The 57,671-nt window shown below is 38.8% G+C and carries 46 protein-coding genes, 2 tRNA genes and 1 pseudogene; 8 read left to right on the top strand and 41 right to left on the bottom strand.

What is annotated here, in order from left to right:
- The first annotated feature begins 112 nt into the window (after positions 1-112).
- Positions 113-1,885: a sensor domain-containing diguanylate cyclase gene (locus E7276_RS09465; protein ID WP_294216751.1), complete on the top strand. Its 1,773-nt coding sequence runs from the start codon at positions 113-115 to the stop codon at positions 1,883-1,885.
- Between the two features lie 34 nt (positions 1,886-1,919).
- Positions 1,920-2,261, top strand: coding sequence for a hydrogenase maturation nickel metallochaperone HypA/HybF (locus E7276_RS09460; RefSeq protein WP_294216749.1), 342 nt, complete (start codon positions 1,920-1,922; stop codon positions 2,259-2,261).
- 1 nt (position 2,262) lies between these two features.
- Here the strand turns inward: E7276_RS09460 and E7276_RS09455 are convergent, their stop codons facing one another.
- The 15 genes from E7276_RS09455 to E7276_RS09385 form a co-directional block, all read right to left on the bottom strand.
- Positions 2,263-4,752 carry a carbamoyltransferase HypF gene (locus E7276_RS09455; protein WP_294216746.1) on the bottom strand — a complete coding sequence of 830 codons (2,490 nt, stop codon included), beginning with the start codon at positions 4,750-4,752 and terminating at the stop codon, positions 2,263-2,265.
- Between the two features lie 6 nt (positions 4,753-4,758).
- Positions 4,759-5,154 (bottom strand): 4Fe-4S dicluster domain-containing protein, encoded by a 396-nt coding sequence (locus tag E7276_RS09450; RefSeq protein ID WP_294216744.1) that lies wholly within the window; start codon positions 5,152-5,154, stop codon positions 4,759-4,761.
- Between the two features lie 205 nt (positions 5,155-5,359).
- Positions 5,360-6,439, bottom strand: coding sequence for a hydrogenase large subunit (locus E7276_RS09445; protein WP_294216741.1), 1,080 nt, complete (start codon positions 6,437-6,439; stop codon positions 5,360-5,362).
- Position 6,440: 1 nt separating this feature from the next.
- Complete coding sequence (locus tag E7276_RS09440) at positions 6,441-6,803, bottom strand: NADH-quinone oxidoreductase subunit C (protein WP_294216739.1); 363 nt, start codon at positions 6,801-6,803, stop codon at positions 6,441-6,443.
- Between the two features lie 9 nt (positions 6,804-6,812).
- Positions 6,813-7,280, bottom strand: coding sequence for an NADH-quinone oxidoreductase subunit B family protein (locus E7276_RS09435; protein WP_294216736.1), 468 nt, complete (start codon positions 7,278-7,280; stop codon positions 6,813-6,815).
- A gap of 12 nt (positions 7,281-7,292) precedes the next feature.
- A complete protein-coding gene (locus tag E7276_RS09430) occupies positions 7,293-8,177 on the bottom strand; it encodes an NADH-quinone oxidoreductase subunit H (protein ID WP_294216734.1) in 885 nt (294 codons plus the stop codon).
- Positions 8,177-10,114: an NADH-quinone oxidoreductase subunit 5 family protein gene (locus E7276_RS09425; RefSeq protein WP_294216732.1), complete on the bottom strand. Its 1,938-nt coding sequence runs from the start codon at positions 10,112-10,114 to the stop codon at positions 8,177-8,179. Before E7276_RS09425 ends, E7276_RS09430 begins: the two co-directional genes overlap by 1 nt.
- A gap of 209 nt (positions 10,115-10,323) precedes the next feature.
- The gene (locus tag E7276_RS09420) at positions 10,324-11,802 is read right to left on the bottom strand and encodes a 4Fe-4S dicluster domain-containing protein (protein ID WP_294216729.1); all 1,479 of its coding nucleotides are present in this window, start codon (positions 11,800-11,802) and stop codon (positions 10,324-10,326) included.
- Between the two features lie 30 nt (positions 11,803-11,832).
- Complete coding sequence (hydF, locus tag E7276_RS09415) at positions 11,833-13,017, bottom strand: [FeFe] hydrogenase H-cluster maturation GTPase HydF (RefSeq protein WP_294216727.1); 1,185 nt, start codon at positions 13,015-13,017, stop codon at positions 11,833-11,835.
- A gap of 61 nt (positions 13,018-13,078) precedes the next feature.
- Entirely contained in the window at positions 13,079-14,521 is a 1,443-nt protein-coding gene (hydG, locus tag E7276_RS09410; RefSeq protein ID WP_294216725.1) for a [FeFe] hydrogenase H-cluster radical SAM maturase HydG, read from the bottom strand.
- A gap of 130 nt (positions 14,522-14,651) precedes the next feature.
- Complete coding sequence (hydE, locus tag E7276_RS09405; protein WP_294216722.1) at positions 14,652-15,710, bottom strand: [FeFe] hydrogenase H-cluster radical SAM maturase HydE; 1,059 nt, start codon at positions 15,708-15,710, stop codon at positions 14,652-14,654.
- Between the two features lie 222 nt (positions 15,711-15,932).
- The gene (locus tag E7276_RS09400; protein ID WP_294216720.1) at positions 15,933-18,857 is read right to left on the bottom strand and encodes a hypothetical protein; all 2,925 of its coding nucleotides are present in this window, start codon (positions 18,855-18,857) and stop codon (positions 15,933-15,935) included.
- Between the two features lie 210 nt (positions 18,858-19,067).
- The gene (locus E7276_RS09395) at positions 19,068-22,454 is read right to left on the bottom strand and encodes a hypothetical protein (protein ID WP_294216718.1); all 3,387 of its coding nucleotides are present in this window, start codon (positions 22,452-22,454) and stop codon (positions 19,068-19,070) included.
- A gap of 626 nt (positions 22,455-23,080) precedes the next feature.
- Positions 23,081-25,447, bottom strand: a complete 2,367-nt coding sequence (locus E7276_RS09390; protein ID WP_294216716.1) for a hypothetical protein — start codon at positions 25,445-25,447, stop codon at positions 23,081-23,083.
- Between the two features lie 144 nt (positions 25,448-25,591).
- Positions 25,592-26,308 carry a LytR/AlgR family response regulator transcription factor gene (locus E7276_RS09385; RefSeq protein WP_294216713.1) on the bottom strand — a complete coding sequence of 239 codons (717 nt, stop codon included), beginning with the start codon at positions 26,306-26,308 and terminating at the stop codon, positions 25,592-25,594.
- A 153-nt stretch (positions 26,309-26,461) separates the two neighbouring features.
- On the opposite strand from E7276_RS09385, the gene E7276_RS09380 reads away from it, so the two are divergent.
- Entirely contained in the window at positions 26,462-29,098 is a 2,637-nt protein-coding gene (locus E7276_RS09380) for a hybrid sensor histidine kinase/response regulator (protein ID WP_294216710.1), read from the top strand.
- Between the two features lie 40 nt (positions 29,099-29,138).
- On the opposite strand, the gene E7276_RS09375 is transcribed toward E7276_RS09380, so the two are convergent.
- A complete protein-coding gene (locus E7276_RS09375; RefSeq protein ID WP_294216707.1) occupies positions 29,139-30,629 on the bottom strand; it encodes a DUF1593 domain-containing protein in 1,491 nt (496 codons plus the stop codon).
- Between the two features lie 21 nt (positions 30,630-30,650).
- A complete protein-coding gene (locus E7276_RS09370; protein ID WP_294216702.1) occupies positions 30,651-32,090 on the bottom strand; it encodes a PTS transporter subunit EIIC in 1,440 nt (479 codons plus the stop codon).
- Positions 32,091-32,280: 190 nt separating this feature from the next.
- Here E7276_RS09370 and E7276_RS09365 point away from each other — a divergent pair, with 190 nt between their 5' ends.
- Positions 32,281-33,354, top strand: a complete 1,074-nt coding sequence (locus E7276_RS09365; RefSeq protein WP_294216699.1) for an AraC family transcriptional regulator — start codon at positions 32,281-32,283, stop codon at positions 33,352-33,354.
- Between the two features lies 1 nt (position 33,355).
- On the opposite strand, the gene E7276_RS09360 is transcribed toward E7276_RS09365, so the two are convergent.
- Both E7276_RS09360 and E7276_RS09355 read right to left on the bottom strand, forming a co-directional pair.
- Entirely contained in the window at positions 33,356-35,479 is a 2,124-nt protein-coding gene (locus E7276_RS09360; protein WP_294216697.1) for a M13-type metalloendopeptidase, read from the bottom strand.
- Between the two features lie 102 nt (positions 35,480-35,581).
- Positions 35,582-36,325 (bottom strand): annotated as a pseudogene (locus tag E7276_RS09355) (DNA/RNA non-specific endonuclease); the annotation flags it as partial.
- Between the two features lie 273 nt (positions 36,326-36,598).
- Here E7276_RS09355 and E7276_RS09350 point away from each other — a divergent pair.
- Positions 36,599-37,141 (top strand): type IV toxin-antitoxin system AbiEi family antitoxin domain-containing protein, encoded by a 543-nt coding sequence (locus E7276_RS09350; RefSeq protein ID WP_015550194.1) that lies wholly within the window; start codon positions 36,599-36,601, stop codon positions 37,139-37,141.
- Between the two features lie 43 nt (positions 37,142-37,184).
- The gene (locus E7276_RS09345; RefSeq protein WP_294216689.1) at positions 37,185-37,943 is read left to right on the top strand and encodes a nucleotidyl transferase AbiEii/AbiGii toxin family protein; all 759 of its coding nucleotides are present in this window, start codon (positions 37,185-37,187) and stop codon (positions 37,941-37,943) included.
- Between the two features lie 423 nt (positions 37,944-38,366).
- On the opposite strand, the gene E7276_RS09340 is transcribed toward E7276_RS09345, so the two are convergent.
- From E7276_RS09340 to E7276_RS09295, 10 genes are all read right to left on the bottom strand, one after another.
- Positions 38,367-38,804 (bottom strand): hypothetical protein, encoded by a 438-nt coding sequence (locus E7276_RS09340; protein ID WP_294216683.1) that lies wholly within the window; start codon positions 38,802-38,804, stop codon positions 38,367-38,369.
- A 109-nt stretch (positions 38,805-38,913) separates the two neighbouring features.
- Positions 38,914-39,039, bottom strand: a complete 126-nt coding sequence (locus E7276_RS09335) for a hypothetical protein (RefSeq protein WP_294216680.1) — start codon at positions 39,037-39,039, stop codon at positions 38,914-38,916.
- Positions 39,040-39,177: 138 nt separating this feature from the next.
- Positions 39,178-39,960, bottom strand: a complete 783-nt coding sequence (locus E7276_RS09330; RefSeq protein WP_294216679.1) for a hypothetical protein — start codon at positions 39,958-39,960, stop codon at positions 39,178-39,180.
- Positions 39,961-39,994: 34 nt separating this feature from the next.
- Positions 39,995-40,570: a hypothetical protein gene (locus tag E7276_RS09325; protein ID WP_294216676.1), complete on the bottom strand. Its 576-nt coding sequence runs from the start codon at positions 40,568-40,570 to the stop codon at positions 39,995-39,997.
- A 22-nt stretch (positions 40,571-40,592) separates the two neighbouring features.
- Entirely contained in the window at positions 40,593-41,348 is a 756-nt protein-coding gene (locus E7276_RS09320) for a FlxA-like family protein (protein ID WP_294216674.1), read from the bottom strand.
- 336 nt (positions 41,349-41,684) lie between these two features.
- Positions 41,685-42,806, bottom strand: coding sequence for a sensor histidine kinase (locus E7276_RS09315; protein ID WP_294216672.1), 1,122 nt, complete (start codon positions 42,804-42,806; stop codon positions 41,685-41,687).
- A gap of 266 nt (positions 42,807-43,072) precedes the next feature.
- Positions 43,073-43,789, bottom strand: coding sequence for a LytR/AlgR family response regulator transcription factor (locus tag E7276_RS09310; RefSeq protein WP_294216670.1), 717 nt, complete (start codon positions 43,787-43,789; stop codon positions 43,073-43,075).
- A gap of 147 nt (positions 43,790-43,936) precedes the next feature.
- Positions 43,937-44,020, bottom strand: a tRNA-Leu gene (locus E7276_RS09305).
- A 94-nt stretch (positions 44,021-44,114) separates the two neighbouring features.
- Complete coding sequence (locus E7276_RS09300; RefSeq protein WP_294216668.1) at positions 44,115-45,383, bottom strand: diaminopimelate decarboxylase; 1,269 nt, start codon at positions 45,381-45,383, stop codon at positions 44,115-44,117.
- Positions 45,380-46,051 carry a lytic transglycosylase domain-containing protein gene (locus tag E7276_RS09295; RefSeq protein WP_294216667.1) on the bottom strand — a complete coding sequence of 224 codons (672 nt, stop codon included), beginning with the start codon at positions 46,049-46,051 and terminating at the stop codon, positions 45,380-45,382. The genes E7276_RS09300 and E7276_RS09295 overlap by 4 nt, the downstream gene beginning before the upstream one ends.
- Before the next feature lie 115 nt (positions 46,052-46,166).
- Between E7276_RS09295 and E7276_RS09290 the strand changes: the two genes are divergently transcribed.
- A tRNA-Thr gene (locus E7276_RS09290) sits at positions 46,167-46,238 on the top strand.
- Positions 46,239-46,414: 176 nt separating this feature from the next.
- Positions 46,415-47,452, top strand: a complete 1,038-nt coding sequence (locus E7276_RS09285) for a M42 family metallopeptidase (protein WP_294216665.1) — start codon at positions 46,415-46,417, stop codon at positions 47,450-47,452.
- Positions 47,453-47,573: 121 nt separating this feature from the next.
- On the opposite strand, the gene E7276_RS09280 is transcribed toward E7276_RS09285, so the two are convergent.
- The 12 genes from E7276_RS09280 to acpP all read right to left on the bottom strand — a co-directional run bounded on the left by E7276_RS09280 (position 47,574) and on the right by acpP (position 57,337).
- Complete coding sequence (locus E7276_RS09280) at positions 47,574-48,077, bottom strand: MarR family winged helix-turn-helix transcriptional regulator (protein ID WP_294216662.1); 504 nt, start codon at positions 48,075-48,077, stop codon at positions 47,574-47,576.
- 7 nt (positions 48,078-48,084) lie between these two features.
- Entirely contained in the window at positions 48,085-48,510 is a 426-nt protein-coding gene (fabZ, locus tag E7276_RS09275; protein WP_442960445.1) for a 3-hydroxyacyl-ACP dehydratase FabZ, read from the bottom strand.
- Between the two features lie 128 nt (positions 48,511-48,638).
- Positions 48,639-49,868 carry a beta-ketoacyl-ACP synthase II gene (fabF, locus tag E7276_RS09270; protein ID WP_294216660.1) on the bottom strand — a complete coding sequence of 410 codons (1,230 nt, stop codon included), beginning with the start codon at positions 49,866-49,868 and terminating at the stop codon, positions 48,639-48,641.
- Entirely contained in the window at positions 49,868-50,593 is a 726-nt protein-coding gene (gene fabG, locus E7276_RS09265) for a 3-oxoacyl-[acyl-carrier-protein] reductase (protein ID WP_294216659.1), read from the bottom strand. Before fabG ends, fabF begins: the two co-directional genes overlap by 1 nt.
- The gene (fabD, locus tag E7276_RS09260) at positions 50,590-51,546 is read right to left on the bottom strand and encodes an ACP S-malonyltransferase (protein ID WP_294216658.1); all 957 of its coding nucleotides are present in this window, start codon (positions 51,544-51,546) and stop codon (positions 50,590-50,592) included. Before fabD ends, fabG begins: the two co-directional genes overlap by 4 nt.
- Positions 51,547-51,664: 118 nt before the next feature.
- The gene (locus E7276_RS09255; protein ID WP_294216656.1) at positions 51,665-52,600 is read right to left on the bottom strand and encodes a nitronate monooxygenase; all 936 of its coding nucleotides are present in this window, start codon (positions 52,598-52,600) and stop codon (positions 51,665-51,667) included.
- 114 nt (positions 52,601-52,714) lie between these two features.
- Positions 52,715-53,644 carry a beta-ketoacyl-ACP synthase III gene (locus E7276_RS09250; RefSeq protein ID WP_294216654.1) on the bottom strand — a complete coding sequence of 310 codons (930 nt, stop codon included), beginning with the start codon at positions 53,642-53,644 and terminating at the stop codon, positions 52,715-52,717.
- On the bottom strand, positions 53,645-54,496 hold the full coding sequence (accA, locus tag E7276_RS09245) for an acetyl-CoA carboxylase carboxyl transferase subunit alpha (protein WP_294216652.1): 852 nt from the start codon (positions 54,494-54,496) through the stop codon (positions 53,645-53,647).
- 9 nt (positions 54,497-54,505) lie between these two features.
- Positions 54,506-55,276, bottom strand: coding sequence for an acetyl-CoA carboxylase carboxyltransferase subunit beta (locus E7276_RS09240; protein WP_294216650.1), 771 nt, complete (start codon positions 55,274-55,276; stop codon positions 54,506-54,508).
- Positions 55,276-56,652 carry an acetyl-CoA carboxylase biotin carboxylase subunit gene (gene accC, locus E7276_RS09235; protein ID WP_294216649.1) on the bottom strand — a complete coding sequence of 459 codons (1,377 nt, stop codon included), beginning with the start codon at positions 56,650-56,652 and terminating at the stop codon, positions 55,276-55,278. Before accC ends, E7276_RS09240 begins: the two co-directional genes overlap by 1 nt.
- Before the next feature lie 2 nt (positions 56,653-56,654).
- Positions 56,655-57,110 carry an acetyl-CoA carboxylase biotin carboxyl carrier protein gene (gene accB / locus E7276_RS09230; RefSeq protein WP_294216647.1) on the bottom strand — a complete coding sequence of 152 codons (456 nt, stop codon included), beginning with the start codon at positions 57,108-57,110 and terminating at the stop codon, positions 56,655-56,657.
- 2 nt (positions 57,111-57,112) lie between these two features.
- Entirely contained in the window at positions 57,113-57,337 is a 225-nt protein-coding gene (acpP, locus tag E7276_RS09225) for an acyl carrier protein (protein WP_294216646.1), read from the bottom strand.
- Positions 57,338-57,671 lie beyond the last annotated feature (334 nt).

Below are 57,671 nucleotides of genomic sequence, written 5' to 3'. Positions count from 1 at the left end.
TTATGACCCTATTTTTTCAAAATTTGTACATTATTTCTTCATTATTTTTACGTCTTATTGTTGTAATTTGTTATACGTGTAAAAGTGCCGCTATTTTTTATAAGAGGTGTTTATGAAACAGTATAGAATCGTATTAGATAGAGCAGAAGTAGTAGAATCATTTGCTGCGCAAATTAAAGCTTATATAGAGCAAAATCCTGGCTATGTTCCTCTCCTTCAAGCAGTGGAGCCTAGTGGAGATATTGCTTATATCCAATATGGCTTGTCATTTGCTCAAGAATTTTTCCAGGACCTTACAATATTTGGAATGACCTCCCACTGTGCACTTACTCCAGATACACACAGTGCCAAGTTTCCTGTTGTTTCGTTACTTCTTTTTGAAAAAAGCAATTACCTAGTTCAGGGCTATGACTGCCATGATATAACTCCTTCAGAGGCAGGTAGAGAATTTTGCACCCAATTGTCATGTATATCTGATTTGAAAGGTATTATCATGATGTCTTCTGATTTAACCCTTTCGCCTCAGGGATTTATAGATGAGATAAGTGATCATTATCCAGATGTACCAATTTTTGGTGCTATTGCTGGTACCTCTGCCCTTTCAAAGGATTTATCACTTGTTTTCCTTAACGATAAAATTTTTGACAGAGGAATTGTTGCAGTTGCACTGTATGGTAAGGAATTAAATATAGAAATACATCACGACTTGGGCTGGAAGCCATTAGGACGACAATTCACAATCACATCAAGCACACCAGATGGCATTGTAAAAGAAATTGATAATCAGCCTGCATTTAATATTTATAGAAAATATTTAGGAGTAGAAGCAAATGAATATTTCTTTGAAAATACTTCTGCCTTTCCATTTGTATATAAGAAGGATAATAAAATCATTGGTCGTGTTGCTTTAAATTACACTAACAACGATTTGCAATTTGCCATGAATATTCCTACTGGTACAAAGGCCTCCCTTGCCTATGCCAAGGAAAAATACTTGCTTGCAGGAACATTGAAATCTGCAAATAAACTGGTGGATTTTGTTCCAGAAGCTATTCTTATTTATGCATGTATGAGTCGAAGGACTCTCATGGGTGATCAATTGGCAGATAAGGAATTTTCTTATTTTGACCAGGTTAATGCCAACTCTACTTGGAGCTGTGGATTCGCCGAAATCCTGTACAACGAAGAAGGCGCCGGATTGCTAAATGGAACATTTATATCTGTTGGGCTTCGAGAAGGAAATGCAAAATCAGAAAACAAGGTTAAGCCAATAATTGATAACGACATTAATCCTTCCACCACTGTTGTACCACTTAATGACCGTTTAATTAACTTCTTGGAGCATACAACTGCTGATTTAAACGACAATGTGATGCAGCTATTTGAAATGGCCAGTCATGACCAGCTAACTCATCTATTTAATAGAGATGCCTTCGATTATTGGTTTGATAAAAAATATGAGGAATTGGATGAAAGTGGGAATATGGCCATGGTTATGTTTGATATTGACCACTTCAAAAAGGTCAATGATATCTATGGTCATGATATAGGTGATGAAGTCATAAAGGGCGTAGTAAAGAGTATCAATGAGTCCATTCCAAAGGAAGCTATTATTGCTCGTTGGGGCGGCGAGGAGTTTATTGGCATTATGCCTGGTGTAACAAAGAAAGAAGCCATAGATTTGGCTGAGACAATTCGCAAATCTGTGGAAAGTACATCATTTGCACCTGTTAAAAAGGTTACCATCAGCGTTGGTGTTATTACCATCAACAAATACAACTGTCTCGATAAAAGAAATCTATTTACTCTTGTTGATTCAGCTCTTTACGAAGCCAAGGAAACAGGCCGTAACAAGGTAGTATTTAGAGCTACAAATAGTGTATAATTATGTCCATAGTATTTATTATATGGGAGAAGTCATGCACGAATTAGCTGTTACAGAATATGTATATAATTTAGTAAAAAAACAGGCTGACGCTTCTGGCGTCAGCCATGTTAATAAAATCCACTTGTTAATCGGAGACCAATGCGATTACGTTCCAGAAATAATTGAAGAATATTTGCAGGTTATGAGCGATGGCACTGCTCTTGCCGGCGTGAAGGTAGACGCCACCGTCAAGGAATCATTTGTTCACTGCAAGGATTGTGGCGCTGATTTTACTCGCCATCAATTCAAGGACGTCTGTCCAAAGTGCGGTAGCTACAATCTAAAATTAAACCGTTGCACTGACTTTATAGTTAAAAGCATTGAAGCTGAGTAGATTAATTATCACTATCTACGCCAGCCAAAAAGGCTTGACCTAAGCATAATCCCCCGTCTCCCGCTGGAAGTTCATTTGCTATGTATACTGTGAATCCATCCTTTTCCAAAATATCTATTGTCCTTTCAAGTAGAATTCTATTTAAAAAAGTTCCACCTGATAAAACAATCTGATTAATATTATGTTTCTTTGACACTGCACATATATAGTCTGATACTGCGTATATAAAACCTCTGGCAAGCTTCGCCTGTATTTCCTTCCAATTTGTATCAGATTTCTTATTATAGTAAATTTCCGTATTTACGATATCTCTAAATAGTTCTTTAGTATCTCCATCTTCTGCAATTGCAAGAGGGATGTATTCATTTGTTGAATAGGCAATATTCTCAAGCTCTACAGGAGCCTGGCCTTCATAGGTATTGTAGTGGCATATATCAAGCAATGCCGCAGCTGCGTCAAACAAGCGTCCCATGGAACTAGATGTGACTGTGTTTATATTATTATCAAGAGCAGCCTTTATAATAGCCATCTCACTACTGTCCAAAGCTTTATAGTCGATGCCCTTATCATAAAGCATTGCAGCTAGAATCGTATCGCAATTTTTAGCTCCTTCATCTCCGCCAATTAACTTTACAGGCTTTAGATGAGCCACTCTATCCATCCTAGACACTCCATCCCATTTAAAGACTTCACCGCCCCAAATTGTTTCATCATCCCCATAGCCTGTGCCGTCAAAGGCAAAGCCAAGCACTTGACCTTTAATATGATGCTCCGCAATAACAGCTGCCACATGGGCTTTATGGTGTTGATAAAATTTGGTTCCCTTCTGAGTTTGTGCTTGTCTACTACTGAAATATCCAGGATGCTTATCTGCCGCTATTTGGGTAGGATTAAATCCGAATATTTCCTTCATAGCCTTCTGCTCATCCTTGTAGAATTTCTGGCAGCTGACACTTTCCAAATCCCCTAAATGCTGGCTAATATAGGCGAGGCCATTTTTCACATAACAAAATGTAGACTTTAAATCTCCACCTGCTGCAAAAATTTCATTCCTAATATCCACCGCCATAGGATTAGGCACATGTCCTCTACCTCTTCTGATAAACTGCTGGCGACCTCTAACCACCTTCATTACAGAATCATCCATAGGTCTAAGAATTCTTCGGTCATGACTTAGCATAGCTATTGGAACATCATCAAATTCTCCAGAGGCAACTCTTGTCTCTAGCCATTCCGCCATTTTCTCATTATTGATTTCCAGCACATCACCGCTGGCATTTCCGCTTGTCATAATCAAAGGACCACATTCATTTACAAGCATAATCTGCAGAGGATTACAAGGTAACATTGCACCTATAAAAGGACTTGTAAGGCACACATTGCCTGCAAGTGTTGGTGTTTTATCACTAGATATATCATTTCTTCTTTGAATCAACACTATTGGTCGAGCACTCGAGTTCAGAAGCTTTTCTTCATCCGTATTTACGATACCGTATCGTCGAATTTCCTCTACATCCTTGAACATTACAGCAAAAGCTTTTTCCTCACGATGCTTTAGCTTTCTAAGGGCCGCTACTGCCTTTTCATTGAATGGATCACAAACCAAATGATAACCACCTATATCTTTAACAGCAACCACTCCACCTCTGACAATTACATCTTTAGCCTTAATTATTCCGACAACATTATCATAATTAATGTCTAAATTATCATTTTGGAGCATGCTAACATTGTCTGAAATTTCACTTGTGAACTTTCTGTGAACACCATTTTTTGCAAGATTTCCTGCAAAATCCACTTCTCCATCCACATCAGGCTCATCAGTAATGCTGTCAATCCGCGTAAATTCAAGCTTTGGCCCACAATCATGACAGGCTATGGTTTGAGCATGTCTGCGTCTGTCCACCTTACCCTCGTATTCACTTTTGCACTGAGAACACATTTCAAAATCACCCATAGTGATGGTGTCTCTATCGTAAGGCAATTTTTCTATAATTGAATAACGAGGGCCACATACTGTACAGCTAATAAATGGATGCATATACCTTCTGTTTTTAGAATCCAACAGCTCCGCCTGACACTTAGGACAAGTTGCAATATCTGCAGGAATCAGCGGGAGATTCTCTGCACTATCCTTGTCGGATTCTATAATGTGAAATCCATTTATATTATCTGTTAAAATTTTATTTTCAACGTCCTTTATTCTCTGTAATACTTTTGGTTCGTTAAAGGATTCGCATTTTTCTATTTCAAATAGGTTGTCTATATTTACTATTTCTACATTAGTAATAAAACCACCAGTTGGAACTTGAGTTTTGATTCTATTCAAAAACTCTCCTAGCACTTTTTCATCACCCTTTGCCAGGACAGTAACTATTCCACCAGTGTTTCTAACCCAACCTTCTATATTTAATTGGTCTGCTATTTTTGCAACAAAGGGCCTAAATCCAATTCCTTGGACTAGGCCCTTGATAATAATTTTTTGTATCATATTGTTTTAATTACCTGTAGCTGTTGCACCAGCAGGCTTTGCAGCTGGCTTTGGTGGTTCATAAGGAACCTCAACAGTATAACTATATTTTTCTGGGCCAGGCTCTTGATAGCCTGGTGTAATAGACAAGCACTTCTTAGGGCATTTCTCTGTGCAATATCCACACTGGATACAATCAAAACGATTGATTGTCCATGTTTTTCCTGCTCTATCCACCTTGATAGCCCCCGGTGGACAGCTGCGCATACACATACCACATAAGATGCACTGGTCTTTATTAATATCAACATGACCCCTAGTACGCTCCGGATACTCCTTTGGAACAAATGGATACTGAGTGGTTGCCGGCGCTGAGAAAAGGTTCTTAAAAACTTGTTTTGTAAATGGTAATATACTTCCCATAATTTTCTCCTTACTCCAGCGGTTACGTCTACAAGCCATAGATATCTCCGTTCGACTAAAATGTCTCACTTGAGATATCTATGAGCTTGATGTCTACCGCCTCATATAACTACCTTTTATCAATCCCTATACGGGAAAGCACAGCATTAATAATCCCCTCCGGGGATGGCTGTGCTGTGGGTAACATTTTTACCATGTAAAAAAGTTACCTCTCAGTACAACTAATACATGGATCGATTGTTAGCACCAAAAGTGGCACATCACCATATTGGCATCCCTGCAATGTCTGTGTAAGAGCAGGAATATTAGCAAAGGTAGGTGTGCGGACTCTAAATCTGTCAAGGAACTTAGTTCCGTTTGCTCTAACATGATAGAATGCCTCGCCTCTTGGCTGCTCAAGTCGAATAATAGACTCACCATTTGGCATTCCAGTTACCTTTGTATTAATCTCTGTATCTGGTATTTTGGCAACGCATTGTCTAATAATATCAATTGACTGGAATATTTCTCCTATACGAACCTCACATCTTGCGTAAGAATCACATTTAGTTGATGTGATGACTTCAAAATCCAAGTCGTTATAAGCAGCGTAGCCATTCTTTCTCATATCCACATTGATTCCAGATGCACGCATCATTGGACCAACAGCTCCACGTCTAATGGCATCCTCACCTGAGATAATACCAATATCAACCAAACGACTCTTTACAGTGTAGTCCTGCATAAATATGTCTGTCATATCACGGATTTCTTTTTCCATTTCATCTAGCTGCTTTACAAAATCAGCTAGCATGTCTGCAGGCATATCCTTTAAAACACCACCTATTGTATTTACCGAGAAAATAACACGACCACCTGTAGATGCTTCAAACATATCTAGGATTTTCTCACGAAGTCTCCATGAGTGCATGAATAGTGACTCAAATCCAAAACCATCAGCCAACAATCCAAGCCATAATAAATGAGAATGAATTCTACTCATTTCTGCCCAAATTGTTCTAAGGTAGTCTGCTCTACGAGGCACCTCAACATTCATTATGTCCTCTAGTGCCATGCAGTATCCCATACCATGCATGAATGAGCAAATACCGCATATACGTTCCGCAACATATACCATCTCGTTAAAATCTTTTTTGCTTGTAAGGCTTTCAAGACCCCTGTGAATAAATCCAATAGAAGGAATTGCAGCTAGTACCTTCTCATCCTCTAAAACTAAGTCCAGATGAATTGGTTCAGGAAGGACTGGATGCTGTGGGCCATAAGGCACAATACTTCTGTTTCCCATCTTACTCGCCCTCCTTCTCTAAAAATGGTGTCTCTACGTCTATACGATATAGTTTGTCATGTAAATCCACCTTAATATTATCTACATTAAGTCCCCATAGCTCGTGCATTTCGTTCTCATAATAAATGGCAGATTTATATACACGTGAGATAGAAGGAACCTCCTCATCTCTTTCAGCTATAAGTCTATAATTTACAAGATCATATCCATTAGCAAATGAATATGTAACCTCGTAATGATTCTCTGCCTTTGGGTAAGAGCAGCATATTTGGCAAAGTCTCCAAAGAGCATTCTTTTTTTCCATAATGACGGTAAGGAGCTCTGCCTTATCAATTAAATATAAATCCTTTTTAATCTCTTGCATGTTATCCTCCTACTGTCTAGCCTCGCCTGCTTGTACAGTGTCATATTCTCCTGCTTCAAGCTTTGCTGCCTTTTCTTTGAATAAACCAATGCCCTTTACTACACCATCAATAATTGACTCTGGTCTAGCTGCACATCCTGGTACATATATGTCAACAGGAATCACTGTATCAGCGCCGCCCTTAATGTTGTAGCATTCCTTGAAAATACCACCTGTGCAAGCACATGTGCCAACTGCTATAACAACCTTTGGCTGTGGCATCTGCTCATATATCTGTTTAACTACCGCCTCATTCTGTGAATTGATACCGCCAGTAATTAAGAAGATATCAGCATGCATTGGGTTACCTGTGTTGATTACTCCAAAGCGTTCAACGTCATATACTGGAGTGGTGCAAGCCAACACCTCTATATCGCAGCCATTGCAGCTACTTCCATCGTAGTGGAGTAGCCATGGCGATTTATGTATCTTACTCATTTCAACTTCCTCCTAACCACGAATAATCTCTAGCAAGAATAAATTCATGCCTGCTGACACTATTGTTACGCCCCATGCCATTTTCAACATCAACTGCCATTTAACTCTGGCAGATGTATTGTCGATGACAATTTCCAAAAACCATACTGCAAGGATTGCAACGATTGCGCCTATGATAGAAAGTGGATTCTTGTTAAGGAAGAACATTGCTACTATTCCATAAAGAATGGCATTCTCGTACCACTCAGCAAGTGTAACCATTGCATATTCTTTACCAACCATCTCAGCTGTCACACCCTTTACAACCTCTTGGTGTGCGTGGTGTGAGGTAGAAATATCAAATGGTGACTTTCTAAATTTGATTGTCAGGATAAATACAAAGCCAATAAAGAAGCCTGGTAGGAATACAATATTTGACCAATTGCTATTAACGATAATATTTGAAACAACAAATGTTTTTGGCTTTGTTGCTAAATAAAATCCAACGGCTACCAAAAGCTCCATAGGCTCACATGCCATAATTTGAACTAACTCTCTATGTGTTCCTTGGGAACTAAATGGAGAATGTGTTGTTGTAGATGCTAATATCAAAAACATTGCAGAAGTTGAAAGTGCAAATACAACAAGCAACAAATCAAAGCCTGCAAAGAACAGAATTCCTGAAAGTAAGATGAAGCAAAGGTATGAACGAATCATAAACAATTGCATAATGTTAGCACTTAAGAATTCCTTCTCGAATAATTTCTTTAAGTCATAGAATGGCTGGAGCACTGATGGCCCCTTTCGTCCCTGCATACGTGCTGAAATCTTGCGATCAAAACCATCCAATAAACCAATAACAAGCGGTGCAAACAAAATGTAGCAGCCTGCAAATATTAATCTAGTACTTAATTCCATTAGAATGCACCTCCTATTACGATTATTTCATAAACAATAATAATGAAGGTGGAAATCATGATAGCTGGAGTGAAAAGCCTCTTCTCTCCCATGATATCTTCCATATAGAAGTTTGCCACATGCATTTCCTTTGCCTCACCTGTAGCTGAAACAAAGTTCATGTTATCACCGGCATTTGCGCCGCCCATGTAAGTAAGCACCTTTTTATATTTAACATTCTTTGTCATTAGGTAATTGATATATGGAATAACAAATATACCAACCAACAACACTATCATGATAATAATGTTCTCCTTGGAAATTACCTGAAGAACTATTCCAAACATTTCTCTTGAAAGAGGCTTTAATACATTTGTAGAAATCCATGGGAATCCAAGGATCAATGCCACCATAAGTATTGCATGGAAGAACATTGAAATGTACTCGTTTCTCTTTGTTAAATCTCTTGATTTCTCTCTTGGTGAAGGTCCAAGTATCTTTGACATCCACTTTGTCCAGTAGAACATTGTTGTTGCAGAACCAAAGCAAATGAACAATACCATAAGTGTAGAAACATAAACTGACTCTGTATCAATAAATGCTTTTAGTGCTGCCCATTTTGAAATAAGCATTCCAAATGGAGCAAGGAACATTCCAGCAATACCAATCATGAGGATCAAAGCAAGCTTAGGGAAAATTGACATAAGTCCCTGCATATCCTCTACATCACGGCTACCTGTTGTGTTTTCAATTGCACCAACACACTGGAAAAGCATAGATTTTGAAACTGCATGGAAAATTACAAGGAATACTGCTGCCCAAATTGTTTCCTCATATCCACAACCGGCACATGCAACTATAAGGCCTAGGTTTGAGATTGTGGAATAAGCAAGTACCTTTTTACCATCTGTAACAGAAATAGCTAGGCAAGATGCTGCAAGGAATGTAAATCCGCCTATCAATGCAACCATATTTCCTACATAATTGTCAGCCATAGCTGTGGACAATCTAATTAGCAAATACACTCCAGCCTTTACCATTGTTGCACTATGTAAAAGTGCTGATGAAGGTGTAGGCGCAACCATGGCACCAAGAAGCCATCCTGAAAATGGGAACTGAGCTGACTTTGTAAGCGCTGCGAAAGCAAGCATTGCAATTGGAAGCAAATATTTCATATCTGTAGGATTGTATTCAGCAAGCTTGATTATCTCGAAAAGGTTTGCTGTGTTAAACCAAAGAATACCTACAGAAATTGCAACAGCCAAGCCACAACCACCTAAAAGGTTCATCCACAATGCCTTAAAGGAATTGTTAATAGCCTCTTCAGTTCGTGTATAACCTATCAAAAGGAATGATGTAACTGATGTGATTTCCCAGAAGAAGTAAAGTCCCAAAAGATTTGCGGAAAATACAAGACCAAACATTGCCCCAAAGAAAACAAATATCATTGATAAAAAGAAACTACGTCTATCCTTAAGTTCCTTATGGTGATGGATATGATATCCATGCATGTATCCAACTGCATAAACACCGATTAATGATCCGATTACTCCGATTATCAAAACCATGATAAGTGTAATCCAATCAAATCTCATAGTGTATGTATCCTTTAGCTTTGGGCCAAACATTTCCAAAACCGATGGAACAACTGTTGATACTATCGTAAGAACAGATATTATTCTCTTTTTATACTTGAATGAAAGATATGTGATAAAAAACATCAATAGAATATCGCCAACCAAAAAAATATAACCAAATATCTCTTGATATGGCAATCTAAAATTCAGCGTCTCGCCTCCAGCAAGATACCACTGAACAGCTGTAATAACTGATAGAACCATAACGATTCCACAGCCTAGATAGACGAAAAAAGCTCTGCACTTTGAATTGTGAATCAGCGCAGGAAAAATCGCCCAAAGAAATGGTAAGCAAATCAATGCTGTCGCTAATGTTACCATTACTTTCCCCTCCTTATTACATTGTAAAAATTCCTATATATAAACTCTGTTTCCGCTGCAGAGTGAATAGGTCCCCACCTAGTGTGTTTATTTTTTAACACTCTCTATATATTACCACATTTTAACTAAAATGGATGTCTATTTTTTACTTTTTCATGTGATATTTTACACAAATAAAAAAGGCCTCAAATGAGGCCTTTTAATGTTGCTTAATCTCTATGTCCATCTCTATACATAGAGAACTTATCCATTGGATAGTTTTCAAGGTTTGCAAGAATCTTACGTCCATCAGCCTTTCCGATAAGACCTGTTCTAGCCTTAAGAATCTCACGCTCTGCCTTGTGCTTAGAAGGTCCACCAACGCAACCACCTTCGCAAATCATACCTTCTACGAAGTCAGCGTCAAGTTTGCCGCTCTTAAGTAACATAAGTGCTTTCTTACACTCAGCACCACCTGCACACTGCATAAGCTTGATATCATCTGTATTCTCGCCACGCTCCTGCATGCACTCGATAACAGCCTTAGCAACACCACCTGAAGAAGCAAAGTGCTTACCAAATGTAGAAGACTCCTGATATGTCTCCTCTACTGGCTCGAACTCTACACCCTTAGAACGCATAAGTGCACGAAGCTCACCATAAGTGATAACATAATCTGCATTTCCTGGAACTGTCTCATCAGCAGCCTCAGACTTCTTAGCGATACATGGTCCAACGAATACTGTAACTGTATCCTCGCCCATTGTAGCCTTAACGTATCTAGAAATAGCACACATTGGAGAAACAGTAGAAGACATATTATTCTCGAACTGCTCTGGGAAGTGCTTTCTAAGCATATTGATAAATGCTGGACAGCAAGATGTTGTCATCTGATGTCCTTCCTTTTTAGCCTCAGACCATTCAGCTGACTCATAAGCAGCTGTCATATCTCCACCGAGACCAACCTCGATCATGTCTGTGAAACCAATCTTCTTGCATGCAGCCTTAACTGCTGCCATTGAGATGTCCTCACCGAACTGTCCCTCTGTAGCTGGTGCACACATAGCGATAACCTTCTTGCCCTCAAGGATTGCCTTGATAATGTGAACAAGGTAAGTCTTTGAACCGATAGCACCGAATGGACAGCTGTGGATACAGTGACCACATGAGATACACTTCTCATCATCGATTACACAGTGTCCCCACTCATCATAAGAAATAGCACCTACTGGACAAGCCTTCTTACAAGGTCTCTCAAGGTGAACGATTGCCTGATAAGGACATTCCTTAGCACACATACCACATTCCTTACACTTTGAAGGATCGATGTGCATTCTTCTCTCACCTGGTGAAATAGCACCAAACTTACATGAGTTGAGACAAGCCTTTCCAAGACAGAAACGGCAGTTGTCAGTAACTGAGTAAGAAGCGATAGAACAGTCATCACAAGCTGGCTGGATAACCTGAACTACGTTCTTTGAATCTGGGTTTGTTGGAAGATTCTCTGCGCAAGAAAGGATAACACGCTGTCTAACGATTTCTCTTTCCTTGTAAACGCAGCAACGATAAGTAGGTCTAGGACCTGGGATAATCTCGTAGCAAACCTGCTCCTTATGAGAAGCATCAAGCTCACCATTCCAAGCAAGCTTACAAACTTCTTCCATAATGCTGTGCTTCAATCTTACAATACTTTGATCTGAAGTAACCATATTTTTCTCCTTTTACATTTAATGTGCCAGTTAATGTATTATTTTTAGACTCCTGTCTAAAATACCGTTGAACTCGGCTATAGCCATACCGTAGTTCACGATTGGTATATTTTGCATTTTGCAATGCTTCACGCGGCTTTTCATTTCGTTGTCGTTAATCATGCATCCGCCGCAATGAACTACTAATTTATATTTTGATAAATCCTCTGGGAACTCATTGCCAGAAGAAAATTCAAAATCAATTGCCTTACCTGTATAATTTCTTATCCAGTTAGGTATTTTGACTGTGCCGATGTCATTGCACTGCCTGTGATGAGTACAGGCCTCTGAAATCAACACAACATCTCCTTCTTCTAATTCCTTAAGGGCTGCCACACCCTCAAGCTGTGTAGCGAGACTACCTCTATATCTCGCCATTAGAATACTGAATGATGTTAAATATATATCCTCGGGAACTAGCTTTGACACCTGCATAAATGCCTGTGAATCCGTAATAACAAGAGAAACATTTGCATTTTCTTCTAGTGTCTCTGAAAGCTCGCTAGGCTGACAACAAATAGCTTTGCATTTGTGATCTAACAAATCTCTAAGAATCAACTGCTGTGGGAGAATGATTCTACCCTTTGGTGCCGATTCGTCGATTGGAATAACAAGCACTACTGTGCTCTTTTCTGCTATTAAATCTGAAACTGGAACAGCTTCTTTTTTATTTGGAAGGACTGCAATTATTGCTTCCTTTACCTTTGTCATATCATCAGAATTAGCATCGGTGAAAACAAGCTTTTCACCAGGCAATTCTTTGTATCCATGAGCCTCAGCCTCATCCACATGATTCTCAACAATAACATATGGAAGCTTGCGCTCTTTAATGATTTTAACGAAATCAAGTTCCTCCTCAGAGAGGCTGTTGTTTCTGGCATCTAAAACCAGAACCACTATATCCATCTCATCAAGGATTCTATATGACCTCTTTTTACGTAACTCGCCAAGCTCTCCTTCGTCATCAAAACCTGCTGTATCGATAATAACAACCGGTCCGATTGGAAGAAGCTCCATTGACTTTTTAACCGGGTCAGTTGTGGTCCCCTTGTGAGCAGAGACCAACGAAATCGACTGATTAGTAATTTTATTTACGATGCAAGATTTACCAGCATTTCTAATTCCGAAAAACCCTATGTGAACCCGCTGTCCACTTGGTGTGTTGTTCAATGACATTTTTCACCTCTTTGGTCACACGCCATTAATATTATATAAAATAATTTTGTCAATTATATGACTAAAATCTAAAATCACGGCGGTCAGAATTCTTGATAGCCTCGATGTTTTCCTCAGCTGTCTTTCTAACATTTTCCTTAGGAATCTTCTTTAATTCCTCTTCAATCATCTTGTAGCCAATCTTCTTTGTCTCCTCAGAAGCGTAGTCAACAAGATACTCTGTAAGAGTCATAAGAGCATTTGGATGACAGCAGTTGATAATCTGACCTGTCTTGCAAAGTGACATGAATCTGTCACCTGTACGTCCTGCTCTGTAGCATGCTGTACAGAATGAAGGAATATGACCTGTCTCCATAAGCCACTTAACAACCTCGTCAAGTGTACGCTGATCAGAAACGTCAAACTGCTCTGTATCGTGAGGTCTCTCCTCCTCTGTGTAGCCACCTACTGATGTACGGCTACCACCAGATACCTGAGAAATACCTACCTGAAGCATCTTGCGACGTACTTCCTCTGACTCACGAGTAGAAATAATCATACCTGTATATGGAACTGCAATTCTGATGCAGGCTGCAATCTTTGTAAACATCTCATCTGGAATAGAGTTGTCAAATGCATCTGGATCAATATCGTCAGCGTGCTTAACACGTGGAACTGAAATAGTATGTGGTCCAACACCGTGAACTGCCTCAAGATGCTCAGCATGCATAAGGAGTCCAGCGAACTCATACTTGTAGCTTTCAAGTCCAAAGAGAACACCAAGACCTACATCATCGATACCACCCTCCATGGCTCTATCCATAGCCTCTGTGTGGTAAGCATAATCATGCTTTGGTCCAGTTGGGTGAAGCTCCTCGTAGCTCTTTTTATTGTATGTCTCCTGGAAGAGGATGTATGTACCGATGCCTGCTTCCTTGAGCTTGCGATAGTTCTCTACTGTTGTTGCTGCGATATTAACGTTTACACGTCTGATATCACCATTTTTATGATGAATGCTGTAAATGGTATTGATGCACTCTAAGATGTACTCAATTGGGTTATTTACAGGGTCCTCACCTGCCTCGATAGCAAGTCTCTTGTGGCCCATATCCTGAAGTGCGATAACCTCTGCCTTTACCTCTTCCTGTGTAAGCTTCTTACGTCCGATGTGCTTGTTCTTGAGGTGGTATGGGCAATATACGCATCCATTAATACAATAGTTTGAAAGATAAAGTGGAGCAAAAAGAACGATTCTGTTTCCATAGAATGCATCCTTAATCTCCTGAGCTACCTGATACATCTTCTCGATGTATTTTGGCTCCTCACATGCAAGAAGCACAGATGCCTCTCTATGAGTAAGTCCCTTGCAAACGCAGCCCTCTGCTGTCTTAACTGGGCGAGCCTTCTCAAGTAGCTCCTCGATTAACTCAAAATTGTTTTTGTTTGCTTCGGCGTACTCAATAGTATCAAGTATCTCCTGATTATCGATAAACTCCTCTGCCTTTAATGATTTTACATTGTACATAATAATTTCCTTCTTTCTATGTGACGCTAGTTACGTTATCAAGCCTTAGTGTTTCTCCGCTCAGCTGAAATGCTTCGCTTGAGAAACCTAAGAGCTTGATAACTACTAGCTATTTAAAAACTACTAATAATTATTGTACTAGTCCTGCACGGTTGCCGGGATCCACTACTATTTCGTATCCGATAGTAGACATGCGCTGTTCTAGGCAGCCTCTGCACTCTGCCGCCTCTTCCCCTGTACAAATCTTGTTGTCATAGAGCGTATACATACGTCTGACACTAACTGGAGAAAGATTAGGCATCACAACATTAGCACCAGCCTGAATGCCCTTCTCACGACCACGTGGATCTATAGTTCCAAGGGCTGTAGTGGCAGGTAAAAGCACCTGCGGATAGATAATCCTAATAAGCGATAAACAAAATAGTGTTGTGTTTAAAGTTCCACTAGCCTCCTTGGCAAATGGTGTCTCCTTATGACTGATAAACGGTCCAATGCCGCACATGTCTGGTTTGAACTCTTCGATAAATTTCAAATCCATAGCCAAGTCATAATTGGTCTGACCAGGAGACTCTACCATGAAGCCAGCACCAACTTGGTAACCGATTTCTTTTAAGTCTCTAAGGCAACGCATCCTATTTTCCCAAGAAAGCTCTGCCGGATGAAGCTTGGCATATAATGCTGGATTAGCAGTCTCATGTCTGAGAAGATATCTCCTAGCGCCTGCCTCATAATATTTCTCATAGCTTTCTCTAGAACGCTCGCCGATAGACAATGTAACAACCATGTCCTCATGAGCTGCCCTGATACCAGAAACGATATCGCAGATGTCCTCATCAGAAAATGCGAAATCCTCGCCGCCTTGCAAAACGATAGTTCTAAAACCTAATTCGTATCCTGCGTCAGCACATTCTAAAATCTGTTTCTTGGAAAGTCGGTATCTCTCACAATTGTGATTCTCACGACGGATACCACAGTAATAGCAGTTGTTCCTACAGAAATTAGTAAACTCTATAAGTCCACGAGTAAAAACTTTATTGCCATAATATTTATCCTGATAAGCTCTGGCATACTCTGCTGCCGCCTCCATAAGCTCATCATCAACATGATTAAGCAAGTACTCGTATTCATCCACTGTAAGTGAATGCTCAATATTTAATTTATCTAAAAGACTTTTTGCATTTATATCCATATTGTTATTGAGAAAATATATCGTTTATTTTTTCACAAAGTATACTATAACATAAAAATTTAACCATGCTATGATTTTTTCGTCTATTTACTGTTCTTTTTTGTATACAAGATTTTAGGATAAAAAAACTGACGGAATCCAAAGACTCCGTCAGTAGTATACCTTTAAATTGTGACCTATTCCTGTCCAAACAATGAACTCGAACACAATGTCCTGGCTTTATTATTTTGTTGTATTCTTCTTGTCCTCAGACTTTTTCTTAGCATAAGCTACACCGCTACAGATTGCTACGATAAGAACAAGGAGTAACCACCACCATGACTTCTGGAAGAAGTTCTTCTGTGGAGCTGCTGCAAGTGGAGTTTCCTCTGGAGCGATTGATACCTCATCAACCTTCTCCTCTGTCTCCTCTACAGCATCCTCGTCAACTGCAAGTGGTACCTCTGTCTCATCAACGGTTACTGTATCTGCATCTGCAACGTTGTTATTGTTGTTAGCGTTACGTCTAACTGCTGTGTTTGTTGTGTTTGCTGTGTTACCTGCGAGAGGTACTACAGGGTTGTCTAACATAACAACATCATTCTCTGCAACTTCCTCAACTGGAGCTGTTGTTGGATAGTAGCGTCTAGATGAGCTGCTTGATGATGTAGTTGTTGTAGTTTCTGTTGATGTACTAGCTGTTTCATCAGATGTCTGGCTAGGAGTCTCAGGAATAATTACTGTAAATCCTTCTGTAGAATCCAATGATGTTGCGATTTGGTCTGCAATTTCCTGAGCAGCAGTTGCATTATCAGTTGCCTGCTTATGTGCCTCTACAGCCTTTTCATAAGCTGTAACTGCGTCTTTCCACTTCTGCTCCATCTCATCAAGAAGGTCCTTAGATGCATTCTTTGTAGCAACAAGGTTTCTGATTTCTTGAGCCATATCAACAACCTTATCATATGCAGCCTTAACTTCTTTTGCTCTAGCATCAGCAGCATTCTTTTCCTGTGCTGTTGTGCCGATATTGTCATATGCCTTAGATGTTTCATCATATGCCTTTTCATATTGCTCATGAATATCATTGTAGCTATTTGTTTTAGACACAACTTTATCATCGGCTGCTTTCTTATCACCTTTTGCTGTCTCTAAATTAGTATTAGCTGTCTCTAATTTTCCTGTAGCAGTCTTAACGCTCTCCTCTAATCCAGAAATAATTTTGTTTTGAGCATCAATTATCTCCTGAGCTGCACCAGCCTTGTCATTAGCAGCATTCATCGCATTAGTATATGATGTTTCAACCTGCCCCTTCTCTGTTTCTGCAGCAGTTTTTTCTGACTCTGCATTAGCCTTATTCGTATTAGCAGTACTAATAAAACCATTCTGAGTATTGATTACGCCCTGAGCTGTAGAAACCGTAGTTGTATCATTAATAACATCATTAATACTTGCAAGCTTTGCAGCAGCATCAACAAAGAATTGTGCTGTACCCTGTGCAACAGTGCCATTTCTATAATTTGCAACCCATGTCTTAAACTGGTTTTCTGTAAGAACGATTGTAGTCTTACCTAATGATTTATCAATAAGCTCTATCGATTCTGTTCCACCATACCAATAATAATTTGTTTTAAAATTATAGTCATGAGTATTACCTGAATTATCTACTATTCTAATATAGTGATCTTTCCAACCATCCCAATCCAAAAATTTTGAAGACTGCACTGTACCATTTGCATTTCCACTTATAACACTGTGATAGAAAAGTGCCATAGCTTTACCAATGGCAATATCATTATCGCGAGTAATGGCTTGCCTTACACCAGAATGTCCTTTATTCAAAGCATCCTCAACAGCCTTAATTCTACTATCAACCTCTGCTTTTGCCTTATTATAAGCCTCTTGTGCAGCATCCTTTTGACCATTGGCTTCCTCTACAGCCTTATTATGAGCTTCAATTATTGCTTGCTGTTTTTTTATTTCAGCATTAGCAGCATCAATTCTCTTTTGCTGTGCATTAATCTTCCCCTGAGCATCTTTGATTTTCTGAACAGCAGCTTTATATGCCTCAGAATTTACGCCATACTGTGCTTCTGCAGCTTCCTTATCCTTTGTAGCTGCGGCAATAATATCCTGCTGCTTTTTGATTTCCTTTTCAGCCTCATCAATTGAATCATTATAGCCTTTTATCTCTGCATTAAGATCATCTACAGCTTTCTGTGAATCTTCTAAATTCTTCTTAGCTGTAGCAGCTTCTTTTTCTGCTGTTTCTTTTTCTTGCTGTGCAGTCTTATCCTGCTGATATAAATCACCTGAAATATCAGATTTTACTCTATAATCCTCTTGTGCATTTTCGTATGCTTGTTCAGCTGTCTCAAAATCATTATTAGCTTTTTCTAAATGCGCCTTTGCTGTATTAATAGCATCTGCTACATCACCAGAATATACAGGATTTCCATCCTCGTCTACTGTTGACTGAGCAAGGAGTGCATCTAAAGCAGCCTGAGCGTCATTTACTGCTGCTTCTGCTGCCTCATAAGCAGTCTTTGCTGCATTATATCTAGATTCTGCTGATTCAGCAGCTTGTCTTGCAAGCTCTTCATCTGTGCCAGCCAAAATCTCATTGTCACTTGCAGACTTTGCTGCATCATAAGCATCAGAAGCCTTTCCTTCTGCTTCTGCTCTAGCTGCATCTGCTTCTTCCTGAGAACCATATGTACCATTCTTTGCATTCTCAATATCTGTCTGAGCATCTGTTACAGTCTGTAAATCAGTTGCACTCTGATCTGCTGCTGCCTGAGCATCTGATGCATAACCCTCTGCTGCCAAAGCATCGCCATTCTGCAATCCCTGATTAATTGTATCAACAGTTTCCTCATAATCTGCCACTGCTGAAGATGCATCTGCGTTTTTCTTATCTAAATCTGTAATATCATTGCTTAAATCAGAAATAGATGATGCAGTATCGTCCATATTTGCAGCTGTTGCTGCTGTACCTGCATCCTCTACACTTTTTACGACATCAGCATTTGATGTTGTCTCCTGAGAAATATTCTGGTTGGCCTGAGCTTCTGTATTCTCCTCAGCCTTAACTATAGTTGGATTAACAGCTAATCCTGCACCAACTCCAAGCGCGATTGTTGTAATAACCTTTTTGTCAAACTTCTTCATAGTAATCATTTTCTCCTCTCTGATAATCGCCCTCTATCTGTGAATAATCTGTGACGATTATGTGAACAACTAGATGGAGTTTAACATGATAAATTGGTCTTCTCTACAATTTGGCAAGAAACGTCATATTCTGGCAAAATCGTTATATTGTATAATAAACCAACAAAAAGCGAGGTCCGTAGACCCCGCTTTCATTAACTAAAATAATTATTATTTTGTTGTGTTTTCAGCATCCTTTGCTTTTTTCTTTGCATATGCTGTACCACCGCCAATTGCTGCGATAAGAATAAGAAGTAACCACCACCATGACTGCTGGAAGAAGTTCTCCTGTGTGCCGCCTGCAAGTGGAGTTTCCTCTGGAAGGATTGATACTTCATCAACAGTATCTTCTGTTTCCTCTACAGCAGCTTCATCAACTGCAAGTGGAACATTACCATCATCAACTGTAATTGTATCTGCATCAGCATCTGCAACATCAGTATTTCGGTTTACTGTTCTTGTAGCAGTTGTAGTTGTATCACCTGCCAATGGAACCACTGGATTATCAATGAATACTACTGATGGATCAAATACTGTATCGATAGGAGCTGTTGTTGGATAATATCTTCTGCCTGCTCCGCCGCCTGTTGTAGTCTCTCCACCAGTTGTAGTTTCGCCACCTGTTGTCTCATTATTCTGCTGGTTCTGATTATCTTCAAGTTCTTTCTTCTTCTGTTCCAGCTCATCCTTTGCCTTATCAAGGGCATCTGAAGAATCATTAAGTGTCTGCTCTGCATCTGCAAGTTTTTGCTCTGCATCTGCAAGCTTCTTATCCCACTCTGCAACTAAAGCTGTATTCTTTGCAACATCTGCTTTGTCGAGAGCCTCGATATGAGCCTTGATTGTGTCAACCTCTCTCTGAGCATCTTCAACTTTCTTCTGGGCTGCATCTGTATCCTTAATCAACTCCTCATATGCATCACTCTTGGCTTTGGCATCAGCAAGAAGCTGTTGGTAATCTGTATCTGTGTTTGTAAATACTGCATTGCCAGATTTTCTGTAAGCAGTAGATACTGCTGCTGTTACTGCTTTATATACAAGGTTTTGAACACCAGATTGATGTGTTTCAATCTTAATATCAGCATCTTGAGTAAAGCTGTAGTAGCTGTCAGTTACAATCTTAGTAGAATAATCTCCTTCTGTAATAGCGCCAACGACCTCATCATAATAATAATCTACTTTATGCCTACCTTGGCCACGTCCAACCCATTCGCTATACCAATAAGATCGACCTACCTGCTGCTGTACTGCATAAGCATCGACAGCAGCTAATGCAGCAGTTCTATCATCAAATCTACTTAGTGTGCCATCAGAATTAACAATATTAATGTCGTATGCAGCAATGTAGTCTACATCTGCTGTACCAGCCCAATTAAACAAGTTGCGTAAGCTGAGATTAAACAACCTTGTATCACTCACATATCCATTAGGATGGGCTGTCTCATAATTCTTGGCAATTTCAGCTTCAACCTTATCTACATCGCCTTTGAACCGATGCATCAAATAAGAATATCCGCCAACCTGCCGAGTTGTGTATTTATAGTAGACGCAAGTGTCATCGTCATGATCAACATATACTGGTACATAGAATCCATCTACAGTCCAGTAAATTGTTGGATTCTCAAGAACAGACTCGCTACCAACACTCTTAATATCAGCTGCCGCAATTGTTACAGGATTTCCATTTACATCGACACCTGTGAATCCATTTTCCTTAATATCTGCAATCATAGCATCTACTAAGTCCTGATATTTTTCCTCAGCTGCCGCCTGAACCTCTGCATTTGTACCCTTTTCAGTTGTAACCTTTTGGTCAGTTACATTCTGAAGCACACCATTTACATATGTGTATATTTTCTTTGTTGTTGTATTTGTAACTGTTGTAATGTAATCACCAGCAGGATTAAATCCACTAACAACTGTTTTTGCACCTTCACCCTCGTCGAGTGACTCGTTTTCATCCAACGTAATATGAGTTGACTGTCCAGCATCAAAGTTGTCAGCAGAAAGCTCTGTATTATTAAGAACGATGAACTCCCATGAATATGTTCCGTTATCTGCCTTGGCCTGTTCCTCTGCTGAAAGTGCACTATATGATTCATAGCGATATACTTGATTTCCATTTTCATCAACTATCGGATTACCATTTTCATCGACCTTTGGTATGGCAACTCTCTTGACTGCACCACCATCTGTAACTAGTTGTTCCATCTCTGAAGCAGTCTTAGATATAGTTATATCCTCGCCATTCTCATCCTTGCCATCAAACTCATACATCTTCTCAGTTGAGTAGATGCTAACAACACCATTAACTGCTGTATACGCATATCTGCCAATGATATTTCCATCACTATTCTTAACTACAAAAGCAACATCATCTGTCTGATTTTCTGAAGAAATGCCTTCAACTGTGATATCCTGTCCAACAAATACTTTGTTTTTAAGGATAACCTGGATATAATCTGCTGTATCTAAATCCTCGTCATTCTCAGCCTGAAGGAGAAGATACTCAGCTGTTCCCTCGAAGTCCTTCTCTGCTTCCTTAAGAGCTGCCTCTAGAAGCAATAAATCATCATTTGCATCATCAAGATTTTTTTGAGCCTCAGCAAGCTTTCCATCATCTGCCAAAGCATCAGTTCTGAGATTCTCATAATTCTGAAGTGCAGTATTACGTCTTGTTAATGCAGCTTCATATTCTTTTCTGCATTCCTCAACGTATGACTTCTGTTTATCATATATATCTTTTGCATCCTGTAATGTCTGAGCGGCTGCATTTACATTTTGTTCAGCAACCTCTATAGGATCATTCTTTACAGACTCTACTGCTAAATTAACAGCTGCTTCTGCCTTAGTAGCTTCCCCAGTTGCTACCTGAGCAGCACCTTCTGCATTGGAAAGTGTTGTATTTATATCAGAGTCAATTCCATCGATTACGCCTGCTGCATTGTTGATTGCATTAACATCATCAATTACTCCAGTTGTGCCCTGTGCTTGGTTTCCATCAATTGCTTCAGCTGCATCTTTTACTTCATCATATGCATCCTCAAGAGTATCCCCCATATTACCATATGCAACGATATCACTGCTTTCTGGTACCACAAGATCTCCATTTTCATCACGCTGAAAATTACCATCCTCATTAAGATCTACATTAAGTTGATAATCCTGATTGAGAATATCATCTGTAGCGTCCTGTCTTAAATCTGCCTGTTCTGCCTCTTCAATCTTTTCTAGTATAGGCATATCATCAGTGATATTAGGCTGTGTTACTGGAATTTCCTCTATGGCATCAATAACACCAGGTACTGCTTCTACAGCTGCCTGACCATCTATTGCAGGCTGACCTTCTACACCATTAATATCAGCGCTAACAGCCTGTGTTTCCTGAACAATAGCCTGCTCAGCTGATGTTGTCTCCTGCTGTTGACCTTCCGTGGTCTGCTGATTTTCCGCAACGTTTCCATCATCTTCTGCTGCAAATGCTGTGATATCCATAGATCCAGCAAGTGTTACTGCAGAAAGCCCCAATGAAAGTGCTTTAATCATTTCCTTCTTCATATCTACCTTTCTCCTCTCTCACCATTCCTAATTGTTAACAAATGTTTTCCCATTTGTGACGGTCCTGTGAACATCTATTACGAAGTTTAACACCTCAAACGTTTGATTTTCTACAACTTGGCATAAACAGCGTATTTTTGGCAATATTGTTATTTCATGTAACTGAATTATACAAAATAATGCTTTTGATTTAGTTATTTTCACACAATACTTCTTGTCACTGATTATTTTCAAAACCTTTAAACAAAAAATGAGCAGGGCATATAGCCCTACTCATTTCTCTGGTTCGGTGATTTAACTGTTATGAATTTCAAGCTTTTTTACTCGACGTCTTAGCTTATGATTCTCCAGCATTGTCAAAAACATTTTCACCTTCAAAATCAACACCCTCATCTCTCGACCTCACCATTTTTTTCAATACTCAGCGACCATTTCGCCTATCGACCAGGTTCCCCAACCTATGTCGAATTCAATGTGACGGTTGTGTGAACAACCTATATGTAGAATCTAGCACTCTTCAATTTGTTTCACAAGTGGTTGGCAAAAACTCACTCATTTTGGCAAGATGTTATGTACTATAACGTTTAAAAAACAGCTACCTCATTTTTAAGGTAGCTGTCTTGAAATTACTGATTTAGTTTGTCAATTATTTTCATTGCGGCTCTGCGTTTGAACTCTACTAATCCTACGCCGACACCAGCAATAGATACACCGCCAAGTGCTACGAACCATTTGCCTCTCGCCATGATACCTGCAACTGTAATGCCCTCTGGTGTAGGTTCATCCTCGATTGTTGTAGTCTCTGTTTCTGGCTCTGCTGGAATTTCTGTCTCAATGTTATCTGCTAATGCTGAGCTTCCGCTGCCGCCCTGAGAGCTCTTACCAGAATCATTTCCTGATTCTATAGCAATAGTCTCTTCCTGCACTACAGGCTCTTCTTCAAGGAGCTCGTCTTCTAACTCGTCTACACTGTCAACAATATATGTATAAAGTCTGTGTCCTGATGAACTCTGATCAGAATTTGAATCAGTCGATGGAACTATAATCTCCTCATCATCATTTACCACCGGACTTGGGGTAGGCTCTGATGTCGTAGGCTCTGATGTCGTAGGCTCTGATGGTGTAACCACCGGCTCATCTTCTGGAAGCTCAGTCTCTATATCCGGGATAGTAGGATTTGGCATCGGATCACTTATTGTATATCCATCAAATCTATCAATATAAGCATCCCACATTGTATCCAAGTACTCATATGCATTATCAATGCTAGTTGAAGCTGCCTGAGAGTCTGCCTCAATCGCCTGTAATCTCAATTCATAGTCTGTCAAATCTGCTGCTGCATTTATAACAGTAGAATAAGTGCTTTGCACTGCAGAAACATTTTCCGATTTTGTCTTTGCAATGTCCGCTAAAGAATTAACTTTTGACTGAGCAGTCTCATATTTTTGAAGCAAGCTGTAATAGCCATTGACTTTATCCTGCTGTCCTGAAAGCAATCCTCCAAATACAAAACCTGTATTAACATCAGCATAATCAGTCTGTTTCTCAGTAGTCAGATTGCTATTAGCGTAATCGATTGTATATGCACCATTTTCCCTTGCCTCAGCAAGAACAGCTGCCTCAGCTGCCTCTTTGGTAGCATAGTGTGTAGCTGAAACACCGTCACTAACAACCCAAGTCATACCGATTACGTCATAATAAACATTGTAGTTTATATCTACGCTGTAATAGTTCGTATACAGCTTGTTGCCATATCTATCTACAGAATAATACTCTGTCCTCTTTCCTCCGGCAAAAGCAGCCTCTACATTAGTCTTATTACTTCCTTTTTCATTCTGAAGCTGATTTACAATTGTAGTAGCACCATCTGCTATTGCTCTGCCATCAGAATAACCTTCTGGACTATAAATGTTTTTATAATTTCCAGTAGTCTCAAATCTAGGTGTATAACTACCTGAAGTAGTCCAATACTCATCTATCGCAATTCGTTTGTCATCAGGAAGGTTCTCATACTCTTCCTGAGTAATCATCTGTTCATTGCCATCAGCATCGATATATGTATATTGAAGCTTTGTTGTGGTAATCACAACCTGATTAGTCTCTGTATCAATATAATATGAATACTCTGCGTAGCCATTTCTAATGTGATTGCCCTCAGAATCAAGGACCTCATAGGTAGCTACAAAAGTATTAGTAGTCTCACCCTTAGTAGGCTGCCCTACCACAGTATAATTGGAAATGGTCTGCCCATCCGCCAAATTTTCAGTGCTAGGAATGTACTCATTTTCGATAATAGCAGAAATATACTCTGTAGTATCTAATACAACATCAGAATCTTCTGCTGCGCCAAGAGCCTCTGCACTAGCCTGAACTAATTGTTGTCTAAGCTCCTCTAGCTCGCTTTCTGCTGCAGCAAGATTCTCCTCAGCAGTTGCAAGCTCCTGATTAGCTGAATCAAGAGCAGTATTATAATCGTTCAATAGAGTGTTGTACTCCTCAACTGCCTGATTGTATGCTGTTAGAGCAGCGTCGTACTTGGCGCTAGCCTGGTCGTACACATCCTCTGCATTGATAATAGAATCTTCTGCATCGCCCATTATATTAATGGCTTCTCCAGATGTAATATCTCCCTCAGCGATGATGGTGATACTTTCTTCTGTGGATGCCTCCACCCCTGCTGCCTCATTCTTGGCACCAGTCATAGCAGCTGCAGCATCATCTATTATGGAATCAATTGTTTCCTGTTCAGAAGGTACTTCCTCAGTAGGCTTCTCTACTATTTTTTCCTCTGGTACTTCCTGAAGTTCTTCCTTTGGTACTTCTTTATATTCTGGGGTATTTTCTACTACTGTGTCAGAAACTTTTTCAGGCGCAGAAATAAGGCTCTCAGAATCATCAATTTCTGAAGCCTCAACGGTGATCGGCATGGCCGATCCAGCTATTAACATTGTAGACACTGAAAGTGCTGCAAGCTGCGCTGAACGTTGTTTCATAATAAAATAACCTTTTATACCCGTATCAAATAAAATTATGTATTTATACTCCTATACTAGGTTATCAAAAAAAAAGCTAGACGCAATAGCATTGGCAACATTGCTTGGATTTTGGCAAAAATATTTGTCTAACTTTACTTAAAACTATCTATTTTTATCAAACTGGTAATCCTTGATTTGCTGGGTAATATCGGCAACTTTGCGGGCTGATATTGGGAAAATGTTTTTATCCATCAAGTTGACATCTCCACCATCAACATAATCAATATAGTCCATATTTATGATAATACCTCTATTTATCATAATGAATCTCTTATCAGAGCCAGTAAGCTCCAAGAACTCGCCTGAAGTAAGTCTAGCTCTAATAGATGTATTATCATTTCTATTTATTTCTAGGTAGTGACCATCTGTTGTTACTGAAATGATATCCTTTAAATAGATTTTCTCATCTAACGGTCCCACTGCTATTTTGATGAAGGACTCATCCATAGGAGTGTGTTCAATAATTTCTTTTAAAACCTGAGAAATTCTTTCTATTGTAAAAGGCTTTGTCACATAATCAAACGCATGCAAAGAAAATGCCTCTGGATAATGTCCCTCAGAAGCTGTCATAAAAATAAGAAAGGTCCTGGCCGTAAGCTTTCTAAGCTTTCTAGCAGTAGCGATTCCGTCCATATCCGGCATAAAAATATCCATAAACACTATGTCATAGCGTCGATCTGCTAAGCTATCAATGAAAGCTGGTCCACTTTCAAATTCCTCTACCTCTAAATTTAGTTCCTGACTGGCAGCTATTTTGCCAACCATCATTTTCAATTGCATTCTAAAGATGCTTTCGTCGTCGATTACAGCGATGCGCATGTAAGCCTCCCCATGTATGTATTTCTACCTTATAAATCATACCACAAAAAGCGTTATCTTTGATAATGAAAAATGTACAAATATTATATATAATATGAATTGAATGTAATTTTATTGTCAAAAATAGTATTTTTCAGTAAAGGAATATACAACATGGATTTAATCTTCAAGCACATGCTTTACATAAATATTATTATTCTAATAGCCGGAGCCACCTCTATTCACCTTGGCGCCAGCTTTTTAAAAAGAGAAATGGATACTAAAGGCTTCTTCAAATACTCGGTATTTCTTTTAGCTTTAGGAAACGGCCTATGTTGCGTGGGCTATTCAATTATGTCCTTAAGTGCCAATTTGCAGGTTGCCTATTTCTTTAGAGTTATTGGCCTGTTTGGTATAAACATTTATCTACTAGCTGAACTAGTCTTAGTTACCAGCTGTCTTAATTTTAGCCGTCGCGCTGAATTTTTAATCATCGGATTAACTACCATTGCTATTGTATTCGATATGATAATCTATGGCAGTCCGGAGTCAGATCGATTTGTATATTATCCATTATATAGTTACACAGCTTACGTTAGAAACGATCCTTATCGTCACTTGTTCCACTATGCATATCTAACCATACTTATTATATGTATGCTTATTATCGCCACTGTATGGGCAATAAATGTAAAATATCACCGTGACAAAAAGCTGGTTGTTTTCGCCTTTCTTTCAAATATAATTTGGGGCCTTTCCTCAGTGCCTGATTGGTTAAAGCTTCATATTGATACATCTTTGGCACATGTATATTACTGCTTTGGTATTTGGTTGGCTTTTATAGTTTTCTTCCGAGCTGCCAACAACTATATGACCTTTTACATTACCGTTAACAGTATCAGTAGAGATATTTTCTCCACCTTAGGAACTGGACTATTAGTATTCGATACTAACTTTCATTTGAATCTTTCAAACGAATATGCCAGAAAGCTTTTAGGACTAAACAAAGAGCCGCAGCGTATTCGATTAAAGGAGATTTTTGAATTAAAAAGTGGTGAGCCATTTAAAATGTTTGAGAAAGCCACCGAAGGAATGGTTATCGACTACCGTCTAACTTCGGTTGTTACCGGCAAAGTGACCTTGGTTAATTTCTCCTGCAAAATGGATAAAAAGAATGAACCAATGTGCTACATTCTCGTTGCCACTGACCTGACAGAAGAAAATCGACTTATCAAAGAGGCCCAGGCCGCAAACGAAGCCAAAACAGAATTCATCAGTAACATTTCCCACGAGATCAGAACACCTATTAACATCATCTCTGGTATGAATGAACTGATTCTTAGAGAATGCACCGAGGAACCTATTCTTAAATACGCCGAGAATATTCATGTTGCCTCTAGAAACCTTACTTCATTAATTAATGATGTTTTGGATATATCAAAAATCGAATCTGGAAAGCTTGAAATTTTGTCCTTTGACTACTCTTTCAAAACAATCCTTAGTGACCTTTACAACATGTTTATTAACCTTGCTAAGGAACGTCACCAGAGCCTTACTATTACTTGCAATCCTAATTTGCCATCAGTACTTACAGGCGATGAAATTCGAATCAAACAAATTATGTCCAACTTGATTTCAAATGCTATTAAGTACACTCCAGAAAATGGAAAAATAACTGTCGAAGTTGATTATACTGAAAACATCGATACAGAATCACTTACATTAATCCTGAAAATATCTGACAATGGTATAGGTATCCGACCAGAAGATATGCCAAAGTTATTTAACAACTTCCAGCGCTTTGAGTTACATAGAAACAGAACTATACAAGGTACTGGATTAGGTCTTTCCATTACAAAAAATCTAATCACCTTGCTTAGAGGTCAAATAGAGGTAGCCAGTGATTACGGCAAAGGCTCTACATTTACAGTTAGTATACCTCAGACGATTTCAAACAAGACACCAATTGGTGATATTAAGAACTTTAGCTACACTGGAGAGATTCGCAAATACGAAACAAACTTTACTGCTCCTGATGCAAAGATACTTAGCGTAGATGATGTTCAAATGAACTTAGATGTGTTCTGCGGACTTCTCAAGAAAACGAAGGTACAAATCGATTGCGCTTTAAACGGTGCCGAAGCTCTTTCTATGATGGCCACCACCAAGTACGATTTAATATTCCTTGATCACATGATGCCAGAGATGGATGGTGTCGAGGTTCTAAAAAGACTTCGTCAGGACAAAACCAGCCTCAGTCACGACACGCCGGTTATCATGCTTACAGCCAACGCTTCAATGGGAGCTGACCAGAAATATTTGGAAGATGGATTTACCGATTATCTTTCAAAACCAATTCAGCCATCTCAGCTGGATGCTCTAGTGATTAAATATTTGCCTGATGAGCTAGTAACTCATCAAACTAACACCACCGAAACAGTTTCCAATGTAGGCAGTGACCTAATGCACTCACTTGATTTCATCGATGCCAACGCAGGTTTGGAATCTGCCGCGGGGGATGAGGATTTTTACCGCCAGATTCTTCAAACCTACATTGTGGAAGACAAGCGAGCCCAGTTAGATGAACTCCTAAAAAAAGAGGATTGGCCAAATTATCAAATTGTGGCACATTCATTAAAGGGGACATCTCTTACAATAGGTGCCAGCGAGCTTTCTGCAGCTGCCAAAGCTTTGGAGTTTGCAGTAAAGGAAAGCAACTACGACTATATAAAAGAACACCATTCCAGCGTCATGGAACAATACAAAGAATTACTAGACAAACTAAAAACAGTAATTGATAGTAACACCTAAAAATGATCAGGCTTTATACAAAAGCCTGACCATTTTTATTTTACTTTATTTTCACTATCAATCTTGCAAATCCTGATAATGATAATTCAACCTTTGTTTTTGCTTCCAATATAATATAGATTTCATCACCGCTTTTGGCTTCTGCTGGTATTTCAAAGGACAACTGATATTTTCCATTTGCTTTATTAATCATAAGCTTGTTAACCAAGCAATCAGAAATATCGGTATATACATTACAGTCAATGTCCACATCTAAGTCACCGGCTGTTTCTACATTAAGTGGAAGCTGTACAGTCTCTCCAGAACTTGCGGTAATTTTATCTTCACCTTTTATATTTATTAATGGAGAATGGTATTTTGCTTCAAAGTTCTCAGATACGCACCACTTAGCTCTCGCTGCGAAATCCTTTTGGATTGGTGCCACATAACGCCACATGGATTCAACGTTATGAACCTCACCTTTGTCATCCACATAATCATCTTTTTCTGTAACCCAATAATTTAAAGGTTCACCTTTGGAATTCTTTTTAGTTTTATCTAAAACATATCTGCCGGTAATATTGCCAATTTGAAGATTGTCCAATGTGCGTAGTCCATTTGGAAGCAGTATTAAATATGTTGGAGAATCTCCCTCTGACAAGAAGTCATATGGTTCATGTACGCCTAGACCATATCTAGCTCCCCACCAATCCTTTATCAACTGCTTGTTAATACCAAACTGGTGCTCCATAGGCTCGCCTTCGTACTCAACGTTGTCAGCCCAAGTATTGTATCCGTCTGTGAGTGGGCCATTACCATTTAAAATATACTGCTGCATAAACTTGGCGCCGAGAGTCCTTTTGCTCTCACCCTCTGGCATTAGAGCCCAACCATACGCATAGCTCATCACCTGCAAGCAACACACAAACTTTATGTTAGGCCAGTTTTCAGCTATATATTCATGATAGGTGACATCCTGCTCACCACAAGCAGTTAAAACCACCTTTTTCTCGATATTGCTCTTTCTCTCCTGCCAATCCTCTGCAGCTGAGTATTCGTTTTCTATATCAAGCAGGGCTCTTGCGATGGTGTTTGTACCGCCCCACACCTGTATATAAAGAGTACGTGGGTCATCATCGAGAATTCTCTCTTTTATTAAATTAGAACCCTCTGTTGATGAATCCATCTCTCCTGAATAACCTATGTTTCCAATTTTGGTTACACTACGTAAATATTCAGGAGTTGGAAATCTATCATCCTGCTTCTTTAGATTCGTATATACGTTAGCATAATCATCGATTACCTTAAACATCCAATCTGTGCCAGGCCATCTGTATGTTGTATTATACTTACCTTTGGTGGCAAATGGATCCTGAGGATTTTCGAAAATTGGGGTTTCAACTCCCGCTACACCTTTCCAGTGAAACTTTGATGAGGTTTGGATAATCCCCTGTATTTCAATGTCATTTGCATAAAGTAAAAGATGTCTCAAAGAATTCTGATCATCAACCTCAGCATCCTGAGTTACTATAGTTCTAATTGTTTCTGTCATTCTTACTACCAAAGACTAAATCTAAACCGCACTAACTTTTTCTACGGAGCTTGTCTCTTCCTTTGTCTTTATTTCCTCTGTCTTCTTTTCTCCGGCAATCATATCATCATTAAATCCAACAAGGTATGTAGTGATTGCTGAGCCAAAATATGCAATTGCACATGCAATCAAAAGACCAACAAAACCTGTACCAATATAACCTGGCAGTGACAAAAGTGACATACCAAGTACTGTAGGTGCACCTGCTCCAACAGCTGCTACGATAGCACCAGCAATACCTGAGAATATAGCACCGATAAAGAATGGACGCTTGTATGGCAATGTAACACCATAAATTGCTGGCTCAGTGATACCTGCTAAAATTGCTGAAAGGGCTGCTGGACCAGAAAGCTCCTTGAGCTTCTTGTTCTTTGTTTTTAAGAATACACCAAGTGCTGCTCCTGCCTGAGCCATATTGTTAGGTCCTGTAATTACGAATAATGTGTCTCTTCCTAATGTTGCAATGTTGTTGATTACGATAGGTACAAATCCCCAATGTAAACCAAAGAGTACTGCTGCTGGCCAAATAAGACCAAGTAATCCACCAGCTAAAATTGGGTTGAAGCTTACGATTCCTGTATAACCTGCTGCTAATAGTTTACCAAATTTATCCATTACAGGTCCAATTGCAAGGTAAGTTGCTGGAACCATAACAATGATTTCAAGCATTGGAACTAAGAACATTTTTAATACTTCAGGAATTACCTTTTTAAGTACCTTATCAAGCTTTGAAAGTACGTAAACAGAAATAATGATTGGCATTACTGATGATGTGTAGTTAACCATTACTACTGGAATCTTTAAAAATGTAAGTGCCTCGCCTGCTGAATATGCTGCTGTCATATCAGGGTAAACAAGAGCCATTCCAAGTGCCATGGCAACAAATGGATTACAACCAAACTTCTTTCCTGCTGTGTAACCAAGGATAATAGGTAAGAATGTAAATATTGCATCTGCACCGGCATATAAAATGCGATATGTGCTCATTGATGAATCCATTACTCCAAGGGATGTTAAAAGAATAAGTAAAGCCTTTAACATACCAGCTCCAGACATTATGCCAAGTGCTGGTGCAAATATTCCCGAGATAGTCTCCATAAAAACATTTATTAGTTTCTTCTTTTCACCGGAAGCACCTGCATCATCTATATTCATTGAGTCATCAGCCTTTAGCTTTGTAACCTTTAAAATAGTGTCAAATACCTGGTCTACATGATTTCCAATTACAACCTGAATCTGTCCACCAGAATTAATTACAGTGATTACGCCTTCTAATTGTTTTAAAGTGTCTATATCTACTTTGCTTGTTTCCTTCACTTTAAAACGAAGTCGTGTTGCACAATGGAAAAATGATATAACATTCTCCTCTGTACCAACGTTCTCAACAATTTTCTTTGCTAATTGCGTATAATCTTTTCCCATTAGAAAGATCCCCCTTTATAAATAACAACACACTAAGGATTGGCGCCTTCTCCCTTAGTTCTTTTCTATTATGGGTCTATTCTATTCCATAAATTAATAAAGTGTTAGTGCATAAGGAGACTTCACACTGTCAAATTCCGACTTTTTATGATATTGTATTTTTATATTTTATATAGGAAGGAATATAGATATGTTACGTCAGGAATTCAGAAATCTAGTGTATCCTTTAACTGAAAAAGAAAAATACTATAAAGCTCATCCACAAAGTGCCAGAGATGTTTCACTAACATTTTCCAACTCAGTTGATATTAACGAAAACACAGACATATATACTCTATCTGCCAGCATGGAAAGTAGGCTTCATACAGTGTCTGGTCATCATGCTATTTTTTACGATGGACAGCCAATAAACTTAGATATGCTAAAGCTACCTATTTTCTGCTGCAAGCAAACCAGATTTTCAACTGTTCCTCTCCATAGACGTACTTTCATCGAAATGAAGTATATTTATTCTGGAAACTGCACAGCCATACTAAACGGGCAGCGAGTTTCCATGTCTGCAGGAGACTTTCTTGTTTTAGAGCAAGGGTCAGTTCACCAGATTTTACCAGCTGGAGAAAACGATTTGATTTTTAATATTCAAATGTACCGACCATATTTCTCGGAGTATTTTGTTCAACGATTTGAAAGTGCCGGTCCTATAGCCAGCTTCCTAGCCGAAGCAATCGACGACTCCACCAAGCAGGAGAACTACTGTCTATTTAAAAATCGTTCTGACGACGAGCATGACATTCGCTTTTTAATTGAAACTATGCTCTGCGAATACTTAGATCCAAGTTCATGCTATGAAACAATCATTGAATCCACTATGCTCTTGCTTTTTGGAAAGCTCATTCAGCGCTATCGACTGAATTTGGAGGACGAAAGCCACCAAAATAACAAATCATATATCACCGAGGTGGTTGACTATATAAAGGAGCATTGCACCGAAGCCTTATCCTTGGAGGCAACAGCAAATCTTTTCAACTATAACTCCGACTATCTCTCACGCATGCTCAAAAAAAGTGTGAATCAGTCCTACCAACAGCTGCTCACATCATTTCGATTACAGCATGCTGCAGATGAACTAATTCACACTACAAAACCAATTTATGAAATTGCACAGGACTCAGGCTTTTCCAACCTGAATTTCTTCTATAAAAAGTTTAACGAGGCCTTCGGTGTTTCACCTTCTACATTCAGAGAGAATGAAGGGATTCATTAAATTACCATACTAAGATTCTATCCTCAGGTGCCAAGTACATATTGTCACCTTCCTTTACGTCAAATGTATCATAAAACTCGTCAAACTGCTGTACAGTGACATTTGTGCGTAGATAGCTAAGTGGATGAACATCCTGTGTCAAATAATAATTCTCGGATTCCTGATATGTGCTCTCTACCCAAAGTCTTGCGAATGATTCGAAGAATAATTCGTAATCAAAATCTTCCACGTCTTTTGCCATATTTAAAATAGCATTCATACCTGTCATGTCGGCGATTGCTTCTGTCTCCACGTATTCACCAACAACATTAACGTCGCCCCAGACAGTTATACCATCATAGTAATCATCCAGCTTCTGCGCTCTATCTGTAAATGCCTGATAATCCTCTTCGGTCCACCAGTCATTTAAATTTCCATCCTTATCGAACTGAGCTCCATTAGTATCAAAAGCATGGCTAAGCTCATGACCTATTATGCAGCCAATTCCACCATACATTTCCTCTGTTGTCATGTCCTCGTTGTAGAATGGACCATCAAGGATGCCTAGAATAATATTAATTGAATTACCACTTGGGTTATAGTAAGCATTAGTCTCTAGAATATCAAAGCCCCATATTTCAGGGTCAACTTTGCCATTTGTTTTTGCAACATCCAAATCGCCTAAGTATGTATTAATCAACTCAATTGATTCAAGGAAGGAATCCTCAGACAGCTCTAAATCATTGAAATCACTTTCCCACTTATCAGGATATACTGCATTTACGGTAATGCTATCCAGCTTTTCAATTGCCTTTTCTTTTGTTTCATCAGAAAGCCAATCTTCCTGCTCAAGCATTTCTCTATAGGTTTCAATTATTGAATTACAGATTTCTGTTATATCCTCTTTCTTTTGTGTACTATCATATTTCTCAAGATAAGCTCTATCTAAAGGCTCAGTGAGATATGTAGAAACATAAGATAAAGCAACCTCATCATCTGGAGTAGAACCAGTAGAACCGTAAATTGCATTATGAGCTGTCTCTATTGCATCATAAGCATCCTTATCTAAGTAAGGAGCTACCGAAGTGATGTAATCTACAATCAAATAGTCCTTGATTTCTTCGATATTATCATTTACATATACTTCATCTAATCTTTGGAAATAATCAGGGTTAGCCACAAGTAATTCCTTGGCATCCTCATATCCATATAACTCAATTAAATCCTTTGCTGGATAGTTAGTAAACTCATCACAAAAATCATCCATAGTATAAGGATTGTTAATCATCTGGACGTAGTCTGATGACATTTCGTCACCACTTGTATAAGACACCTCTGCCAGCTTTGTCTCAAAGCTAATACTGTTATCAAACATTTTCTCAGCATCAGCTTCGCTGTATCCGATTCTGCCAAGCAAATTAACAGTCAGCTCCTTATAAGCGTCATATACCGCATCTCCCTGGGCAGTTCTATCTGTATACTCCTCGGCACCACCTAAAGTAAAGCCAATACCATCTATAAATAAAACATAGGAAGATGAGTCGCTGAGCCCCGCATCGTTGTACAAGGAAATAAATGGGCTAACAAAAATATCTGAATCTTCGCTTAATAAATAACCGTTTAAATCATCAATATTTGCTATAGCCTCTAGGTCATCAATAACCTTTTCTGCCGGAGCCATTCCCTGCTCATTTCTGGCATCCCAATCGAGACACTGGTTATACAATGTCTGACAAAGCTTTGCGTCATGGGAATCAATGTTGTCATCCTGAAGCACAGCAAGTGAATTAGCTGTAATATCCTGATAAACCTCAGTAAAGGTATTATATGAAGTGTATCCCTCTGGTATCTCTGCAGAAAGCATCCAATCGTAATTACAGTATAGATGAAAATCATCTGTTGGCGATGTTTCTAATCCCTCTGTAATATTTTCTTTTAAATCAGAATCCATCCATGGATTTCCATCTGTATAAGAGCTAGCATCAGCCTGCTCTTCTGCAGCCTGCTCTTCTGTAGTTTCTGTAGTTTTTTCTTCCTGCTTTGTCTCCTTCTTTCCACATGCTGATAAGGAAAGCATCGCTATCAAAAGCAAGCTAGTTAACCTTTTTCCACCATTTAACATATGGTTTAAATCTCGTATTTTCACTGTGATAAACTCCTCATATTCTCATTCTTGTTGAACATAAATCTAGGCATTATTTTGAACTTCTATATCATAAAAATCAAGGCAATAATGCATCTACTCTAATTGGCTATCGCCAGTGGCATAGTCAATACTAATGCCTGGCTGCACATTGTAGCAATATACATTAAACATAACACCAGCCCCTTGATCTTCCACGGAGTAGGCTTCCATTAATACCCCAGAGGCCACAAGGTTATCCCCCTCAAATATAGGAGTAACTCTGTATAAAACATGATTTCCTGTATTCTCAACATATTCTGCCACTTCATTTTCAAATGGCAGCATTCCCTGCACATTAAGATATCTAGTGCCAGTAATCAGATTCTTTTCATTTGCATTCTCTCCACTCAGCTGATATCCAATCAAGTGGCATCTATTGTACAAATAATTGCCCTCTACATATTCGTGGTAGTTTACTGTATGCCAGCCACTTGGCTTGACATTTCCTATCTCTCCACGCTCCTCTGTAGGCATACGCTCCTGACAAATATTTGCATAGGCAACTCCACATCTACCAAGTGAATCAAGCTCACTATAAGATTCAAAAGCCTCTGTGCAATTCTTATCTGCTTCTGTGAAATATGGCAAGTTATTATTAATCACAATATAGGGGCTACCAGAGTATGTTCCCACTTGATCAATAGAAAAAGCTGCCTCTGATTCACTGCTATCTGCTGCAACAGGCGACTCTTTCTCATCCGATATCTGCACCGCATTACTTTCATTTCCTAGGTCAAAATTGCCATATAAATAATATCCTGCAATCAATACAACTGTCGCCAGATATCTATAATATTTCTTCTTCATTCTAGTCCTCCTTGCTGCCGAAATATTTTATATTTTAATACATCTAGACCTTTTCACACAAATTGAAAATTTAGAATACAGTCTCGTTGCCCTTTATACCATTTTATCGAAAGTATTTATTGTTATGAGTTTACAAATAGTATGAAGAATAATATTTTAGTAAATATCGGTAAAAAGCTGAAAATTACCGAGATTTACTTTACTGTTGGCGTTTTAGATGATATATTATAGTAAAAGTGGGTGAAAAATAAGAAATTACCGAGGTTTACTGAAATGATAATGAATTATAAAGAGGCAATTGAACAATACGGAAATGATTATCAATTAAATAAGGCAGTTAAATCTAAGGAATTATATAAGATTGAAAATGGCATTTATTCTTCAAAGCAACATGAAAATGAACTAGGAATCATTATGAAGAAGTATCCCAAGACTGTACTTACTGGAGAATATGCATTTTATATGTATGATCTTACAGATCTTATACCAGAAAAATATGATTTAGCAACAGGCTCTAAAGCTGCCAAATTAAAGGATTGTCGGGTGAATCAAATATATATGAAAGATGAACTGTTAAATCTTGGTGTGGTGGAAAAGGAAGTTGATGGTTACATTATTCGTATATATAACAAGGAACGTATGCTTATAGAATTGCTTCGCCATAAGAATACAATGCCATATGATTTATACAAAGAGGTGTTGTTAAATTATAGAGAGATAATAAATGATCTTGAAATATGGCGCATACAGGAGTATGCCGATATTTTTCCAAAGAGCAAAATGATAAAGAAAGCCATAGATGAGGAGGTTTTATAGATTGAATTTACAGGAAATGGTCGATTTATACATATAGGAAGGATTGACAAGGGTATTAGCAGAAGCTAGAGTATGCCAAGATATTGTGCTAAAAGCTATTGCTGATGGACCGTTAAATAGAAACGTAACAATAAAAGGTGGTGTAGTTATGAGAAGCATCACCAATAATAATCGAAGAGCTACAAGAGATATAGATTTGGACTTTATACATTATTCGCTAGCAGATGAATCTATAGAGGCATTTATAAGACACCTTAATTGCATAGAAGAAATAAGCATAGAAATATCAGGAGATATAAAAGAACTCAAGCATCAGGATTATCATGGAAAAAGCATCGAAGTAACAATTAAAGATGAGTTCGATAATCATGTAGAGAGTAAAATTGATATTGGGGTTCACAAAGATTTGTCAATCGAACAAGAAGAATATTGTTTTGATGTATGTCTAGATAAGAATGGTGCAAGTCTATTAAAAAATACAGTGGAACAGGCTTTTACTGAAAAGCTTAGATCACTTTTAATATTTGCAAACAATAGCAGGCGCTATAAAGATATCTTTGATATGTATTACCTTAAAGATGTTGTTAATGTTGAGAAAACGAATAGACTTGTAAAACATTATATTTACGATGATGATGGAATGAAAGAAAATGATATTGATGACATACTCAAGCGAGTTTCATACGCTTTTAAGGATTCTCAATATTTAAGAAGAGTTTCAACCTCAAGGCAGCGTTGGGTAGATGATGATATTAAAGTTATTGCTGATGGAATAATTGGATTTCTCGAGCAGCTTAGTTAGAAAAGAAGTCAATGAAAACGTTAGAATATTACCACTTATTTAGGCATGGAAGAAATTCATTTTCCATAAGGAATTGAATGTTTGGGGATGAATGATTGAATTTTGAATATGGATGGAACTACTGTAAAGTTAAACTAGTGGTAAAACAGGAGAACTGCAAGTTGAAAATGCAGCCCCCCTTTTTTAATGGCAAGGTTGCCCCTAAGTTGCCCGTTTATTTTTATGCTGTTAAAATGATAAAAACAGAACAGAATACTCAACGTAAATAATAATATTATTTAGAAAAAACTATTGATAGTCTTCGCTGATGATGGTATCTTTTGATTAGACCGCAGGAAGGCATGGGTAATGCCCGAATCCAAATATTCCATCGGCGGGATTAAGAATGGTATATCCATTCTTTTTTTTATCTTATGGAGGATTTTACTTGCTGATATTTACGGTATTCTCATTAATCACTACCTTAGATTCGCTTTCCTTCGCCTTAAAGTAATTATCAAAGAGCGAATCCGCAGCATCCATGGTTTGTTGGCAAATAGAAGGTAGTTTTCTTCCCCAAGACTTACCTGCTAAACCAAATCCTTTATGCATTGCCTTTTGCATTTCATGCATTTTTTCTACATCATCACCAGCTAATGCGCTAGCAAAATCAAAAAGTCTCTGTGACGTTTGTTTTACGCCCCAATAACCATCTTCTCCAATATCAGCCTGAGCTTTGGCCTTTGTGGCAGCATCAACTTTGAAATTGCCGCCAGCTAACATTCGCCAAAAGCTGTCATCATTTGCTTTTCCAAATGTTCCAACTTGTCCTGAAATAGTCTTATTAACTAATTCAAGCATCTGCTGCTTCTGTTTTTCCATATTGTCCTTTAATTGTTGTACTAGGGCAGCGCGGTCCTCTTTGCTCATCTTATTGATTTTGTATGACCCCGTTTCAGTTTTATCACTCTTTTCGTATGTAACCCCTTCATCATTCGATTTTTTTATTTATACTGTTTATTCTTACTGGTGTTTCTGTATTCTCAATATTACTAAGTTCATTTGAAGTTAAAGCCGTAGGTGTTACATTTGAAATTCCATTTATATCTATACCCATAATAAATACCTCCATACAAAACTATTCTTTGAAGTCATAGGTTTTTGATTTTCATCAGAAAATCAAAAACCGGACATAGACCAATATTTTCAGAATGAAAATATTGCCTGGCAAAGCCAGGTTCAGGTGTGATTTTCCTTAAGTATCACACCTGAAGTCATACTTACTTTTTACCAAGTCATTTAGAGAATTAGAATAGCGTCCTTGTTTGTTATAAGAGCTTCCTACACCAGCAGCATTCGCAATTGAATTTCCCTTATTCATTAACTGCGAAGCATATGAATTATGGCCAGTGAATAGCGATTTAAGGGCTCCTATATCAGCCTTTTTTAACTGGTCCACATCTAACGAAAGCTTATTTCCCTTTCCAATATAAATTCCTACTTTGTTAAGAGTTTTCTGGTGTGCAGAAGTTGTTTTTGTCATCCACGCACCATTTCGTAAAACACTTTTAGTATTGGAATTACCTGCAGCTTCAACAGTACTGTTATAGTCTTCAATAAATACATTTAAAGCTTTCTCAATATCGGACCAGTTATAATCTGATTTAGTTTTTTCTTCTCCTGTTAATTCATCTTTTTCTGTAATTGTTTTCTGTTCCCATAAGGATGCACTCATGAGCCTTTCAGAAGATTTGGATAAAGCACTTGCTGCTTCAGCCATTGCTGTTAACTTAGCCGAAGAGTCTTTTCCAGCGTTGGCTTTCTGGGCTTTGTCCTGTGCATAATAAGCCTTCATTAGCTTTCCGTAAGTTCCACTTTTGATGAGTGAATAGTCGGATAGACTAAATGATCCACTGGAAACTTTAGGCGCTGATGCACTTAACCCATCTAAGAAATCATTTGAATAGTTTTGATTGTTCACGTTGTAGTTCTCATCGAAATACTTGTGATTTGATACATAGTCGCTAATCCTTGCCATAATAATCGACCTCCTTGTCTATAACCCAATCCTTTTAAATACGATAATCAAATGGTATATAATTCACAGGAATCCTCTTTTCCTGTTCAAGTTTTTCTAACTCTTCTTCAGTCAGCATCATCTGATTAAACTCATCCTCGGATAGTATCTCTTCTGATGATTGCTGTAAGTCTTCAACCATTTCCTCATTAACTTCTTCAACTGCATCTGTAAGATTATCCATTAATTCGTCAAGCATTCCGTCATTCTCAACGCCAGTTGCTTCTTCAATCATATCTTCACGACGCTCTTCAGGCGTCTTAGGGTCATTCTTTTCAGCCGCTTCAGCAATCTTTTCTGCGAGTTCCTGAGCCTCATCAAATACATGAAACATTTGAGCATTGTTGTATTCCATTTTTGCTGCCGCAATCTGATCCTCATATCCATGAAACATAGCAAGCTTTTTGGCGATTTCATCAATTGTGTCCGCTTTCATATTTTTCAGATTTTCTTTTTGCTGCTCAAAGAATGCTATTTTATTGTCCCTCGCTGCTTGTCTATTTAATCTATCTTGCGTACTTTTTAATCCAAGATTGCCTAATAAATCTATGCCCTGTAGCTTTATATTCATAGACAAATCCTCCTAGAATGATTTACAACAACTCATCAACATTATTACCAACAGGGTTATCAGGATTTATCTCAACTCCCTCTGGAATTGCGTTGTCGACATTAGCTTCACGCTGTTCTTTATTTGACTTAGTTGATTTATCTACAATTTCATCATTATTATTTTCAGCAGCCTTATCTAATTCTTTATCTGCTCGATTTAATACTTCCAGCTGAGCCGATTCTATATCCCTATTTCTAGATTCAAGTACAGCTAATTGTTCCTGTTTCTTTTCTACATCTTTGCCCCTGGCAGAATCTAGTTTGATTTCTGTTTCAAGAATGCCTGCTTCGCCTTTCAGATTGGCCTTAACAGCTCCCCCTGCTTCAACTTGATTTATAGCACTATCTGCTGATATAAGAGCTTTCATACTAGCTGTAGAAATTCCTTTTGCTGCTTTAGATGATTTTGCTGTTTGTTTGCCTCCAAGCATATCCTCCATAGACGAACCTTTGCTCTGTCTGTTTTCTTTCTTCTGTTCAATTTGATGTTGGCGTAATTGATTTTGCAAATCAGTTATTTGCTTTTGAATTTCTTGACGTTTTTTCATTTTTTCATCTATGGACATTTCTTTATCATCGCCAAGAGATTGAAGCTGTTCATTGGCATTATTTATCTGCTCTTGAAGGCTTTTACTATATGAATCCATCTGTTGATTCTGGTTTATCTGAAATGTTGTTCGGGATTTATATAGTTCACTTATACTATTCATATTGATATTCATAGAAACTTTCCCCATACGTTAACCCTCCTTGGCTTCTTAATTGAATTCCTTTTCCTTTAACATAGACTTTAGACTAATGGTTTTCTATAATCGCTATCGACTAGGATTTTTTCAATCTAAACCCATTTGATGTGGACTGCATTTTATATGATGTGAATGGCACTTATAATAGAGTTTTGCTTTGCAAAACTCCAGTAGTGCGAGCCGGCAATTGCTGTAAGCAATTATCTTCCTATGCCGGCGAGACACATCTTTCAAGCGCAGCTTTTTATTTACTTTATAGGAAATAGTATTTTCCTATAAAGTAAATAAAGCCTGCTACATTTCTGCAGCAGGCGCCATTCTGTATTCTTATCCAACAAACATTATGTTAAGCACAAACCATAACCCATCGTTTTCACTGAATTGCTTAATTTCAATATCACCATTATATTTTCTAGCGATTTCCCTTATGTTACGTACACCAAATCCATGACCATCGTCATTCTTTATTGAAATAGGAACACCTTCCTCATCAATCTGAGCCTTTTTATCAGACTTATTCTTAATGCTAATAATGTATACATTTTCTCGTTCAACTGATGTTATTTCAACATATGGCTCATTAACTCTAAGCGAGGCTTCGTAGGCGTTTTGTAAGGCATTTGTAAGAACTACACACATTTCAAATGGATTAACAGCTACATTACTTGGATATTTTAAGGATGTCTTTAGTGTTATGCCATTATCAGCAAACCTATCTACAAACTCTGATATTGCAATATCAGTTACGACATTTCCCGTTTTAACTGATGGGACTATATTGCTATATGCCTCTTCCCAATTGCCAAGATAATCCCTTAGTTCCTGATACTTTTCTGTCTCCAAAAGACCTTTCATTACAGCCATATGATTGCCTGTATCATGACGAAGGGCTCTCATCTGCTGATAAACATTATCAACTTGGCCTACATATTGCTTGCTATCTTCAATCTGTCTGGCCAGCACGCGATTAGCGTATTCTATTTCTTTGTTAGCCTTTATGCTCTGGTAAAAGTAAAGAGTAACACAAAGCGTTAAATAAGCCATTATGCAAAACAGTATGCGATACATATTGCCTGGAATATTAGCCTTGATGCTACCGTTTTCAATGCCATCAAACCATAGCATATAGTACGAATAAATAATTCGTGTAGCAAGGAAGATGCTTATACATGGAATTAATAACATAATCAGTTCCTTCCAAGATAGGTCTTCTTGCTTATTTTTGTATGTTTTTAGAAGCAGCTTGATAGAGAAGAAGAGTAGCAATAAAGCTAATCCATACTCGACAATCGTTGATACAACATATTCAGCTACAATTGCAGGGATGCTTTCTCTAAATAATTTAAAGTTAAAAACAAAATCTCTTTCATAAAAACCAAGCTCAGTGAATATTTCCAAGCTTAACCATCTAATGATAAAAAAGCTAACACATAGAAATATTTTCTGCATAAGATTTCTTTTTTCATCTAAATAGAAAAGGATCACGCCAACAAAAAGCAATGAAAAAATCGAGATTGTCAGTCTTATTCCATTTTGGACATCGACATGCCTTAGTATACAGTCTGTAATCCATTCGAAAACTACTGCATAATAAACTGACTTCATATTTTTTACAAACGGCCTGAGCCAATAAATAAATAACACAGAAGTAATTATGCAATATATCTCGATTACAGTATTCATAAAATAATTAAAGAATGCATCAGACACCATCATCACAATCCTCTTGTATTAAATGATAAAAAAGCTCTTACCAAATCTTGATACTTGCCTCGGGCAACAGGTATTTCTTCGCCAGCCACTTTTACAATTTTGGAATTATAAGATTGAATTGCTGAAAGATTAATCAGATATGCCCTATGAACCCTAAAAAAATCATTTCCAACAGTATTCTCTAAATCTGTCATTCGTCCATAGTATTCAATCTCATCATTATCACTCATGTGAAGCACAATTCTACGGTTAAATACCTCAGCAAATGCAATTTCTGATATAGAAACACTTCGGCTTAATCCATTGGATTTGATTATAAATGACTTATTATCAGGCACTACTGGCGTTACTCTAGTTTGTCTATGTATTATTTCTTCAACGGCTGCACGCAGCACCTCGTTTAACTTATTTTTATCAATGGGTTTAACAAGATAATTAAAAGCTCTCACATCGAAGGCTTTAAAAACATATTCCTCTAAAGCAGTAACAAAGATAATCACTGCATCACTTCCATTAGCGCGGACTTGCTTAGCGAGCTCCATGCCATCAATTCCAGGCATCTGTATATCTAGAAACAGAATGTCAGGATTATATGCTGCTTCCAATAAGTCCTCAGCAGATTCATAGCATTTAACAATGGCATCTGTAATCTCATCAGAAATGCTTTTTGCTATGAAATCTCTTATATATTTTTCATCATCACATATTGCAATTTTCATTTCCACCCCCACCGCATATACGAATATTATAACTGATTTTACGATATATATACCTTGCCTATTGTGTGAAACGCAGCTTTTTTGTTGTGAAATGTATGTTTCATACAAAAAAAAGTGGCCTAGCCATGCTAGACCACTTTTAATTTATGCCGGCAGTGGGACTTGAACCCACACGATGTTGCCATCAACAGATTTTGAGTCTGCCTCGTCTGCCAATTCCGACATGCCGGCGTCCGAAGAATAGTATACTAAAAGGGGATACTATTTTCAACAATTAATTTCAAAAAATGGACTCCTTTTTTAGGAGTCCACATAAGTTAAATTCTTACTTTTTAAGAATGCCGTCAACCACTCCAAGTTCATCAAATGTCGCAAGATAATCCTTAATAGTTTCTGGGCGGCGAATCAGCTTGTAGCTGCCATCCTCCTGAAGAAGCACCTCTGCACTCTTGAGCTTTCCGTTGTAGTTATAGCCCATTGAGTAGCCGTGAGCACCTGTGTCATGGATAAAGAGAATGTCTCCCATGTCAATTTTAGGAAGCTGGCGGTCTACAGCAAATTTGTCGCAATTCTCGCATAGAGAACCAGTAACATCATATACATGATCCTCAGCGTCATGCTCCTTTCCAAGAACAGTCACATGATGATATGAACCATAAACTGCTGGACGCATAAGGTCAACTGCGCAAGCGTCAACTCCGATGTACTCCTTGTAAATGTGCTTTTCATGAATAGCTGTTGTAACAAGTCCACCATATGGTCCCATCATGAAACGGCCCATCTCAGTGAAGATTGCTAAATCTATACCAGCTGGTGTGAGGATTTCTTCGTATGCCTTGCGAACTCCCTCTCCGATAACTGCTATATCATTAGGCTTTTGGTCCGGTCTATATGCAATACCAACACCGCCAGAAAGATTTACGAAAGAAAGCTGAATACCAGTCTTTTCTTTGAGCTCAACTACGAGCTTGAATAAATCCTTAGCAAGAGCTGGATAGTATTCGTTAGTTACAGTATTAGAAACAAGGAATGCATGGATTCCGAACTCTTCTACTCCCTTGTCTCTAAGAATCTGGTATGCCTCAAATATCTGCTCCTTTGTCATACCATATTTGCTATCGCCAGGATTGTCCATGATGCCATTTGAAAGCTCATATACTCCACCTGGATTATAGCGGCAGCACATTCTCTTAGGAAAATGACCAACTGCCTTTTCAAAATAATCAATGTGAGTAAAGTCATCTAGGTTAACGATGACACCAAGCTCATCTGCATATTTGAATTCTTCTGCTGGTGTATCGTTAGACGAAAACATAATCTCATCGCCCTTGAAACCAATCTCATTAGAAAGGGCAAGCTCTACATATGACGCACAATCAACGCCACAGCCTTCCTCCTGAAGAATCTTTAAGATAAATGGATTTGGATTTGCCTTTACTGCAAAATACTCTTTGAAGCCTTTGTTCCAGCTGAAGGCTGCATTTACAGCTCTAGCATTTTCTCTCATTCCCTTTTCATCATAGATATTAAATGGTGTAGGGATAGTCTTAGTAATTTCTTGGATTTTTTCTTTTGTTACAAATGGGGTTTTCATAAATAGTTAATCTCCGCTAGTGTCTTTCGTAAAACATCATACTCTTCTGTTTCAGGCAACATTTTTAATAGCGTCCTAAGGTCTTCTTCGATATCAGCTTTTGATGCATCTCTAGAAACATAGTTCGCATAAGGAACATCAGCTCCTCGTTTCATTATTGCCTTAATGCTTTTAACATAACTCTGTGTCTCTCCGTATGGTGGAACTCCATTGTATTTTTTTACCACACTACTTCCTGCATTATAGGCAGCCAAAGCTTTATCTACATTCCCGTTGAACTCTTTTAGCTTCTGAGAAATGTATTTGGCTCCTGCCATAATGTTTTCATAGGCGTCAAATGGGTGCTCCAGCCCAAGTCCCTTAGCTGTTTCCGGCATAATCTGCATTATCCCCATTGCACCGCTTCTGCTGACAGCATCAGGATCAAATCCTGATTCCTGCTGCGCCATAGCTGTAAGCAAATCATAGCTAACACCATATTTCCTACTGGCCTCTAAAAAAATATCTTTGTAGGATGTGGCTGTAGATGTGCTATCTGCCACTGAAGAAGTGTTAAGCGCCTTTGTAAAGGCGTCACTATTGGTAGAAGTTGTTTCCTTTGACCTGATTTCAGATAGCATCTCCTGATAGGTCAAAATTTCCCCTGCAGACAATACCGAAATTCTCATACTTATCCCCTAAAAACCCCTGAATCAAATTTAAAAAAGTCATTTTAAAAATGCTCTCAACGGTTGACATTACTCCACAGCTTTGATATGCTTTTTCTTGCTGAATAAGCATTTTGCTGGTGTGGCTCAGAGGTAGAGCACTTCCTTGGTAAGGAAGGGGTCACGGGTTCAATTCCCGTCACCAGCTCTTTTTATTTGCTCTACACTTTACCACACTACCGTGCTGGTGTAAACCGTTTTTTCTATATAAATATAGTATCTATTATAATTCCCCAATTCAATGAATATACTGTGAATAATTTTTGACCTTCAAGCTGGAAAATATAGTACAATACTGTCAGTAATTAAATGGAGGTTACATTTATGAAGACAAAAGAATATGTTGAATTTATGGTTGATAAAGCCGTAGAAATTCTTGGAATTGACAGTCCTACTGGATTTACCGCAAATGCGGCAAAGCACATTATGGCTGAATATAAAAAGCTTGGATACAATCCAGTCCTTACCACAAAGGGTGGAGTCTTAGTTGATTTAGGTGGCAAGAATTCGGACGATGCTATTCTTGTTGAGGCGCATATGGATACACTTGGTGGAATGGTTTGTAAAATCAAGAGCAACGGAAATCTTGAGCTTACACCACTTGGTGGATTTAGCCCTAATAATGGAGAAGCCGAAAACTGCCGCATTTATACACGTGATGGCAAGGTTTACGAAGGTACTTTCCAGCTTAATGATGCCTCTGTTCATGTAAACGATGATTACAAAACTACTGCGCGTGAATTTAAATCAATGGAAGTTGTTATTGATGAAGAAGTTTCTAGTGCCGAAGACACTAAAAAGCTTGGCATCATGATTGGTGACATCGTAGCTTTTGAGCCTCGTACTCGTGTAACAAAATCAGGTTATATCAAGAGCCGTTTCCTTGATGACAAGCTTTCTGTTGGTATTTTACTTGGTCAGGCAAAATATTTAGCAGACAACAAAATCACTCCTGAGCGCAAGCTATATCACCACATCACAGTATATGAAGAGGTTGGACATGGTGCCTGCGGAACAGTTCCAGAGGGTGTTACTGAGATTCTTTCTGTAGATATGGGTTGCATTGGCGAAGGCCTTGATTGCAAAGAAACACAGGTAAGTATCTGTGCCAAGGATTCTAATGGACCATACAACTATAATGTTGTTACAAACCTAATCAATGCAGCAAAGGATAACAAAATCGATTTTGCTGTAGATGTTTATCCACATTATGGTTCAGATGCAGACGCAGCATTAAATGCAGGCTATGACGTAAAACACGGCCTAATCGGAGCAGGTGTATATGCCAGCCACGGATACGAACGCTCCCACAAGAAAGGAGTCGAGAACACATTCAAGCTGTTGATAAATTATATTAAATAAAAATAAGGCTGCAGTATTTATCAAGCTCTATGTGTCGTTTTTTGAGGAGTATAGCGCACGCGATCTCAAAAAATGACATCATAGGCTTGATAATGTAACTGCAGCCTTATTATGTAGTTTTTTAAATTGTCACCGGCGGGATGTTCACCTCTTGCATAAGCTCGTGGGACATATCCTTAAGGATACCATCTAGGATTTCAACCTGCTCCTTTGAAAAGAATTCCTTTGAACGTTCTACTACCGTATTTACGTATTTCTGTGAAAGATTGAAATAATTTAAATACTTGTCGGTAACACGTAAATGAAACTCTCGTCTATCAGTCTCAGACTGTATCTTTTCTATGTAGCCTTTTTTGATAAGACTGTTTACCTTGTAGGCTGCATTTGGAGAAGATACATTAATGAAATTGGCAAACTCTGCAACAGTCGGATTCTTAAGCGCATAAATAATCTCCACGCAAAACAATTCCACTGTAGTAAGTGATGTCTCTCTGGAATTGAGTTTCTTAAACATTTCCTGATAAAAGTGTATTTTGAACTTTGTATACACCTCTGAAAGTGTCTGCTCTAACATTTCTAGTACCTGTTCCTTTTTTAATAATTTTTTACTCCCTAGAAACATCATAACCAATCTATTCTCCTATGGCAAAGGAAATTTCTGCCTTTGCTGCAATTTGACCATCTACATATGCTACTGCTTCGCCAAATCCTACAGGACCTTTTCTTGATGTGAGTTTACATTCAAGCTGCAAAACATCCCCTGGCTCTACCTGTTTTTTGAATCTGGCATTCTTGATTCCACCAAAGAAAGCAAGCTTTCCTTTGTTCTCTTCCTCTGTTAAAAGTGCTACTGCTCCAACCTGTGCAAGCGCTTCAATTATGAGCACTCCAGGCATTACAGGATGTCCAGGGAAGTGACCAAGAAAATGCATTTCGTTTGCACTTACACATTTGATTCCCTTGGCATAGCTGCCTGGCTCACATTCTGTAATTCTATCTACCAACAAAAATGGATATCTATGTGGCAGAATCTCTTGTATTTCTGAATTATTTAAAATCATATCAACTCCAAATCCGCTGGTTACAGCTACAAGCCTTAGTGTTTCTTCATTCAGCTAAAATGCTTCATTCAGAAACCTAAGAGCTTGATGCTTACCAGCTCATCTAACATCCTTACCACCGATGTTTAATACTTTTTAAATACGATGGATGCGTTATGCCCTCCGAAGCCAAGGGCGTTTGAAAGGGCGTATTTAATATCCACTTCACGTCCAATGTTTGGAACTATATCCAAATCACAAGCCTCATCTTTTTCAAGATAATTAATAGTTGCAGGAACAAAACCATCCTTAAGTGCAAGAGCTGTAATAATACCCTCTACTGCGCCTGCAGCTCCAAGCAAATGTCCAGTCATGGACTTTGTTGAACTAACCATAAGCTTATAAGCATGGTCACCAAAGGCCTTTTTAATGGCAAGTGTCTCTCCTGCATCATTAAGACTTGTACTTGTTCCATGGGCATTGATGTAATCAATGTCATTCATCTCAATGCCGGCATCCTTTACAGCAAGAGTCATACACTTTGCACCGCCTTCTCCCTCTGGATTAGGAGCTGTAATATGATAAGCGTCGCAGTTACTGCCATAGCCTACTATCTCAGCATATATTTTTGCACCTCTTGCAAGAGCATGCTCTAATTCCTCGATAACAAGGATTCCTGCACCTTCACCCATTACGAAGCCATGACGTTCCTTATCAAATGGAATGGATGCACGATTAGGATCCTCGCTTGTGCAAAGAGCCTTCATTGATTGAAAGCCTCCAATAGCAAGTGGCATAACAACTCCTTCGGCTCCACCACATACCATTACATCCTCATAACCATCTCTAATTCTGTGGAAAGAATCACCAATTGCATTATTTGAGCTTGCGCAAGCGGTAACTACTGAGGTACACATACCCTTTAGGCCATACATAATTGCAATCTGGCCTGCTGCCATATTGCTAATTGCCATTGGAATAAAATATGGCGAAATTTTACCATAGCCCTTTTCCTCACCCTTACCATGCTCAGTTGCAATAGTATTTAATCCACCGATACCAGATGAAACAATACATCCACATCTATCAGCGTTTTCCTTTTCCATATCAAGGCCAGCATCTTCCATGGCCTCTTTTGCTGCTGCACATGCATACTGAGTATACACATCCATTCTTCTAGCCTCTTTTGGGCCGAGGATTTCTGAAGCATCAAAATTTTTCACTTCGCCAGCAAGCTTTACCTTTAGATCTGACGCATCAAAATGGGTTATAGGACCAATTCCGCATTTGCCTTTTTTCACTGCTGACCAAGTGGACTCAACATCATTTGCAAGCGGGTTTACTGTACCCATTCCTGTAATTACAACTCTTCTCATTACATACCTCCGGTAACTTCAATAACCTGTCCTGTCACATATGAAGCCTTCTCTGATGCTAAAAATTCCACCACATTAGCCACATCCTCTGGTGTTCCAAATCTGCCAGCAGGTATTTGTTTTTTATATGCTTCCTTTACACTCTCAGGAAGTTCATCAGTCATTGCTGTCTGAATAAAGCCTGGAGCTACCGCATTTACGTTAATTCCTTTGCTGCCATATTCTCTAGCCACTGATTTAGTAAATCCAATTATTCCGGCTTTACTTGCACAGTAATTTGCCTGACCCGGATTTCCTTGAACTCCAACAATAGATGTTATGTTTATAATCTTTCCATTACGGGCCTTCATCATATCCTTGATGGCAGCCTTTGTGCATAGGAAAGTTCCCTTCAAATTAATGTCTACTACAGAATCAAAATCATTTTCGCTCATGCGAATCAACAATCCATCTTTTGTGATACCTGCATTATTAACCAGGATTTCAACAGGTCCCAGATTTTCTTTAACAGTTGTAAACATATTTGCAACATCATCTGCATTACTTACATCTGCTTTTACCGAGATTCCTTTGACACCGATTTTCTCGCACGCTTCAATTGTCTCTTTTGCTGCTGCTTCATTTCCTGAATAGCAAATAGCTACATCATGCCCTGCTTTTGCTAGATTCTCAGCAATAACTCTTCCGATTCCACGGCTTCCGCCTGTTACCAAAGCTACACTCATGCCAATAGCTCCTTTACTGTATTTTCAAAGTCGTCAACTGTATCAATTGAATAAACCTTTACATTATCTACTGTTTTATTAATAAATTTGCTGATTGCTTTTCCTGGGCCTACCTCGATGATTGTATCCACACCTTCGTCCACCATGTATTTAATTGAATCCTCAAGGTACACAGAAGATTGAACCTGTTTCTCTAACAACTCTGCCACAGTATCATCATTGGTTTTTTCTTTGCCAAGACAATTGAATACAACCTTTGAGTTAGCCTCTTTGAAATCGATGCTTTCAAATTCTTTTGCCAATTTATCTCCAGCAGGCTTCATAAGGCTTGTGTGGAATGGTCCACTTAGCTTGAGTGGAAGAATACGTTTAGCGCCAGCATCCTTTAAAAATGTACTAGCTTTATCTACAGCAAGAGCATCGCCTGATATAACAATCTGCCCTGGACAATTGTAGTTAGCAGGTTGAACAATGTTCTCATTATGGTAAAACTCATTTGCGAACTCGCATGCTTCCTTTACTGTTTCCCTATCAGCTCCAAGAACTGCACACATCTTTACCACATGATCATTTGCTGCCTCTGACATGTATTTTCCACGCTTTGCGATAAGGTCGAGAATTGTATCCTCGTCTAAAACTCCAGCTTCATATAAAGCTGAATACTCTCCTAAGCTAAGACCACAAGTGTAATCAGCCTTGATTCCCTTTTCATGTAAAAGCTTTGTAACGCCGATGGCGAAAGCAACCATGGCCGGCTGAGTATATCTTGTTTGTGATAATTGCTCTTCAGGACCATTAAAGCTTAACTCGGCAACATTCATTTCAGTTACTGGCTTTACAGTGTCAGTTGCACTGTCAATTGTTGTCTTGAAGGTGTCATATTTCTCATAGAAATCCTGACCCATTCCAACTTTTTGGGAACCCTGCCCCGCATATACAATTCCTAATTTCATAAGCCTCCTAATCTCGGCCGTTACACTCTCAAGCCTGAGATGTTACTCCGTTCAGCTTGAAATGCTTCACTTGAGTAACACTCAGAGCTTGATAGCTACGGCCTATTTAAAATACATTTTAAATTGCAATTGTATTAGCGGTTGCGAGTGTACGTTTTGCACCGCTATATAACTCATCCATTATTTCCTTAACAGGACGGATTGCGTTTAATTGTCCGCATACCTGACCTGCCATAACAGAGCCTCTTATCATGTCACCATCATTTACAGCTCTTCTAAGACCACCAAGGGTTATTTTTTCAAGTTCTTCACGATTAGCGCCAGAAGCCTCAAGCTTCAAATATTCTCTGGCCATTTCGTTTTTGATAATACGAACTGGAGCACCCTGACTACGTCCTGTTACAGTTGTGGAATTATCCTTTGATTTGATAAGTGTCTGCTTATAATTCTCATGAATAGGACACTCCTCTGAAACAAGAAGACATGTGCCAATCTGTACTCCACATGCTCCAAGCATAAGCGCTGCTGCCATCTGTTTTCCACTTGCGATTCCGCCTGCTGCAATAACAGGAATATTTACTGCTTCTACAACCTGTGGCAATAAAGTCATTGTAGTCATGTCGCCAACATGTCCACCTGATTCTCCACCCTCAGCAATAATAGCGTCAGCGCCTGCTCTTACCATAATCTTTGCAAGAGCAACGGAAGCAACAACTGGGAAAACCTTGGCTCCCATTTCCTTCCACGCAGCCATGTACTTTCCAGGATTACCTGCGCCAGTTGTGATAAACTGAACCTTTTCTTCAACAAGCATTTGGGCAATATTATCCACATCAGGATTCATCAACATTAGGTTCACACCAAATGGCTTGTCTGTTTTACTTTTACAAATTCTAATCTGTTCTCTAAGAGCCTCTGCATTCATACCGCCTGAAGCCACAAGCCCAAGTCCACCTGCATTTGAAACGGCAGCGGCGAACTCACCTGTAGCAATATTGGCCATGCCGCCCTGAATAATAGGATACTTAGTACCAGTCAAATTACTTAAAGTCATTCTCAACCTCTAATCCGCTGGTTACACTATCAAGCCTGAGATATTACCTACAGTCACTAAAATGTTCCCTTCGGTAACACTCAGAGCTTGATAGTTACCAGCTCATCAATAATTTTACATTTCCATAATTACGGCACCCCAGGTGCGTCCAGCACCAAAAGCACACATCAATATTTTTTCTTTAGCTTTGATTTTGCCAGCCTTTATAGCTTCATCTAAGGCAAGTCCTACGCTAGCCGCAGAAGTATTGCCATATTTTTCAATATTTACAACGAATTTTTCCATTGGCTGTTTTACTTTCTTTGCAATGGACTCAATTATTCTTAGATTAGCCTGATGCATTACAAAATGATCAATCTCATCATACGTAAGGCCCGCTTCGTTTACTACCTGCTCAATCACCTTTGGAACTGTGGCCACAGCAAATTTGTATGTACCCTGTCCATCCATATGAATGTATCCATCTGGAGCTTTGATGTGTATCATGTCCTCATCACCATCCACACCTATAACAGAAGAATATAATCCATCTGACAAGGTAACTACTGCAGCGGCTGCACCATCTCCAAATAACACGCATGTGCTTCTGTCTGTCATATCCATTTTCTTGGAAAGCACTTCCGCACCTACTACAATTCCAGCCTTGCAGCCTCTAGCCATAAGAATTCCTCGCATAGTTTCAAGGCCAAATACAAAGCCTGAACAGCCAGCACTTAAATCAAATGCGATAATATCTTTATTCAAACCCAACCTATCCTGAACTAAGCAAGCGGTTGATGGTGAAAAATAATCGCCTGATACCGTACATACGATAATCGCTCCAATATCCTCACTTGCCAATCCTGATTTTTCAAATGCTGCCCTTGCAGCCTTTTCTGCAAGCAAAGTGTGATTTTCTTCCTCAGTAACAAAATGTCTTTCAGACATTCCTGTACGCTGTTTTATCCATTCATCACTGGTCTCAACAATTTGTGCCAAATCATCATTGGTAACAATTCGGCTTGGGGCTGCTGAACCAGTAGCTAGTATTTTTAATCCTGTCATTTATATGTTTCCCATTCTTACCTGAGATGTTTCTGTTAAGAATCTCTCATCCATCTTTCTGAACTTATTGAATCTTTCTGCTGCAAGTTCCTGTCCTGACATTCCATCAAATTCCTTTAAGGCTGCAGCAATCTGCTTATCAATTCTTGTAAACAAACGGTTAAAAGGATTTATATTATCCTCTTCTTTTACAACCGAAAGTCCACAACCACGTTCAGAAATAATTCCATCAATAACTCCAAACTCCAACAAATCCTGGGCTGTAAGCTTCATAACTTCAGCAGCCTCATCTCTTCGTGCACTATCGTGCCACAATATAGAAGCAAAACCTTCTGGAGAAAGAACTGAGTAAATTGCATTTTCAAGCATATATACTCTATTTGCCACTGCAATGCCAAGAGCCCCACCACTGCTGCCTTCGCCAGTAACAATAGAAATAACTGGAACCTTTAGAGCACTCATCCCTGCCAAGTTTTCTGCAATAGCCTGAGCCTGACCAAACATTTCTGCTTCCAAACCAGGATAGGCACCAGGAGTATCTACAAAAGTAATAATAGGTCTGCCAAACTTCTCAGCTTGCTTCATAAGTCTAAGGGCCTTGCGATAGCCCTCTGGGCCTGGCATGCCAAAGTTACAATCAATATTTTCCTCTACTGAATTCCCTTTGCGATGACCAATAACTGTAACTGGTCTACCGTGAAATAGAGCTATACCGCCATAAATGCTTTTATCATCTTTTCCCAGGTAATCGCCCTTCTGCTGGAAGAAATCCGTAAATACGTTATCGATATAATCTGTAATCTTAGGTCTATCCTTATCGCGAGCCCTTAACACTCTATCAATTGCATTCATAAAGACCTCCTATTTACCATGCAACATCAGAATCTTTGAAAGAGTTTCTTTCATGTTTTCTCTTCTAACTATTTCATCTACAAATCCATGCTCCTCAAGGAACTCAGCTCTTTGAAATCCTTCAGGAAGCTTTTGCCCAATAGTCTGTTCAATAACTCTAGGTCCTGCAAATCCTATAAGGGCTTTAGGCTCAGCCAATGTTATATCTCCTAAAGTCGCAAAGCTTGCAGAAACGCCTCCTGTTGTTGGATGAGTGAGAACTGTAATATAAAGCCCCCCTTCATCCTTGAACTTCTGAATCACTGCACTTGTTTTTGCCATCTGCATCAGACTAAGTATGCCCTCTTGCATTCTGGCTCCACCGCTGGCTGTGAAAATAATAAATGGTAGCTTATGTTTTCCCGCATATTCAGCAGCGTTACAAACTGTCTCCCCCAGTTCTATTCCCATTGAAGCCATCATGAACTTTTTATTCATAACAGCAAGCACCACTGAATGACCATCAATTTCACATATGCCAGAAACTATTGCATCATGACAATCATTTTCCTGTCTAAGCTCCTCTTTCTTTTCCACGTATCCGTCAAAATCAAGGGGATTTGTTTCTGGAAACTCAAATGAAAATTCTTTAAATGAACCCTCATCTGCAATATCATTTATCCTGTCCCAAACGCCATATTCCTTCACAGGCTTTATGGCTGGTTCCAATAATTCAGTTGGGTTTTCACGTAAATCTTTATAGCGATTAAACTTATTCTTTCTTTCATCAACAATGTTCATTATTCAACCTCTACAGCTTTATCCCAAGCAAGAATCTCATCCATATGCTCTTCTATAAAGCTGACATTGTAATTACCCTTAATAAAATCAGGATGATGCAAAAGCAAATAGTCAAAATCACCATTAGTTGTAATACCTTCGGTAACAAGCTCTAAAAGCGCCCTTCGCATTCGTCTGATAGCTTCAAGTCTAGTCGGTGCATGAACGATAATTTTTGCCATCATAGAATCATAAAATGGGCTTGTCTCATAGCCGTTATACAGCAATGTATCAACTCTTACTCCAGGGCCACCAGGGAAATTCAAAAATGATATTTTACCTGTATTTGCCATAAAGTTTTTTGCAGGATCCTCTGCATTAATTCGGCACTCTATAGCATGGCCATTTATTTTTACATCCTTTTGCCTAATTTTAAGAGGCTCATGGAAAGCAATTCGAATCTGCTGTTTTATAAGGTCAATGCCGGTAACGGCCTCAGTAACCCCGTGTTCAACCTGAATACGAGTGTTCATTTCGATGAAATAATAATGGTCTTTTTCGTCCAAAACAAATTCAACCGTCCCTGCATTTCTGTAGCCAGCCGCCTTTGCAGCTGCTACAGCCGCTTTTCCCATTGACTTTCGCAAGTCATCTTTTATATACATACATGGGCTTTCCTCTATCAACTTTTGGTTCTTACGTTGAATAGAGCAGTCGCGCTCCCCTAAATGAATAACATTTCCATGTTCATCAGCTAAAATCTGAAACTCAATATGTCTTGGGTTTATGATTAGCTTTTCAACATACATCTCATCATCATTGAAACAAGCTCTAGTCTCAGCCTTTGCTTCTTCATACAGCTTTTTTAGATCTTCAGGATGGTACACCCTGCGCATTCCGCGACCACCGCCTCCGGCACTGGCCTTAATTAAAACAGGATATCCGATTTTCTTTGCAATCTTCTCTAACTTTTTATAATCCTCAACCGGTCCATCCGAGCCTGGCACCACTGGAACTCCAGCCTTCATCATCATTTTTCTCGCTGCAGCCTTATTTCCCAGCGCATCCATAGCATCCGCTGTAGGCCCAATAAAAGTAATTCCCGCTGCTTCGCATTTACGTACAAACTCGGAATTCTCTGACAAAAAGCCAAAACCGGGATGAAGCGCATCACACCCCGTCACCTGCGCCGCAGATATAATAGCGTCCATATTCAAATAGCTATCAGCTGCCCTAGCAGGTCCAATACAGATACTTTTTGTTGCAAGCTTTACATGTAAAGATTCTTTGTCAGCAGTAGAATAAACAGCAACACACTCGATATTCATCTCCATGCATGCCCTGATTATTCTCACTGCTATTTCCCCGCGATTAGCAATTAAAATTCTCTTAAACATAACTAATCTCCTATGAGGAACAGCTTCTCTTCAAAGCCAACAACATCCTGATTCTTAACGTAGATTTCCTTAACCACGCCATCCTTTGGGCAAGTAATCTCGCTCATCATCTTCATGGCCTCAATAAGGCAAAGAACCTGACCAGATTTAACCTTGTCACCAACCTGCACATAAGGCTTTTCCTCAGGAGAAGGAGCCGAATAGAACACTCCCACAAGTGGTGCCAGCACAAGCTCGCCATCAACCTTAGTCTCCTGAACCTCTGAAACCTCAGCAGCCCCATCTGGCTGGGCAACCATCTGCTGTACAACCGGCTGAGCTGCTTGCTGCCCTACAACAGCAATCTGGCTAGTAGGCTTCTTAAGCTTTAACTCTACATCTTCCTGTTTAATACTAAGATATGAGCTGCTGCTTTCATCGAAAGCCTTCAGCAGCTCCTTAATTTCTTTTAATTCCATGATTACTTATGTTCCTCAAGATAATTAACGATATCAGCAACAGTCTTAATCTCTGCCATAGCATCCTCATCAATTGTGATACCTGTCTTTTCCTCAACTGCAAGGGAAAGCTCAACAGCGTCAAGTGAATCTGCACCAAGGTCCTCAAACAAATTAGCCTCCATTGTAACCTTCTCTGCTGCACAGCTAAGTGTGTCGATAATTACTTCTTTAACTACTTCAAACATAAATTTTCTCCTTTTTCATTCCAATTGATAAATAATCTCATTAGCTAAATTATTTTAGTTAAAATATTTTAACTAACTATTCCATATAATACCCAACTTTTTCCCCATGTCAAGATATTAGTTAAAATTTTTTAAGTATCTTCTCGCCTGTCTATTTTCTTTATGCCCTTACACTTCCCTTCCTAGGCCCTATTTGCCTCACTCCACCTGTGTTTTTTATCCACCCACCCCAGGCCGCCTGCCGCCACCCTTTTTAAGAACAATTTCGCGAATATTTTTAGTTTTCCAATATGCAAAAGGGAGCATCCCGCATGTGTCTTTCTATGGATGAACT

Origin of the sequence: Pseudobutyrivibrio sp. (assembly GCF_015057185.1) — a bacterium.
Taxonomy (GTDB): Bacteria; Bacillota; Clostridia; order Lachnospirales; family Lachnospiraceae; genus Pseudobutyrivibrio.
Note: the sequence above shows the minus strand (reverse complement) of the source record. Positions and strands in the feature narration are given on the sequence as shown.

Coding starts and splice junctions, on each gene's coding strand:
- E7276_RS09315 (WP_294216672.1), bottom strand. CDS start 42,806: ATGCAGAAAATATTTCTATGTGTTAGCTTTTTTATCATTAGATGGTTA.
- E7276_RS09325 (WP_294216676.1), bottom strand. CDS start 40,570: ATGAATATAAAGCTACAGGGCATAGATTTATTAGGCAATCTTGGATTA.
- E7276_RS09435 (WP_294216736.1), bottom strand. CDS start 7,280: ATGAGTAAGATACATAAATCGCCATGGCTACTCCACTACGATGGAAGT.
- E7276_RS09255 (WP_294216656.1), bottom strand. CDS start 52,600: ATGACTTTAAGTAATTTGACTGGTACTAAGTATCCTATTATTCAGGGC.
- E7276_RS09425 (WP_294216732.1), bottom strand. CDS start 10,114: ATGGTAACATTAGCGACAGCATTGATTTGCTTACCATTTCTTTGGGCG.
- E7276_RS09445 (WP_294216741.1), bottom strand. CDS start 6,439: ATGGGAAACAGAAGTATTGTGCCTTATGGCCCACAGCATCCAGTCCTT.
- E7276_RS09450 (WP_294216744.1), bottom strand. CDS start 5,154: ATGGGAAGTATATTACCATTTACAAAACAAGTTTTTAAGAACCTTTTC.
- E7276_RS09460 (WP_294216749.1), top strand. CDS start 1,920: ATGCACGAATTAGCTGTTACAGAATATGTATATAATTTAGTAAAAAAA.
- hydG (WP_294216725.1), bottom strand. CDS start 14,521: ATGTACAATGTAAAATCATTAAAGGCAGAGGAGTTTATCGATAATCAG.
- hydE (WP_294216722.1), bottom strand. CDS start 15,710: ATGGATATAAATGCAAAAAGTCTTTTAGATAAATTAAATATTGAGCAT.
- fabD (WP_294216658.1), bottom strand. CDS start 51,546: ATGAAATTAGGAATTGTATATGCGGGGCAGGGTTCCCAAAAAGTTGGA.
- E7276_RS09385 (WP_294216713.1), bottom strand. CDS start 26,308: ATGCGCATCGCTGTAATCGACGACGAAAGCATCTTTAGAATGCAATTG.
- acpP (WP_294216646.1), bottom strand. CDS start 57,337: ATGTTTGAAGTAGTTAAAGAAGTAATTATCGACACACTTAGCTGTGCA.
- E7276_RS09335 (WP_294216680.1), bottom strand. CDS start 39,039: ATGGGTATAGATATAAATGGAATTTCAAATGTAACACCTACGGCTTTA.
- E7276_RS09375 (WP_294216707.1), bottom strand. CDS start 30,629: ATGACAGAAACAATTAGAACTATAGTAACTCAGGATGCTGAGGTTGAT.
- accB (WP_294216647.1), bottom strand. CDS start 57,110: ATGGAATTAAAAGAAATTAAGGAGCTGCTGAAGGCTTTCGATGAAAGC.
- hydF (WP_294216727.1), bottom strand. CDS start 13,017: ATGTCATTGAACAACACACCAAGTGGACAGCGGGTTCACATAGGGTTT.
- E7276_RS09455 (WP_294216746.1), bottom strand. CDS start 4,752: ATGATACAAAAAATTATTATCAAGGGCCTAGTCCAAGGAATTGGATTT.
- accA (WP_294216652.1), bottom strand. CDS start 54,496: ATGAATGCAATTGATAGAGTGTTAAGGGCTCGCGATAAGGATAGACCT.
- E7276_RS09285 (WP_294216665.1), top strand. CDS start 46,415: ATGAAGACAAAAGAATATGTTGAATTTATGGTTGATAAAGCCGTAGAA.
- accC (WP_294216649.1), bottom strand. CDS start 56,652: ATGTTTAAGAGAATTTTAATTGCTAATCGCGGGGAAATAGCAGTGAGA.
- E7276_RS09280 (WP_294216662.1), bottom strand. CDS start 48,077: ATGATGTTTCTAGGGAGTAAAAAATTATTAAAAAAGGAACAGGTACTA.
- E7276_RS09370 (WP_294216702.1), bottom strand. CDS start 32,090: ATGGGAAAAGATTATACGCAATTAGCAAAGAAAATTGTTGAGAACGTT.
- E7276_RS09295 (WP_294216667.1), bottom strand. CDS start 46,051: ATGAGAATTTCGGTATTGTCTGCAGGGGAAATTTTGACCTATCAGGAG.
- E7276_RS09350 (WP_015550194.1), top strand. CDS start 36,599: ATGATAATGAATTATAAAGAGGCAATTGAACAATACGGAAATGATTAT.
- E7276_RS09380 (WP_294216710.1), top strand. CDS start 26,462: ATGGATTTAATCTTCAAGCACATGCTTTACATAAATATTATTATTCTA.
- E7276_RS09330 (WP_294216679.1), bottom strand. CDS start 39,960: ATGGCAAGGATTAGCGACTATGTATCAAATCACAAGTATTTCGATGAG.
- E7276_RS09365 (WP_294216699.1), top strand. CDS start 32,281: ATGTTACGTCAGGAATTCAGAAATCTAGTGTATCCTTTAACTGAAAAA.
- E7276_RS09250 (WP_294216654.1), bottom strand. CDS start 53,644: ATGACAGGATTAAAAATACTAGCTACTGGTTCAGCAGCCCCAAGCCGA.
- E7276_RS09430 (WP_294216734.1), bottom strand. CDS start 8,177: ATGGAATTAAGTACTAGATTAATATTTGCAGGCTGCTACATTTTGTTT.
- fabG (WP_294216659.1), bottom strand. CDS start 50,593: ATGAGTGTAGCTTTGGTAACAGGCGGAAGCCGTGGAATCGGAAGAGTT.
- E7276_RS09340 (WP_294216683.1), bottom strand. CDS start 38,804: ATGGAAAAACAGAAGCAGCAGATGCTTGAATTAGTTAATAAGACTATT.
- E7276_RS09400 (WP_294216720.1), bottom strand. CDS start 18,857: ATGAAGAAGTTTGACAAAAAGGTTATTACAACAATCGCGCTTGGAGTT.
- E7276_RS09240 (WP_294216650.1), bottom strand. CDS start 55,276: ATGAACATTGTTGATGAAAGAAAGAATAAGTTTAATCGCTATAAAGAT.
- E7276_RS09395 (WP_294216718.1), bottom strand. CDS start 22,454: ATGAAGAAGGAAATGATTAAAGCACTTTCATTGGGGCTTTCTGCAGTA.
- E7276_RS09320 (WP_294216674.1), bottom strand. CDS start 41,348: ATGGGGAAAGTTTCTATGAATATCAATATGAATAGTATAAGTGAACTA.
- E7276_RS09310 (WP_294216670.1), bottom strand. CDS start 43,789: ATGAAAATTGCAATATGTGATGATGAAAAATATATAAGAGATTTCATA.
- fabF (WP_294216660.1), bottom strand. CDS start 49,868: ATGAGAAGAGTTGTAATTACAGGAATGGGTACAGTAAACCCGCTTGCA.
- E7276_RS09300 (WP_294216668.1), bottom strand. CDS start 45,383: ATGAAAACCCCATTTGTAACAAAAGAAAAAATCCAAGAAATTACTAAG.
- E7276_RS09420 (WP_294216729.1), bottom strand. CDS start 11,802: ATGGTTACTTCAGATCAAAGTATTGTAAGATTGAAGCACAGCATTATG.
- E7276_RS09440 (WP_294216739.1), bottom strand. CDS start 6,803: ATGCAAGAGATTAAAAAGGATTTATATTTAATTGATAAGGCAGAGCTC.
- E7276_RS09390 (WP_294216716.1), bottom strand. CDS start 25,447: ATGAAACAACGTTCAGCGCAGCTTGCAGCACTTTCAGTGTCTACAATG.
- E7276_RS09465 (WP_294216751.1), top strand. CDS start 113: ATGAAACAGTATAGAATCGTATTAGATAGAGCAGAAGTAGTAGAATCA.